Annotated in this window: 50 protein-coding genes, 2 pseudogenes and 1 riboswitch; of the genes and pseudogenes, 30 read left to right on the top strand and 22 right to left on the bottom strand. The window is 69.2% G+C overall.

Features of this window, described 5'->3' with window-relative positions; genetic code table 11:
- Both A5648_RS02460 and A5648_RS22305 read left to right on the top strand, forming a co-directional pair.
- Positions 1-243, top strand: a pseudogene (locus A5648_RS02460) (pyridoxamine 5'-phosphate oxidase family protein); the annotation flags it as partial.
- A 5-nt stretch (positions 244-248) separates the two neighbouring features.
- Positions 249-398, top strand: a complete 150-nt coding sequence (locus tag A5648_RS22305; protein WP_207511581.1) for a hypothetical protein — start codon at positions 249-251, stop codon at positions 396-398.
- On the opposite strand, the pseudogene A5648_RS22300 reads toward A5648_RS22305, so the two are convergent.
- The 4 genes and pseudogenes from A5648_RS22300 to A5648_RS02445 form a co-directional block, all read right to left on the bottom strand.
- Positions 391-651 (bottom strand): annotated as a pseudogene (locus A5648_RS22300) (pyridoxamine 5'-phosphate oxidase family protein); the annotation flags it as partial. The gene A5648_RS22305 and the pseudogene A5648_RS22300 overlap by 8 nt on opposite strands.
- A gap of 57 nt (positions 652-708) precedes the next feature.
- Entirely contained in the window at positions 709-2,361 is a 1,653-nt protein-coding gene (locus A5648_RS02455) for a DNA repair helicase XPB (RefSeq protein ID WP_065023022.1), read from the bottom strand.
- A gap of 7 nt (positions 2,362-2,368) precedes the next feature.
- A complete protein-coding gene (locus A5648_RS02450; protein WP_065023021.1) occupies positions 2,369-3,250 on the bottom strand; it encodes a phytanoyl-CoA dioxygenase family protein in 882 nt (293 codons plus the stop codon).
- A 62-nt stretch (positions 3,251-3,312) separates the two neighbouring features.
- Complete coding sequence (locus A5648_RS02445; protein WP_065023020.1) at positions 3,313-5,619, bottom strand: helicase-associated domain-containing protein; 2,307 nt, start codon at positions 5,617-5,619, stop codon at positions 3,313-3,315.
- A gap of 54 nt (positions 5,620-5,673) precedes the next feature.
- On the opposite strand from A5648_RS02445, the gene A5648_RS02440 reads away from it, so the two are divergent.
- From A5648_RS02440 to A5648_RS02425, 4 genes are read left to right on the top strand one after another with little or no spacing between them, the layout of a single operon-like run.
- Complete coding sequence (locus tag A5648_RS02440; RefSeq protein WP_065023019.1) at positions 5,674-5,871, top strand: hypothetical protein; 198 nt, start codon at positions 5,674-5,676, stop codon at positions 5,869-5,871.
- Positions 5,872-5,883: 12 nt separating this feature from the next.
- The gene (gene moaC, locus A5648_RS02435; protein WP_065023031.1) at positions 5,884-6,357 is read left to right on the top strand and encodes a cyclic pyranopterin monophosphate synthase MoaC; all 474 of its coding nucleotides are present in this window, start codon (positions 5,884-5,886) and stop codon (positions 6,355-6,357) included.
- Entirely contained in the window at positions 6,354-6,845 is a 492-nt protein-coding gene (locus A5648_RS02430) for a MogA/MoaB family molybdenum cofactor biosynthesis protein (protein ID WP_428844300.1), read from the top strand. Before moaC ends, A5648_RS02430 begins: the two co-directional genes overlap by 4 nt.
- Entirely contained in the window at positions 6,842-7,279 is a 438-nt protein-coding gene (locus A5648_RS02425; RefSeq protein ID WP_065023017.1) for a molybdenum cofactor biosynthesis protein MoaE, read from the top strand. Before A5648_RS02430 ends, A5648_RS02425 begins: the two co-directional genes overlap by 4 nt.
- 55 nt (positions 7,280-7,334) lie before the next feature.
- Here A5648_RS02425 and A5648_RS02420 read toward each other — a convergent pair whose 3' ends face one another.
- The 3 genes from A5648_RS02420 to moaA form a co-directional block, all read right to left on the bottom strand.
- Positions 7,335-8,219, bottom strand: coding sequence for a transglycosylase family protein (locus A5648_RS02420; RefSeq protein WP_065023016.1), 885 nt, complete (start codon positions 8,217-8,219; stop codon positions 7,335-7,337).
- 9 nt (positions 8,220-8,228) lie between these two features.
- Positions 8,229-8,444, bottom strand: a riboswitch (cyclic di-AMP (ydaO/yuaA leader).
- Between the two features lie 321 nt (positions 8,445-8,765).
- Positions 8,766-9,044, bottom strand: coding sequence for a MoaD/ThiS family protein (locus A5648_RS02415; RefSeq protein WP_065023015.1), 279 nt, complete (start codon positions 9,042-9,044; stop codon positions 8,766-8,768).
- A gap of 3 nt (positions 9,045-9,047) precedes the next feature.
- A complete protein-coding gene (gene moaA, locus A5648_RS02410) occupies positions 9,048-10,184 on the bottom strand; it encodes a GTP 3',8-cyclase MoaA (RefSeq protein ID WP_109470660.1) in 1,137 nt (378 codons plus the stop codon).
- 215 nt (positions 10,185-10,399) lie between these two features.
- Between moaA and A5648_RS02405 the strand changes: the two genes are divergently transcribed.
- From A5648_RS02405 to A5648_RS02395, 3 genes are all read left to right on the top strand, one after another.
- Entirely contained in the window at positions 10,400-10,810 is a 411-nt protein-coding gene (locus tag A5648_RS02405) for a cold-shock protein (RefSeq protein WP_064856730.1), read from the top strand.
- 95 nt (positions 10,811-10,905) lie between these two features.
- Positions 10,906-12,846, top strand: a complete 1,941-nt coding sequence (locus A5648_RS02400) for an acyl-CoA dehydrogenase family protein (RefSeq protein WP_065023014.1) — start codon at positions 10,906-10,908, stop codon at positions 12,844-12,846.
- A 35-nt stretch (positions 12,847-12,881) separates the two neighbouring features.
- Entirely contained in the window at positions 12,882-13,898 is a 1,017-nt protein-coding gene (locus tag A5648_RS02395) for a glutathione S-transferase family protein (protein WP_065023013.1), read from the top strand.
- Here the strand turns inward: A5648_RS02395 and A5648_RS02390 are convergent.
- A complete protein-coding gene (locus A5648_RS02390; protein ID WP_065023012.1) occupies positions 13,883-14,392 on the bottom strand; it encodes a DUF2771 domain-containing protein in 510 nt (169 codons plus the stop codon). The two genes, A5648_RS02395 and A5648_RS02390, sit on opposite strands and share 16 nt — an antisense overlap.
- A gap of 7 nt (positions 14,393-14,399) precedes the next feature.
- On the bottom strand, positions 14,400-16,067 hold the full coding sequence (locus A5648_RS02385) for an MFS transporter (RefSeq protein ID WP_065023011.1): 1,668 nt from the start codon (positions 16,065-16,067) through the stop codon (positions 14,400-14,402).
- A gap of 122 nt (positions 16,068-16,189) precedes the next feature.
- On the opposite strand from A5648_RS02385, the gene A5648_RS02380 reads away from it, so the two are divergent.
- The gene (locus A5648_RS02380) at positions 16,190-17,128 is read left to right on the top strand and encodes a DUF3027 domain-containing protein (RefSeq protein ID WP_065023010.1); all 939 of its coding nucleotides are present in this window, start codon (positions 16,190-16,192) and stop codon (positions 17,126-17,128) included.
- On the opposite strand, the gene A5648_RS23890 is transcribed toward A5648_RS02380, so the two are convergent.
- From A5648_RS23890 to A5648_RS02365, 3 genes are read right to left on the bottom strand one after another with little or no spacing between them, the layout of a single operon-like run.
- Positions 17,125-17,628 carry a hypothetical protein gene (locus tag A5648_RS23890; protein ID WP_165607290.1) on the bottom strand — a complete coding sequence of 168 codons (504 nt, stop codon included), beginning with the start codon at positions 17,626-17,628 and terminating at the stop codon, positions 17,125-17,127. The genes A5648_RS02380 and A5648_RS23890 overlap by 4 nt on opposite strands.
- Positions 17,629-17,683: 55 nt before the next feature.
- Positions 17,684-18,139 carry an SRPBCC family protein gene (locus tag A5648_RS02370; protein WP_065023008.1) on the bottom strand — a complete coding sequence of 152 codons (456 nt, stop codon included), beginning with the start codon at positions 18,137-18,139 and terminating at the stop codon, positions 17,684-17,686.
- A 26-nt stretch (positions 18,140-18,165) separates the two neighbouring features.
- Positions 18,166-18,435: a DUF2530 domain-containing protein gene (locus A5648_RS02365; protein WP_065023007.1), complete on the bottom strand. Its 270-nt coding sequence runs from the start codon at positions 18,433-18,435 to the stop codon at positions 18,166-18,168.
- Positions 18,436-18,474: 39 nt separating this feature from the next.
- Between A5648_RS02365 and A5648_RS02360 the strand changes: the two genes are divergently transcribed.
- Positions 18,475-19,302 (top strand): TrmH family RNA methyltransferase, encoded by an 828-nt coding sequence (locus A5648_RS02360; RefSeq protein ID WP_065023006.1) that lies wholly within the window; start codon positions 18,475-18,477, stop codon positions 19,300-19,302.
- Positions 19,299-19,574 carry a DUF2537 domain-containing protein gene (locus A5648_RS02355; protein ID WP_065023005.1) on the top strand — a complete coding sequence of 92 codons (276 nt, stop codon included), beginning with the start codon at positions 19,299-19,301 and terminating at the stop codon, positions 19,572-19,574. Before A5648_RS02360 ends, A5648_RS02355 begins: the two co-directional genes overlap by 4 nt.
- On the opposite strand, the gene sepH is transcribed toward A5648_RS02355, so the two are convergent.
- Both sepH and serC read right to left on the bottom strand, forming a co-directional pair.
- On the bottom strand, positions 19,565-20,350 hold the full coding sequence (gene sepH / locus A5648_RS02350; protein ID WP_065023004.1) for a septation protein SepH: 786 nt from the start codon (positions 20,348-20,350) through the stop codon (positions 19,565-19,567). The genes A5648_RS02355 and sepH overlap by 10 nt on opposite strands.
- Positions 20,351-20,453: 103 nt before the next feature.
- Positions 20,454-21,572, bottom strand: a complete 1,119-nt coding sequence (serC, locus tag A5648_RS02345; RefSeq protein WP_065023003.1) for a phosphoserine transaminase — start codon at positions 21,570-21,572, stop codon at positions 20,454-20,456.
- Positions 21,573-21,756: 184 nt separating this feature from the next.
- Here serC and A5648_RS02340 point away from each other — a divergent pair, with 184 nt between their 5' ends.
- Positions 21,757-22,797: an AurF N-oxygenase family protein gene (locus tag A5648_RS02340; protein WP_064856741.1), complete on the top strand. Its 1,041-nt coding sequence runs from the start codon at positions 21,757-21,759 to the stop codon at positions 22,795-22,797.
- A gap of 20 nt (positions 22,798-22,817) precedes the next feature.
- A complete protein-coding gene (locus A5648_RS02335; protein ID WP_065023002.1) occupies positions 22,818-24,509 on the top strand; it encodes an FAD-dependent oxidoreductase in 1,692 nt (563 codons plus the stop codon).
- 99 nt (positions 24,510-24,608) lie between these two features.
- On the opposite strand, the gene A5648_RS02330 is transcribed toward A5648_RS02335, so the two are convergent.
- Entirely contained in the window at positions 24,609-25,730 is a 1,122-nt protein-coding gene (locus tag A5648_RS02330) for a citrate synthase 2 (protein ID WP_065023001.1), read from the bottom strand.
- 85 nt (positions 25,731-25,815) lie between these two features.
- Here A5648_RS02330 and pdxH point away from each other — a divergent pair, with 85 nt between their 5' ends.
- From pdxH to A5648_RS02305, 5 genes are all read left to right on the top strand, one after another.
- Positions 25,816-26,475, top strand: coding sequence for a pyridoxamine 5'-phosphate oxidase (gene pdxH / locus A5648_RS02325; protein ID WP_267887777.1), 660 nt, complete (start codon positions 25,816-25,818; stop codon positions 26,473-26,475).
- Positions 26,476-26,491: 16 nt separating this feature from the next.
- Entirely contained in the window at positions 26,492-27,763 is a 1,272-nt protein-coding gene (locus A5648_RS02320; protein WP_065023000.1) for an MFS transporter, read from the top strand.
- Between the two features lie 108 nt (positions 27,764-27,871).
- A complete protein-coding gene (locus tag A5648_RS02315; protein ID WP_065022999.1) occupies positions 27,872-29,167 on the top strand; it encodes a citrate synthase in 1,296 nt (431 codons plus the stop codon).
- A 5-nt stretch (positions 29,168-29,172) separates the two neighbouring features.
- A complete protein-coding gene (locus tag A5648_RS02310) occupies positions 29,173-29,541 on the top strand; it encodes an FKBP-type peptidyl-prolyl cis-trans isomerase (protein ID WP_065022998.1) in 369 nt (122 codons plus the stop codon).
- Positions 29,542-29,994: a BON domain-containing protein gene (locus A5648_RS02305; RefSeq protein WP_065022997.1), complete on the top strand. Its 453-nt coding sequence runs from the start codon at positions 29,542-29,544 to the stop codon at positions 29,992-29,994.
- Positions 29,995-30,000: 6 nt separating this feature from the next.
- Here the strand turns inward: A5648_RS02305 and A5648_RS02300 are convergent, their stop codons facing one another.
- Complete coding sequence (locus A5648_RS02300) at positions 30,001-31,335, bottom strand: HAMP domain-containing sensor histidine kinase (protein ID WP_065023028.1); 1,335 nt, start codon at positions 31,333-31,335, stop codon at positions 30,001-30,003.
- 17 nt (positions 31,336-31,352) lie between these two features.
- Positions 31,353-32,063: a two-component system response regulator PrrA gene (gene prrA, locus A5648_RS02295; protein ID WP_064856775.1), complete on the bottom strand. Its 711-nt coding sequence runs from the start codon at positions 32,061-32,063 to the stop codon at positions 31,353-31,355.
- A 147-nt stretch (positions 32,064-32,210) separates the two neighbouring features.
- Between prrA and A5648_RS02290 the strand changes: the two genes are divergently transcribed.
- Both A5648_RS02290 and A5648_RS02285 read left to right on the top strand, forming a co-directional pair.
- Positions 32,211-33,905 carry an ABC transporter ATP-binding protein gene (locus A5648_RS02290; protein WP_234787264.1) on the top strand — a complete coding sequence of 565 codons (1,695 nt, stop codon included), beginning with the start codon at positions 32,211-32,213 and terminating at the stop codon, positions 33,903-33,905.
- The gene (locus A5648_RS02285; RefSeq protein WP_234787263.1) at positions 33,902-35,641 is read left to right on the top strand and encodes an ABC transporter ATP-binding protein; all 1,740 of its coding nucleotides are present in this window, start codon (positions 33,902-33,904) and stop codon (positions 35,639-35,641) included. Before A5648_RS02290 ends, A5648_RS02285 begins: the two co-directional genes overlap by 4 nt.
- On the opposite strand, the gene A5648_RS02280 is transcribed toward A5648_RS02285, so the two are convergent.
- Both A5648_RS02280 and A5648_RS02275 read right to left on the bottom strand, forming a co-directional pair.
- The gene (locus A5648_RS02280) at positions 35,638-37,110 is read right to left on the bottom strand and encodes an acetyl-coenzyme A carboxylase carboxyl transferase subunits beta/alpha (protein WP_065022995.1); all 1,473 of its coding nucleotides are present in this window, start codon (positions 37,108-37,110) and stop codon (positions 35,638-35,640) included. The genes A5648_RS02285 and A5648_RS02280 overlap by 4 nt on opposite strands.
- A 17-nt stretch (positions 37,111-37,127) precedes the next feature.
- Entirely contained in the window at positions 37,128-37,874 is a 747-nt protein-coding gene (locus A5648_RS02275) for a 3-oxoacyl-ACP reductase family protein (protein WP_065022994.1), read from the bottom strand.
- 113 nt (positions 37,875-37,987) lie between these two features.
- Here A5648_RS02275 and A5648_RS02270 point away from each other — a divergent pair, with 113 nt between their 5' ends.
- The 7 genes from A5648_RS02270 (at position 37,988) to A5648_RS02240 (ending at position 45,507) form a co-directional block, all read left to right on the top strand.
- Positions 37,988-38,536, top strand: a complete 549-nt coding sequence (locus tag A5648_RS02270; protein ID WP_065022993.1) for a TetR/AcrR family transcriptional regulator — start codon at positions 37,988-37,990, stop codon at positions 38,534-38,536.
- A 66-nt stretch (positions 38,537-38,602) separates the two neighbouring features.
- Positions 38,603-39,334, top strand: coding sequence for an enoyl-CoA hydratase (locus A5648_RS02265; RefSeq protein ID WP_065022992.1), 732 nt, complete (start codon positions 38,603-38,605; stop codon positions 39,332-39,334).
- Positions 39,335-39,348: 14 nt separating this feature from the next.
- Positions 39,349-40,449 (top strand): MBL fold metallo-hydrolase, encoded by a 1,101-nt coding sequence (locus A5648_RS02260; protein WP_082966290.1) that lies wholly within the window; start codon positions 39,349-39,351, stop codon positions 40,447-40,449.
- A complete protein-coding gene (locus A5648_RS02255) occupies positions 40,434-42,863 on the top strand; it encodes an HAD-IC family P-type ATPase (RefSeq protein ID WP_207511579.1) in 2,430 nt (809 codons plus the stop codon). Before A5648_RS02260 ends, A5648_RS02255 begins: the two co-directional genes overlap by 16 nt.
- 26 nt (positions 42,864-42,889) lie before the next feature.
- Positions 42,890-43,327 (top strand): type II toxin-antitoxin system Rv0910 family toxin, encoded by a 438-nt coding sequence (locus tag A5648_RS02250; RefSeq protein WP_065022991.1) that lies wholly within the window; start codon positions 42,890-42,892, stop codon positions 43,325-43,327.
- Positions 43,328-43,500: 173 nt separating this feature from the next.
- Positions 43,501-45,081, top strand: a complete 1,581-nt coding sequence (locus A5648_RS02245) for an ATP-binding cassette domain-containing protein (RefSeq protein WP_065022990.1) — start codon at positions 43,501-43,503, stop codon at positions 45,079-45,081.
- A 9-nt stretch (positions 45,082-45,090) separates the two neighbouring features.
- A complete protein-coding gene (locus A5648_RS02240) occupies positions 45,091-45,507 on the top strand; it encodes a hypothetical protein (protein WP_065022989.1) in 417 nt (138 codons plus the stop codon).
- Here the strand turns inward: A5648_RS02240 and A5648_RS02235 are convergent.
- Genes A5648_RS02235 through A5648_RS02225 form a run of 3 tightly spaced genes read right to left on the bottom strand, consistent with a single transcriptional unit; the run spans position 45,488 to position 48,383 of the window.
- Positions 45,488-46,306: a TIGR03621 family F420-dependent LLM class oxidoreductase gene (locus A5648_RS02235; RefSeq protein WP_065022988.1), complete on the bottom strand. Its 819-nt coding sequence runs from the start codon at positions 46,304-46,306 to the stop codon at positions 45,488-45,490. The genes A5648_RS02240 and A5648_RS02235 overlap by 20 nt on opposite strands.
- 10 nt (positions 46,307-46,316) lie before the next feature.
- Positions 46,317-47,375 carry a poly-gamma-glutamate hydrolase family protein gene (locus A5648_RS02230; RefSeq protein WP_065022987.1) on the bottom strand — a complete coding sequence of 353 codons (1,059 nt, stop codon included), beginning with the start codon at positions 47,373-47,375 and terminating at the stop codon, positions 46,317-46,319.
- Between the two features lie 6 nt (positions 47,376-47,381).
- Positions 47,382-48,383 carry a DUF1214 domain-containing protein gene (locus A5648_RS02225; RefSeq protein ID WP_082966291.1) on the bottom strand — a complete coding sequence of 334 codons (1,002 nt, stop codon included), beginning with the start codon at positions 48,381-48,383 and terminating at the stop codon, positions 47,382-47,384.
- A 300-nt stretch (positions 48,384-48,683) separates the two neighbouring features.
- On the opposite strand from A5648_RS02225, the gene A5648_RS02220 reads away from it, so the two are divergent.
- Both A5648_RS02220 and A5648_RS02215 read left to right on the top strand, forming a co-directional pair.
- Positions 48,684-50,654 carry a hypothetical protein gene (locus A5648_RS02220; protein ID WP_065023024.1) on the top strand — a complete coding sequence of 657 codons (1,971 nt, stop codon included), beginning with the start codon at positions 48,684-48,686 and terminating at the stop codon, positions 50,652-50,654.
- Positions 50,655-50,846: 192 nt separating this feature from the next.
- Positions 50,847-52,619, top strand: coding sequence for an alkaline phosphatase family protein (locus tag A5648_RS02215; protein WP_082966289.1), 1,773 nt, complete (start codon positions 50,847-50,849; stop codon positions 52,617-52,619).
- Positions 52,620-52,704: the final 85 nt, after the last annotated feature.

Raw genomic sequence — 52,704 nt, 5'->3', positions numbered from 1 at the left:
GCCGGCTGTTTTTCGCTCATGGTGGAGCGGACGGAGCCGACCGTCCGCTATGTCGCCGTCGACGGTGCCGTCAGCCGCATCGAGCCCGGCACCGACGACCATCACGCCGAGCTGGCCCACCGCTACCTTCCCCCCGACCGGGCCGAGAAGTTCCTCGAGTTCGCACGGACCGAACTGGGCGAGTACGTGGCCATTCATCTGCGCCCCCAGCACTGGCTCTCCGCTGACATGGGAGCCATCTAGCCGCTATGGGGGCCAGGAGGCTGCTGTTCCGGGCCATGTACCGGCTGGGGTTCACCCCGTGGGATGGCCACGCCCTGGCGCGCGGACTGCGCAATCTGGTCGAGATCGACGCCAGCGTGGCGTTGTCCCCGGGTACCGCACTGGATCTCGGCTGACGGCACCGTCGACGGCGACATAGCGGACGGTCGGCTCCGTCCGCTCCACCATGAGCGAAAAACAGCCGGCGGCCTCGATGAGCCGCCTCTTGCGTGACTCGACGCCGGTGAGGACCCAGGGCTCGCCGCCCGGCTCGTACTGATACCAGATCGGCACCGTCAGTGGGCCACGGCCGTCTCCCGCACTCACCGACAGCGCTGCGATGTGTGGCTCGGCCAGAAACTGTTCGCGTTCGTCCTTGGATAACGCCATGTTTCGAGGTTAACCGCCATGCCCCGGCGCGCGCGGATAGCTTGCGCGCGGGTCGCGTCAGATCGCCGGGCCGAGCAGGTCGTCGGCGTCGCGGATGATGTAGCCGTAGCCCTGCTCGGCCAGAAACCGCTGCCGGTGCGCCGCGTATTCGGCGTCCAGACTGTCGCGGGCCACCACCGAATAGAAAATCGCGCCGCCGCCGGCGGCTTTGGGGCGCAGCAGCCGGCCGAGCCGCTGGGCCTCCTCCTGGCGGGAGCCGAAGGTGCCCGAGACCTGCACGGCCACCGAGGCCTCCGGCAGGTCGATGGAGAAGTTGGCGACCTTGGACACCACCAGCGTGGAGATTTCACCACGGCGGAAAGCGTCGAACAGCTTCTCCCGTTCGGCGGTGCGCGTCGAGCCCTGGATGACCGGGGCGTCCAGCTGCTCGCCCAGTTCCTCCAGCTGGTCGAGATAGGCGCCGATCACCAGGGTCTGCTCGCCGGGATGCTGCTTGAGGATCGAGCGCACCACCGCGATCTTGGAGTGCACCGTCGAGCACAGCTTGTAGCGCTCCTCGGGTTCGGCGACGGCGTAGGTCATCCGCTCGCTCTCGGTCATGGTGACCCGCACCTCGATGCATTCGGCCGGGGCGATCCAGCCTTGGGCCTCGATGTCCTTCCACGGGGCGTCGTAGCGTTTCGGCCCGATCAGGGAAAACACGTCGCCTTCGCGGCCGTCCTCGCGGATCAGGGTGGCGGTCAGCCCGAGGCGTCGGCGCGACTGCAGATCGGCGGTCATCCGGAACACCGGCGCGGGCAGCAGATGCACCTCGTCGTAGATGATCAGGCCCCAGTCGCGACTGTCGAACAACTCCAGGTGCCGGTATTCGCCCTTGGTGCGCCGGGTGATCACCTGATAGGTGGCGATGGTGACCGGCCGGATCTCCTTGCGCTCCCCGGAGTATTCGCCGATCTCCTCTTCGGTCAGCGAGGTGCGCGCGATCAGCTCGCGTTTCCACTGCCGGCCGGCGACGGTGTTGGTGACCAGGATCAGCGTGGTAGCACCGGCTTTGGCCATCGCCGCGGCGCCCACCAGCGTCTTGCCGGCACCGCAGGGCAGCACCACCACCCCCGAGCCGCCCGACCAGAACGAGTCGGCGGCCATCTCCTGGTAGTCGCGCAGCGCCCAGCCGTCCTGCTCCAGCGCGATCGGATGCGCCTCGCCGTCGACGTAGCCGGCCAGATCCTCTGCGGGCCAACCGATTTTGAGCAGCATCTGCTTGACTCGGCCGCGCTCGCTGGGATGCACCACCACGGTGTCGTCGTCGATGCGGGCGCCGAGCATCGGGGTGATCTTCTTGTTTCGCAGCACCTCCTCGAGCACCGCACGGTCCAGGCTGACCAGGGTCAGGCCGTGCACCGGGCTCTTCACCAGCTGCAGGCGCCCGTAGCGGGCCATGGTGTCGACGATGTCGACCAGCAGCGGCTGGGGCACCGCGTAGCGGGAGTGGGTGACCAGGGCGTCGACCACCTGTTCGGCGTCGTGACCGGCCGCGCGGGCGTTCCACAACGCCAGCGGGGTGATGCGGTACGTGTGGATGTGCTCGGGGGCGCGTTCCAATTCGGCGAACGGCGCGATCGCAGCACGCGCTGCGCCGGCCTGCTCATGGTCGACCTCGAGCAACACGGTCTTGTCGGATTGGACGATCAACGGCCCGTCGGTGCTCATGCGCCCATTATCCGGAGCGCACCGACACGGCCGCGCCGCCATGTTCGAGCAGCCGCAACGGATGCATACCGTCGACCGCGCCCACAAAAGGTGGATGGATGCTGTAGCCGAGCATCCGTTTGATGTCGTCGGAGAGCCCGCGGGCCGTGGCCGGCGGCACCGATAGGGTGAACGCCTCCATCGGACGCAGCCACGGTTGGCAGTACTGCGCGGTGACGGCCAGCCGTGCCCCGGTCGAGTGGTTGGCGCCGCCGCCGTGCCACAGCGTCGAAACGAAGAACACGCAGGAGCCGGCGGGCATCACCACCGGCCTGCGCACGTCGGCGTCGTCTGGTTCGCGGCGGCCCCAGCGCTGGCTACCCGGCAGCACGACGGTGGCGCCATTGTCTTCGGTGAAGTCGTCGATCGCCCAGATGGTCGCCGCTCCCAGCGGCGGGTGCGGCCTCGGAACGGGATAGAACCCGTCGTCGACATGCAGCAGCTGCGCCGATTCGCCGGGCTGGATGTTGATGGCCTGCAGGATCGACAGCAGATAGTTGGGCAGCAGCAGCCGGTCGAGGACCGCCAGCACCCGCGGATGCTCGACGAGCCGGTCGCACAGCCGGGTCTTGTTCAGCAGACCGTAGGCGCGTTGAGTGCGATTGCCTTCGAAGGAATTCCGTCCGGTGTGGCCCAGCAGCGGGCTTACCTCGGCGCGGATCGCGGCGCATTCGTCGCCGTCGAGCAGTCCTTCCCAGATGAGGTAGCCGTTGCGGTCGAGGGCGGCGAGGTCGGCATCGACCAGCTTGTCGTCGACTTGGGCGCCGCCGGTGGGCGTGGGGTGGTAGCGGCCGGCCAGATCACCGCGCAGGTCGGTGTAGCCCAGCGGCTGTTCACGGTCGACGGTCACGATGGGTGGTCCCTTCGATGAGCCCGTAGACCATGCTACGAGCCACCGTCGGGAAGCGTGGCCTACTGATTTCCGTCGGCGGCCGAGATGGTCGTGATGCGGTGGATGGTGAACTCGCGCATCTGGCCCGAGGTCGAGTCGAACGCCACCAACTGGCCGCCGCGGACCAGCACGGGGGAGACCTCCCGCTGGGTGGCCACCCCGGCGGCGTCGACATAGCCGATCAGCACCGTGGACCCCTCGCTGGCGGCGCGCTTCAAGAGAATCATTGCGGTCACCGGCTCCAACCGGATGTTGTCGAACGGCGCCGAGGTCACCGTGCGCAGCACCCGCACCAGCGAGGTCAGGCTCTCGCCACTGGGCCCGGCGACCGGCCGGTGGCCGCGGCGCTCGGCCGGCGTCGGCACTCGCATTCCGCGGGGGCGGATGTCGACGATCGTTCCGCTGGCATCTTCGGCGGCCGGGGCGAAACCGGCGTCGCGCAACGCCGCCAGCACGTCGGCGATCGGGGCCTGGGCCACCGCCACCGTCGGGGCCAACACCCGCAGACCGAGCGCCTCGGCGGCCGGAACCGCGGCGGCCTGAGCCAGCAGGGCCGGATCCTCGCAGCGCACGAAGGACGCCGCCATCCCGATCCGCAGCTGCCCGTGCCGGCGCGCGACGTCGTCGATCAGATAGGTGAGCCCTTGCGGCACCGGGGTCTTCGAGTGCTTTCCGAAGAACGCGTGCAATCCGGCGCCGGTGCGGCCGACGTCCAGAGCGGCCCGGATGGTCTGTTCGGAGACCCGGTAGACCATCGCCGCCCCGGCCGATTCCACGGTGGCCACCACGCCCAACTCTTCGGCCAGCTCGCGCTTCAGCGGCCCGGGCACCACCACGGTCAGATCGGCTTGCACCAGGAAATGGTCGATCGGCTCGGGAAGCGCCTTGGTCATGGCCGACACGGCCGCGAGGGCGGCGGGCTCGGCTGCGCCATTGGACAAGCCGGCCAGCAACGCCCGCCCCGGGGAGCTGATGGCGCCGCGGCCCAGCACGCCCAGGGCGTGCGCCTCGTCGAGCAGCTCGCCCACCGGCCCGGGCTGCAGCCGATTGGCCCAGCGCGGCCGCCGCCAGATCAAAGCCTGGGATGCGGAGACGGCGTCGGCGCCGGCACCGACGGGCAGTTCGGCGAGCATGCCCAGCAGCAGCCGGCGATCCAGTGGGGCGGCGGTGGAGAACAGCGGCGTGGACAGCGCCGCCCGCGGTTTGCCGTCCGCGCCGCGGCTGCCGATCAGTCCCGGCCGGGCCGGCAGCTCCAGCCAGGTGGCGGCCAGCAGCTGCCAGCGCTCGGCGGTCGGTCGCTCGGCGAACCGGTCGGCCAGCACCGTCGGCGCCCAGTACGGCCCGTCCGCATCGGGCCACTCCCGCTGGTCGACGGTGGTGGGGTCGGGATAGTCGGAGGCGATCAGCCGGGCGGTGGCGGCCACCTCGAGCAGCAGGCCCAGCCGGGTCTCGTCGACGCCGGTCGTCTTGGCCAGCCGCTTGACCTCGCGGACACCCAGCCCGCCGGTGCGCAGCTCCGGCACCGGCGTATCGCCCAGGCTGGTCAGCAGCACGTCGAGTTCGCGCAGCAGGTCGATCACCGCGCCCGCGGCGGCCGCGTCGACATCGGTGGCCGTGGTCTGCGACACCACCGGGTCGGGGGCGCGCAGGGCGGTCGGGCCGGGCTGCTCACCGCGCAGCACCTGGCCGACCAGCCGCGGCAGGATCACCGTTTCGTCGTCGATGCGGCGCAACAGCCCCGCCGCCAGCAGCCGCGGCACCGGATGCTCCGGCGGCGCGCCGGGGCCGGCGTCGCGGGTGCGGCCGATCGGGGAGCCCGCCAGCAGCTTGTCCAGCAGGTCGCGCTGTGGGCCGTCCAGATCGGCGATGGCCCCGGCGATGTGTTCGGTCGCCGGATCCTCCTGGGTGACCTGGCCCGGGTGCCACGGCAAGCCGGCCCCGGCCTCGGCGGCCACCCGCAGCACACCGTCGGGGGGCTGATGCGAACCCCAGCACAGCGCCCGTTCGATCAGGTCGGCTATCGCCTCGTGCACCGCCTCGGCGGGTGCGCGCTCACCGATCAGCGTCAGCAGATCGCCCACCGGTACCGCGGCGGCGTCGGCATCCAGCACCAGCAGGGCGTCGATCACTGCGAGCCGCAGGAAGTCCAGCTCGTCGGTGGCCGCCCGGACCGACTGGCGGGCCTGCGCCCGCGCGGCCAGGGCGGCGATGCTGCCCGGCGGCGGTTGGGCGAGGTCGGGCCGCAGCTCCAGTAGCCGGATCAGACCCTCGTCGGGCAGGTCGGCCAGCCACGATCCCAGCGGCACACCCCGCGCGTGTTCGGTCATCGACGACCAGCGTAAGGCCCAACCGGTGAGCGACGCCGATCGCGACCTGTCAGAATGGGAGCCGTGGCTGCGAAACAGGACAACAAGAACCGGTACGTCGACAACGGGTGGCCCGAGACCGACGGCGAACCGGCAGTGAGCGAGCTGCGCACCGACCGGGCCGGGGCGCTGTCACCGTTCGGGGACCTGGTCTTCCCCCTCGCGTCCGAACAGCTGCCCTACCTGCATCCGGTCACCGTCGTCAACCGGTAGGCGGTGACCACCATGGCCGGGCCGCTCTCCCACCTCGACGAACGCGGTGCGGCCCACATGGTCGACGTCACCGCCAAGGCGGCCACCAAGCGCACCGCCGTCGCCGCCGGAGTGCTGCGCACCACCGCGGAAGTGGTGCAGCTGATCTCGGCCGGCGGGCTGCCCAAGGGCGATGCGCTGGCGACCGCGCGGGTGGCCGGCATCATGGCCGCCAAGCGCACCAGCGATCTGGTCCCGCTCTGCCACCAGCTGGCGCTCACCGGCGTCGACGTCGACTTCACCATCGGCGAATCCCAGATCGACATCACCGCCTCGGTACGCACCACCGACCGCACCGGGGTGGAGATGGAGGCGCTCACCGCGGTCAGCGTGGCGGCCCTGACCCTCTACGACATGATCAAGGCCGTCGACCGCGCCGCGGTCATCGGCGACATCCGGGTGTTGGCCAAAGAGGGCGGACGCACCGGAGCATGGGAGCGCCGGTGACCGCCGCACGCGCCCGCACCGCCCACGTCATCATCGCCTCCACCCGCGCCTCGGCCGGGGTGTACAACGACCGCACCGGGCCGGTCATCGCCGACTGGCTGGCGCAGCGCGGCTTCGCGCCGGCGCAGCCTGAAGTCGTCCCCGACGGTGAAGCCGTCGGCGCGGCGTTGCGGGCCGCGGTGGCAGCGCCCGTGGACCTGGTCATCACCTCCGGGGGCACCGGAATCTCGCCGACTGACGACACCCCGGCGCAGACGGCCGCGGTGCTCGACTACGAGATTCCCGGACTGTCCGACGCCATCCGCCGCTCCGGCCTGCCGAAGGTCCCGACGTCGGTGCTGTCCCGGGGCATGTGCGGTGTGGCCGGACGGACGCTGATCATCAACCTGCCCGGCTCGACCGGCGGAGTGCGCGACGGGCTCGGGGTGCTCGCCGACGTCTTGGATCACGCCCTGGATCAGCTCGCCGGCGGAGACCACGAACGATGACGGCCACCGGCGCGCTGGTGCTGCGGGCGGCGGTCACCGAAGAGCCCATCCTGCTGACCGAACACGAGGAGCTGGTCGGTCATCGGGCCGCGGGTGCGATCGTCGGCTTCGTCGGCATGATCCGCGACCACGACCACGGCCGGCAGGTGACCCGGCTGGAGTACTCCGGGCACCCGACGGCGGAGCAGGTGCTGGCCGAGGTGCTGGCCGAGATCGCCGAACAGTCCGCCGGGGTCCGCGCGCTGGCGGCCAGCCACCGGGTCGGCGCCCTGCACATCGGTGATGCCGCGCTGGTGGCCGCGGTGGCCGCCGATCACCGCCGGGAGGCCTTCGAGGCGTGCGCGCTGCTGGTCGACACCATCAAGGAGCGGCTGCCGGTCTGGAAGCACCAGTTCTTCGCCGACGGCACCGAGGAATGGGTCGGCTCGGCCTAAGACCATAGAAACGAAAGAGGGGGCCGGCGAACCGGCCCCCTCTTTTCGTGTGGTCCTAGACGACGCGCGCGGGCTGCTGCGCGAACGCGGCCAGCGCGTCGTTGCCGCTGACGTTCTCCGACCGGATGGCCTGCCACAGCTGCTGATGGAAGCCGACCGAGACGGCCTGCGCCTTCTCACCCTCGGGGGCCGGGGCTGCCTCGTCGCCGGGCGCGGGCGCCTCGGGAGCGGGAGCCTCGGGAGCGGGAGCCTCGGGCGGTTGCGGCATCCACCAGGGTGCCTCGGGAGCCGGCGGCGGGACATCCTCGGCAACCGGGGCGGGCGCCTCGGGAGCCGGAGCCTCGGGGGCCGGTGCCTCGGGAGCCTCCGGAGCGGGCGGCATCCAGCCGACCGGGGCCGCCGGTGCGGCGCCCTCCTCGGCGGGTGCCGGGGCCTCGGGGGCCGGCGGAGCCCACCACGGTGCCGGCTCGGGAGCAGGCGGCGGGGCCATCGGGTTGTCCATGGCCACGGTCTGGCCATTGATCTCCGGGTTGTCGATGGGCGCGTCGGCCGGGGCCGGGGGAACCTCGCGCTGCGACGCACCGGACAGGCCGCGGCCGCAGACCGGCCACGCTCCGCGCCCCTGGCGCGCCAGTACGTTCTCGGCGATGGCGATCTGCTGCTCGCGGCTGGCCAGGTGCGCCGACGGGGCGTACTTGCCGCCGCCGTTGCTGCTCCAGGTGCTCGGCGAGAACTGCAGGCCGCCCTGGTAGCCGTTGCCGGTGTTGATGCCCCAGTTGTTACCGGATTCGCATCGGGCGACGTGGTCCCATTCGTCATCGGTGGCCGCGGCGGCGTGCCCGGCGAGGGCGAGGCTGCCGCCACCGATCACGGCACCGGTGAAGGCGATTTTGGCGATGTTGACGTTCGACTGGGTGGGCTTGCGATGCCGTCCACTCATACGGTGGTGAATTCCTCTCTGTCTACGCCTGCGAGGTCAGCGTCGGGTTCGGGCCAGCACAACTGCCCGGCGTTAACGCACCGTGGTGCGTGCTACGGCTTCACCCCAAGGGGCCGAGGGTGGCCCCAGGTCCGCTCGCGGCGGACCGGTCGGGTCCCCCGCCTCCATCCATCAGGTATTCGTCGGTTTCCCCGCCCGTTGGATGGAGTTCGGCGCTACGGGAGAGGAAAGGTGGATCGACCGGAAGATTTTCGATGCACCCGGAGATGTACCGTAACCGGTCTTACTGGCATCGTCACGCTTGGCGCGCCCGGGTGTTTTCACTGCTGGTTCTTCTCAAAACACCAGGAATCGGCCGCATCAGCGCAGGTCAGAGCATGCGCTACCAAGCCGTTGTCAGTCCGTGATCAATTCGTTATGTGACGTAAATCATGTCATCCGCCGGGTTTGATGCGGCGGTCCAGCTTCGCCTCTCCTTCGTCGAGGCTCGCTAACCGCCGGGTTTGATGCGGCGGTCCAGCTTCGCCTCTCCTTCGTCGAGGCTCGCTAACCGCCGGCGAACGGCGGCAGTACGTCGATGGTCTCGCCGGGCTGAAGCGCCGCCGCCTGGTCGCGCACCGCGACCCCGTCACGCAGGTAGGAGCAGCGTCCCAGCACCGTCGCCAGCCGCTCATTTCCGCGCGCGAGGGTCTCGGCGAGCGCGGCCACGCCGGCGCCGGCCGGCACCTGAATGGTCTCCGATTCGACGCCGGCGGCCGCTCGCGCCGCGGCGAAGTAGCGGACGGTCACCGCAACGGCGGTGAGGCTGTCGATCTGCTGCGTCATGGGTCAACCACCTATCGCACTCATCGGGCGATCCGGCTGAATGAAATCCGGATCGTTGATGCCATGGCCGGCCTTCTTGGTCCACATGGCGGCTCGCCATGCCTGCTCGATGGCGTCGTCGTCGGAGCCGTCCCGCAACAGGGCCCGCAGATCGGATTCCTCGGCGGCGAACAAGCAGTTGCGGATCTGGCCGTCGGCGGTCAGCCGGGTCCGGTCGCAGTCACCGCAGAACGGGCGGGACACCGAGGCGATGATCCCGAACGTGCCGGCCGGGTGGTCCGGGCCCTCGTCGACCAGCCACACCTCGGCCGGTGCGGAGCCGCGCGGCTTCGGGTCGGGGCGCAGCGCGAACTGGGACTGCACCATCTCCAGCAGTTGCTCGACACCGAGGCCGGCGTCGCGGTTCCAGTTGTGGTCGGCGTCCAGCGGCATCATCTCGATGACCCGCAGCTGGTAGCCGTGCTGCAGGCAGAAGCGCAGCAGGTTGACGATGTCCTCGCCGGCGACCTTGGGCGCTAGCACCGCGTTGACCTTGATCGGCTTCATGCCGGCCTGCGCGGCGGCGTCCAGGCCGTCGAGCACGTCGGGCAGCCGATCCCGCCGGGTGATCTCGGCGAAGTGGGCGCGGTCGACGGTGTCCAGCGACACGTTGATCCGGTCCAGCCCGGCAGCCACCAGGGCACCGGCGCGCCGCGCCAGCCCCAGGCCGTTGGTGGTCAGCGCGATCTCGGGACGCGGCTGCAGGCTCGCCGCGGCGGCCACCACGTCCTCGAGATGGCGGGCCAGCAACGGCTCGCCGCCGGTGAACCGGATGTCGGTGATGCCCAGCCGGGTGACGCCGATCCGCATCAGCCGGATCAGCTCGTCGTCCTGCAGGAGGTGCTGGCTGGGAATCCAGTCCAGGCCTTCGGCCGGCATGCAGTAGGTGCAGCGCAGGTTGCACCGGTCGGTCAGGGAGATCCGCAGATCGGTGTGCACTCGGCCGAACGTGTCGACCAGCGGACCGGAGGTCGGCATCTGTTGGGCGATGGCTCGCTGCACGGCTTCATCGAAGGCTTGCCGGGCGACGTTCTTGTCGTCCGCGCCGGCGGCGTCCGCCAGCGGTGGTGGGGTCTGCAGATCCCGTTGCCTCAACGTCATGTGCATATCCGATTCGGTTGGCCGGAGGGCGACCAGAACCCGTTCGGCGTCTGGCGCACGTCGTCTCCAGCGGCGCCACCAGCTTACCGAGTAAACCGGGGTGCTCATGCGGGCGTGGTCCGAGTAAGATCGGCAGCCGACGCGTCCTGCGCAGGCGGGACGCTTCCTTTATGTCCCCCGAGTGCGTGATCGTCCAAGACAAGCAGGTGAGACCAGTGCCGACCGGCAAGGTGAAGTGGTACGACGCCGCGAAGGGCTTCGGCTTCCTGTCCCAGGAGGAGGGCGAGGACGTCTACGTCCGCGCCTCGGCCCTGCCGGACGGCGTGGAGGGTCTCAAGGCGGGCCAGCGGGTGGAGTTCGGCGTGGCCGCCGGCCGTCGCGGACCGCAGGCGCTGACCGTCACGCTGATCGATCCGCCGCCGAGCCTGACCCGCAGCCGCCGGGAGGCGGCGCCGGCCGAGCACAAGCACAGCCCCGACGAGCTGCACGGCATGGTCGAGGACATGATCACCCTGCTGGAAGGCACGGTGCAGCCCGAACTGCGCAAGGGCAAATACCCCGACCGCAAGACCGCCCGGCAGATCTCCGAGGTGGTCAAGGCCGTGGCGCGCGAGCTCGACGCCTAGCCAAGGCCCGCACCGAGGTGTAGCGGCCGGCCTGATCGGGGAACACCGGTTGATAATCGCTCGACGACGAGCGCTGTCAAACCGGGAGGTGTCCGATGGCACAGCAGGTCACCGAGGAGCAAGCCAGGGCTGTCGCGGAGGAATCCCGCGAAAGTGGTTGGGACAAACCGTCCTTCGCCAAGGGGCTGTTTTTGGGGCGTTTCCCGCTTGAGCTGATTCACCCGTTTCCCCGGCCGTCTGATGACGATGCCGCGCGCACCGAGGAATTCCTGGGCAGGCTGCGGGAGTTCCTTGAAACCGTCGATGGCGCTGTCATCGAACGCGACGCCCGGATTCCGGACGAATACGTCAAGGGTCTGGCGGAGCTCGGCTGTTTCGGGCTGAAGATCCCGGGCGAGTATGGCGGTCTGGGGATGTCGCAGGTCGCCTACAACCGGGCGCTGGTGATGGTGTCCAGTGTGCACGCCAGCCTGGGGGCGCTGCTGAGCGCGCATCAGTCGATCGGGGTGCCCGAACCGCTCAAACTGGCCGGCACTGAGGAACAGAAGAAGAAGTTCCTGCCGCGGTGTGCGGCCGGAGCGGTGTCGGCGTTCCTGCTGACCGAGCCCGACGTCGGATCCGACCCGGCCCGGCTGGCCTCGACCGCGACACCGATCGAGGACGGCGCCGCCTACGAACTGGAGGGTGTGAAGCTCTGGACCACCAACGGCGTCGTCGCCGACCTGTTGGTGGTGATGGCCCGCGTGCCCAAGGCCGACGGGCACCGCGGCGGGGTCAGCGCCTTCGTGGTGGAAGCCGACTCACCCGGGATCACCGTCGAACGCCGCAACGCGTTCATGGGGTTGCGCGGGATCGAAAACGGGCTGACCCGGCTGAATGCGGTCCGGGTGCCCGCCGAGAACCTGATCGGGCGCGAGGGCGATGGCCTGAAGATCGCCTTGACCACCCTCAACGCCGGCCGCCTGGCGATCCCTGCGATGGCGACCGGATCGGCGAAGTGGTCGCTGAAGATCGCCCGGGAGTGGTCGCGGGAGCGGGTCCAGTGGGGTAAGCCGGTCGGCGAGCACGAGGCCGTGGCCAAAAAGATCGCGTTCATCGCCGCCACCGGTTACGCGCTGGAGGCGGTGTTGGAGCTGTCCGGTCAGATGGCCGACGAAGGCCGCAATGACATCCGGATCGAGGCGGCGCTGGCCAAGCTGTGGTCCAGCGAGATGGCCTGTGTCATCGCCGATGAGTTGCTGCAGATTCGCGGGGGCCGCGGTTATGAGTCCGCGGAGTCGCTCGCCGCCCGCGGGGAGCGTGCCGTACCGGTGGAACAACTGGTGCGCGACCTGCGGATCAACCGCATCTTCGAGGGATCCAGCGAGATCATGCGGCTGCTGATCGCGCGCGAGGCCGTCGACCCACACCTGAGCGCCGCCGGCGAGCTCGCCAACCCCAAAGCCGGTCTGCGGCAAAAGGCCCAATCGGCCGCCGGAGCCAGCGGATTCTACTCAAAGTGGTTGCCGCAATTGGTTTTCGGCGAAGGTCAGCGTCCCACCGGTTACCGTGAGTTCGGCCGGTTGGCGGCGCATCTGCGCTTTGTCGAACGGCATTCGCGCAAGCTGGCGCGCAACACGTTCTACGGCATGGCGCGCTGGCAGGCCGGCTTGGAGAAGAAGCAGGGCTTTTTGGGCCGCGTCGTCGACATCGGGGCGGAGCTGTTCGCGATGGCGGCGGTCTGCGTGCACGCGGAGGCGCAACGGGTGGCTGATGCCGCCGAAGGGCAGCAGGCCTACCAGCTGGCCGACGCGTTCTGTCAGCAGTCGCGCCTGCGGGTCGAGGCGCTGTTCGCCGCGTTGTGGACAAACACCGACGACACCGACGTCGCGCTGGCCCACGCGGTGCTCGAGGACCGCTATACCTGGCTGGAGGAGGGGATCCTCGATCCGTCGGAAGGCACCGGGCCATGGATCGCGCACTGGGAGCCGGGTGCCTCCGATGAACCCAATCTGGCCCGGCGCTTCGGGGCCGACTCTGCTGTGCAGCAAAGCTGAGCTCAGCTCTGCCCGACCGTGGCACGCTGGTAACCATGGCCTCCTACGTTGCTACCGGTGGCGATTTCAAGCGCGACACCGACTACATCACCACCCGGATCACCGCCGACGGCCGCGACGGGTACCCCGTCGAGCCCGGCCGCTACCGGCTGATCGTCGCGCGGGCCTGCCCGTGGGCCAACCGCACCATCATCGTGCGACGACTGCTCGGTCTGGAAGACGTTCTCTCCATAGGGTTTTGCGGTCCCACCCACGATCAGCGCAGCTGGACCTTCGACCTCGACCCGGGCGGCATCGACCCGGTGCTGAAGATCCCGCGGTTGCAGGACGCCTACTTCAAGCGCTTTGCCGACTACCCCAAGGGCATCACCGTGCCGGCGGTCGTCGACGTGCCCACCGGTGCGGTGGTCACCAACGACTTCGCCCAGATCACCCTGGACTTCTCCACGCAGTGGACGGCCTACCACCGCGACGGCGCCCCGCAGCTGTATCCCGAACCGCTACGCGCCGAGATCGACGAGGTGGCACGGCGGATCTACACCGAGATCAACAACGGCGTCTACCGGTGTGGCTTCGCCGGCAGCCAGGACGCCTACAGCGCCGCCTACGACCGGTTGTTCACCGCACTCGACTGGCTCAGCGAACGACTGGCGGATCAGCGCTACCTGGTGGGCGACACCATCACCGAGGCCGACGTGCGGCTGTTCACCACCCTGGCGCGGTTCGATCCGGTCTATCACGGGCACTTCAAATGCAACCGGCAGAAGCTGTCCGAGATGCCGGTGCTGTGGGCCTACGCGCGAGACCTGTTTCAGACACCCGGGTTCGGCGACACCATCGACTTCGTCCAGATCAAGCGGCACTACTACATCGTGCACGCCGACATCAATCCCTCCGGGATCGTTCCCGACGGCCCGGACCTGGCCAACTGGCTTTCACCGCATGGGCGAGAGGCGCTGGGCGGCAGGCCATTCGGTGACGGGACCCCGCCGGGGCCGGTCCCGGACGCCGAGCGGGTGACCGCCGGCCACGGAGCTCAGCCGAGCGAATGAGCGGCCCACTGCAGGCCCACCGCCCATTCGGCGTGCGGCACCGCGAAGGTCTCGTCGGTGTCCCGGTCCACGACCAGCGTGAGCAGCTGCACCACCAGACCGCGTAGCGGGCCGCGTTGCGGATCGACGGTAGGGACGGTGACCGCCAGGGTGCTGCCCGGCGAATACATCTCACCGGTGGCGTCGCCCGGGTCGTCGTAGAGCCGCAGCAGCCGCCACGGCGCCCGGCTGATCACGCTGTCCACCGAGAGCTGGACCGGATGGCGCTCGTCGACCGCCAGCGTGCCCTTCGCCTCGGTCACGAAGCACTCGTCGAGGTCGAGTACATCGCAGTACAGGTAGGGCCCGGCATGGGTGAGGCGCCCGTTGGAGTAGGCGCTGATCTGCGGCGGTGCCGGCTCGCTGCCGCGGGTGAACCACCAGGTACCGAACCCGGCGAGCGCCGATGCCGCCACCACCAGCACCGCCACCAGCACGGCCGTCGAGCGTTTCACCTGTTCATCACCCCTGTCTCACCGGGTCGCGGCGGGCGCCGTCGTGCTCGATCAGCACCGGACGGTTGCCCCCCAAACCGGGGATCAACGAGTCGCCGTGGAAGGAAAGGATGGTCTGGGCCAGCCCCGGGATCAGCAGCGCGGTGATCGCGGTGAAGCCCACCCACAGGTCGGTGTATACCAGCACCCCCAGCGCACCGCCGAGCACCCAGGCCAGCTGCAGGGTCGATTCGGTGCGGCCGAACGCCGACGCCCGCGACTCCTCGGGCAGGTCGTCCTGCAGCGCGGCGTCCAGCGACGCCTTCGCGACCGCGCTGGCGCCGGAGGTGACCAGGGCGGCGATGGCGGCCATCACCAGGGTTCCGGCCACCGCCGCCGCCAGCGCGACGGCGGTCACCGCCATGGTGCAGCGCACCACCAGCACCGCGGGCCGGCCCAGTTGCAGTCGGGCGCTGGTGAAGTTGCCGGCGAAGTTACCCAGCCCGGCGGCGGCGCCGATCAGCCCGAGAATGCCCAGCTGCACCCAGCCGTTGGCGTCGTGCTGCTTGGCCACGAACGCCGGGTACAAAAACAGGAAACCCACCATGGCCTTGATCGTGCAGTTACCCCACACCGCGGCGATGATGTTGCGGCCCAGCGGTTGACGCAGCGGTTGGCTCAGCGCCCCGCCGGCCCGTTTGATGTGTTCGGGCCAGCTGCGGCGACGCTCGTTCGAGCGGTAACTCAGCGTGGTCGGGATCTCGCCGGTGGTCACCTCCACCCACCGCGGGATCCGCATCGCCAGGCCCGCCCCGGCCACCGAGACCGCGACGACCACGAACAGCGCCCCGGGCTGATGAAGCAGCCGGGTGAAGACGTATTCGGCGCCCGCGGCGATGCCGCCGCCGACAATCGTTCCGCCCAGCAGACCGAACATCGTCAACCGGGAATTGACCCGCACCAGGTCGATCGAGGGCGGCATCACCCGCGGCGTCACCGCGCTGCGCAGCACCGTGAACGACTTCGAGAACACCATCATGGCCAGCGCGCACGGGTAGAGCACCCAGGAGCCGAAGGTGCCGGCGGCGCCGTCGTAGTTGGCGATCAGCACCAGAGCCAGCACGGTGCGCAGCGCGAACGACAAGGCGAGCGCCGCGCGCCGGCCGTGCTGGATGCGGTCCAGGGCCGGCCCGATCAAGGGCGCGACCACCGCGAACGGGGCGATCGTCACCAGCAGATACAGCGCCACCCGGCCCTTGCTCTCCCCGGTGGCCGCGGCGAAGAACAAGGTGTTGGCCAGCGCCACGGCCATCGCCGCGTCCACCGCGAAGTTGGCGACCACCGGCCAGGTCAGCGCGGTCAGCCCGGACTTGTCGGCGCCGTCGGCGGTGGCGGCCCGTTGCACCAGCCCGTACATCCGGTAGCCCATTTCGCGGCTGCGGGCAGCGGCCGCCCGGGTCACCGTGACGCGGTCAGCGGCGCCGGCGTCCTCGGGCGGGTCGTGCCGGTGGGGCGCCTCGCTGTGGTCGCGCAGCGGCGGCAGGTAGCGGTTGGCGCTGGGCATCGGTTTGCGCTGCCGCTGGTCACTGGGGTAGTTGGCCATGCCGGGATGCTCGGCGGCCGAGCCGTTTCCGGCTCCGGAGCCAGGACGACGGCGCCGGCCCGGGTCGGGGAGATCACGCCGCCGTGCAGACACGGTTCGATTCTTCCCTATTCCGATCGCCTCGCCGCGCAGGCCGCGATCGTGCCTGCGTGTGGCTGAGCGGACCGCGCTGCGGCAGTATAGGGACGTCATTGAGTGAGAAAAGGACCCGCGTGATGCGACCCAGCGCAGAATCAGACACCGCGACCATCGCCGTACCCGCGGTGCTGGCTGAGGCCGTCGACCAGGCCCGTGTGGCCGTCGCCGAGTTCAGCGGTGCCGACACCGTCGGTGAGCACCTGGGCGTCGACTACGAGGACGCCACCGCCGCCACCCACCGGTTCGCCGCGCTGCTTCCGGGCTATCAGGGCTGGCAGTGGGCCGTCGTCGTCGCCGCCATCCCGGGCTCCGCGCACTCCACCATCAGCGAGGTGGTGCTGGTCCCCGGGCCCACGGCCCTGTTGGCGCCGGAGTGGGTGCCGTGGGACCAGCGGGTCCGGCCCGGTGACCTGGGCCCGGGGGACCTGCTCGCACCGCCCGCCGACGACCCGCGATTGGTCCCGGGCTACACCTCCAGCGGTGACCCGGAGCTCGACGAGGTGGCCGGCGAGATCGGTCTGAGCCGGCGTTGGCTGATGAGCCCGCTGGGCCGCGCCGAGGCGGCCCAGCGCTGGCATGACGGCGACTACGGTCCGGAGTCGGCGATGGCGCGCTCGACCAAACGGGTCTGCCGGGACTGCGGCTTCTACCTGCCGCTGGCCGGCGTGCTCGGCACGGCGTTCGGGGCTTGCGGCAACGAGATGTCCGCCGACGGCCGGGTGGTCGACGCCGAGTACGGCTGTGGCGCCCACAGTGACACCCCGGCACCGGCGGGTACCGGTTCCCCGGCCCACGACCCCTACGACGACGGCGTGCTGGAGATCGTCGAGAGCGCTGCCCCCGCCGAGATCACCCCGGCCGAACCGGCTGAAGAGGTGGCCGAAGCCCCGGCCGAACCGGCTGAAGTGGTGGCCGAAGCCCCGGCCGAGACCGACACTGCCGTCGAAATCGATACTGCCGCTGAAACACCGGCCGTCGAAGCCCCCGCCGAACCGGAAGAGCCGGATACTCCCTAACCGAAGTTGAACAGGTACTCGCCCGGGAGCACCACGGCCATGGTGTAGATGGTGTTGAGCACCAGCCCCGGCAGCCCAAGCACATAGTTGATGATGTCCCGCGGGATGTCGACCGCCTCGCTGAAGGCCATCCCGAAGTCGAGGTTGGCCAGGCTGGTGATGACGTTCTGGACGTCGTTGAACAACGTCCCGGGCAGGCCGAACAGGCTGTTGAAGAACCCTTGGGCGGCAGCCAATTCCGCATTGAACAGACCGGCGATATCGAATGCATCGGCGGTGCCCGGTGCATCGACGGCGGCCACGTCGGCGAGGATCCCGTCGATGCCGTCGACCAGCGCGCTGCCGGTCAACGCCACCTCGGCGGAGACCGCGGCCACCTCGGCGGCCGCATGCGTGACGATCTCCGGTGCCGCTGCCACCGGCGCCAGTCCGGCGGCCAGCAGTACCGCGGTCGCTGCGATGCCGCTCAGCATTCGAGGGCCGAACTGCGTTGCCTCCATGGCTCCCTCCCACTTTCGACGGTGACGATGGACATTACCGCACTTGCGGGACGCGTCAGCGGTGTTCGGCGGCTGCCTTGATTCGCGCCAATGAGGCGTTCATGCCCGCGATCAACTCCTGCTCGAAGTTCTCGACCCCGCCCATGAACTTGTTCGTCAAAAACGTGGATACCGAGGTGATTCCGTCGTCGGCGCGGCGGCTCTCGGTGACCCGGGTGCCCTCGGCGGTCGGCTCGAGTTCATAGCTCCACACGCTGTGGTTCTCGGTGACCCGGAAGGCCAGCTTGCGATCCGGGACGTACTCGGTGATGACGGAGCTGGTGGGCCAGTAGAGCCGGCCGCGCCGGTTGAAGTTGAGGGTGCGGGTGCCCGAACGAACCGCACCCAGCGGTTTCATCCACCGGCACTGCGGGCTCCACTCCGGCATCCGCCGGAAGTCGGAGATCAGGTTCCATACCTCGGTGACCGGTGCCTTGATGTCGATCTCTGCCTGCAACAGTGGGGCTGCCATCTCATTCCTCCTTGGATCGAGCAACTTTATTCGTGTTCCAGCCCGGATTGGGCGCCGCGCGCGCCGCGCCGTGCCGCGCCGCGCTGCAACAGAAAGATCGTGGTGCCCAGCACGCCGACGCCCAACCCGGCCACGCTGACCGGCCGCCAGGTCTGGAGGGCCGGTACCGCGAACGCCGCGACGGTCGCGCAGCCGAAGCCGGCGACCCCGGCGCCGATCACCGGCCAGACGCGCAGCAGCGCGGCCGGCAGCGGTGGCGGCTCGGGGGAGGGCTCAGGCGGCAGCTGGGGGGTCATCGCCGTTGACGTTAGCGCCTCGCCGGTAATGTTCGGCCAGTGGCCAGGGTCATCGACGTCGTCGATATCACCGACCCCGCCGATTCTCGGCTGGACGATTTCCGCGACCTGAACAGCATCGACCGCCGCCCGGACCTGCCCACCGGCAAGGGACTGGTGATCGCCGAAGGGGTGCTGGTGGTGCAGCGGATGCTGGCCTCGCGCTTCGCGCCTCGGGCGTTGCTGGGCACCGATCGCCGGCTCACGGAGTTGGCGCCGGACCTCGCCGGCGTCCCCGGAGTGCCCTACTACCGGGTGTCGGCCGAGGTGATGGCCGAGGTGGTGGGTTTTCACCTCAACCGCGGTGTGCTGGCCGCGGCCTCACGAGTGGCCGAACCGACGGTGGCCGATCTGGTCGCCGGCGCCCGGACCATCGCGGTGCTCGAGGGTGTGAACGACCACGAGAACCTGGGGTCGATCTTCCGCAACGGCGCCGGCCTGGGCGTCGACGCGGTGGTGTTCGGCAGTGGCTGCGCCGACCCGCTGTACCGGCGTGCGGTGCGCGTGTCGATGGGGCACGCCCTGCTGGTGCCGTTCGCCCGGTCGGCGGACTGGCCGGCCGATCTGGCGATGCTGCGGCAGAGCGGGTTTCGCCTGCTGGCCATGACCCCGGACCCGCGGGCCGAGACGCTGTCGACGGCGATGGCGAAGGTGCGCGGCGAGCCGGTGGCCGTGCTGGTCGGCGCCGAAGGACCGGGTCTATCGCAGCAGGCCATGCGTGCCAGCGATGTTCGGGTGCGCATCCCGATGTCGCGGGGCACCGACTCCCTCAACGTCGCGACGGCGGCCGCGCTGGCGTTCTACGAGCGCACTAGGCTGCCGGAATGAGTTCCACCCAAACCACGCCGTGGGCAACGGGTTTGACCGTGGCGGCGTTCGTCGCGGCAGTCTCGGGAACCGCTATCGCGGTGCTGAGCCTGGGATTGACCCGGGTGCACCCCGCGGTGGCGGTCGGGCTCAACCTGATCGCGGTGGGCGGGCTGGCGCCCACGATCTGGGGTTGGCGGCGTGCCCCGGTGTTGCGGTGGTTGGCGCTGGGCGCCGCAATCGGCGTGGTTGGAGCGTGGCTCGTGCTGGTGGTGCTGGTCGCTCAGCGCTGACCGGTCGAGCCGGTTGAGCGCACCCCGAGCAGTACGTCCTCCCAACCGGGGACCGACGGCTTGCTGCGACGGGACCGGGCCGTCGAGCGCTGGCGGACCGGCTCCTCTTCCGCCACCGGCGGGGCGGCCGGCTCCTCGAAGGCCAATTCGGCGACCGTGGCCACCGGCCGCAGTGGACGGTCGAAGTCCGGGTCGATCAGCTCCATCGCCGAGTCGTCGACGGCTGTCACCGTGCCGCCGTGCGCGCCCGGGGCGAACCGGAAGTGCGCGACGTTGTCGGAGCGGCCCGCCTTCCAGGCCAGCTGCACCGTCCAGCGTCCGTCGTCGTTGCGCCACGCGTCCCAACTGCTGTGATCGGGGTTGAGGCCGCGCCCCATCAGCGCACTGCTGACCACCTCGAGCAGCGTCGCCACGGCCGGCCCGTCGGCCAGCACCGGGTGCGCGGCGGCCGCCAGCTCCGCGGCGCGCGACCGCTCCAGCAGCACCGGGTGGGCGAACCGCTCCACTCGGGAGACGTCCACGCCGGCCGCGGCGGCCACCTGCTCGACCGACGCGCCGGCACGGATACGGGATTGGATGTCCTTCGGACGCAGCATGATTCCTCCCAGATCGATCTGGGTCTGCCCGACACGATTGCCCTCGCCGCGCACCGCGGACCGCAGCCGGTCGTCGATGCGCAGCCGGAACATGTCGGCGCGTTCGTCCTCACCGCAGACGCTCTCGCAGATGACGTGTTTGCCGTCGACGTCGAGACCTACGACTGTCAATTCCTTCATGACTTCTCCTCGCGAAGGCCCGTTAGCTGCGGACTCTAGTGCAGCAACCGACCGCGGCCGCGGTGACACGCTGGCCTTATAACGAGTTGATTACAGTCGCGCTCTACAGTCGCTCCACGACCCAGTCCACGCACTGCGTCAGTGCGCTGACGTCGTCGGGCTCGACCGCCGGGAACATCGCGATCCGCAGCTGGTTGCGGCCCAGTTTGCGGTAGGGCTCGGTGTCGACGATGCCGTTGGCCCGCAGCACCTTGGCCACCGCGGCGGCGTCCACCTCGTCGACGAAGTCGATGGTGCCCACCACCTGTGACCGCAGCGCCGGTTCGGCGACGAACGGTGTGGTGAACGGCCGCTCCTGCGCCCAGGAGTACAGCCGCTGCGACGAATCCGCGGTGCGCTTGACCGCCCAGTCCAGCCCGCCGTTGCCCAACATCCAGTCCAGCTGCTCGGCCATCAGCGCCAAGGTGGCGATCGCCGGGGTGTTGTAGGTCTGGTTCTTGGAGCTGTTGTCCACCGCAATCGGCAGGGACAGGAACTCCGGCACCCAGCGGCCCGACGCGGCGATCGCCTCGATACGAGCCAGCGCGGCCGGGCTCATGATCGCCAGCCACAGCCCACCGTCAGAGGCGAAGTTCTTCTGCGGGGCGAAGTAGTAGGCGTCGGTCTCGGTGATGTCGACCGGCAGGCCGCCGGCGCCCGACGTCGCATCGATCAGCACCAGGGCGTCACCGGCGCCGTCGGGCCGGTGCACCGGCACCGCCACCCCGGTCGAGGTCTCATTGTGGGCCCACGCGATGACGTCGACGGACGGGTCCGAGGCCGGCTCCGGGGCGCTGCCGGGCTCGGCCTTGATGATGATCGGGTCGCCGACGAAGGGGTTCTTGGCCACCGCCGAGGCGAACTTCGCGCTGAACTCGCCATAGGTCAGGTGCAGGGAGCGCTTGTCGACCAGGCCGAACGCCGCGGCGTCCCAGAACGCGGTGGAGCCGCCGTTGCCCAGCACCACCTCGTAGCCGTCGGGCACCGAGAACAGCTCGCGGACCCCGGTGCGGACCCGGCCGACGAGGTCTTTGACCGGCGCCTGGCGGTGTGAGGTGCCGAACAGCGGCGCTGCCGTGGTGACCAGCGCGTTCAACTGCTCCGGCCGGACCTTGGAGGGCCCACAACCGAACCGTCCGTCGGCGGGCTTGATGTTGTCCGGGATCGTGAGCTGCTCAGCCATGGTCTCTAGCGTAGACAGCGCCGGGCGGCCACCCGCACGGCAGGTTTATCGTGACCGAAATCACATGAGACACTCGACACCTGTCACGACCACAAGGCGGCTGAAGGTCTGGACGGGTAGGCGATACCTGCGGTACCGTTGTACATAACAAGCCCAAATGTAAACGTCAGTGGGGGTGTCTCCGATGGCTCAGAAAACGGCTCAGAAACCGGCCCGAACCGGCATCGTGCGGCGGTGGCGGGCCAACATGGAAGTGTCCGACGACACTGCCTACGTCGACATGCTCAACACCCTGTCGGAAGGCTCGGTGCGGCGGCACTTCAACCCTTACCTCGACATCGACTGGGACAGCCCGGAATTCAAGGTGTTCGAGAATGACCCGCGGTGGATCCTGCCGGCCACCGATCCGCTGGGCAAGCACGCCTGGTACCAGGCGCAGCCCGAGGACCTGCAGATCAAGATCGGCATGTGGCGCCAGGCCAACGTGGCGAAGGTCGGCCTGCACTTCGAGTCCATCCTGATCCGCGGCCTGCTCAACTACGCGTTCTGGGTGCCCAACGGCTCACCGGAGTACCGCTACTGCCTGCACGAGTCGGTCGAGGAGTGCAACCACACCCTGATGTTCCAGGAGATGGTGAACCACATCGGCGCCGACGTGCCCGGTATGCCGCGGTTCCTCAAGTGGCTGGCGGCGTTCATTCCGCTGGTTGCCGGCCCGTTGCCGATCCCGTTCTGGTTCGGCATCCTCGCCGGCGAGGAGCCCATCGACCACATTCAGAAGGACATCCTGCGCGAGGGCAAGACGCTGCACCCGATCATGGAGAAGGTGATGGCGATCCACGTCGCCGAAGAGGCGCGGCACATCTCGTTCGCGCACGAATACCTCAACAAGCGGGTTCCGACCCTGCCGCGCCGCAAGCGGTTCTGGCTGTCGCTGTTCGTGCCGGTCACCATGCGGATCCTGTGCTCGGCGATCGTCGTTCCGCCGAAGGCGTTCTGGCAGGAGTTCGACATTCCCCGCTCGGTGCGCAAGGACGTGTTCTTCGGGTCCGCCGACGCCCGCCGGATGCTCTCGGACATGTTCGCCGATGTGCGGATGCTCTGCCACGACACCGGGCTGATGAACCCGGTCGCCAAGCTGGTGTGGCGGATGTGCCGGATCAACGGGGCGCCGTCGCGCTTCCGGGCCCAGCCGCAGCGCGCGCACCTGTCGCGCGTCGCCTAAGCCAGCGAGCCCGCCGCCTCATGCCGCACGTCATCAGCCAGGCATGCTGTAACGACGCGTCCTGCGTCTTCGCCTGCCCGGTCTACTGCATTCATCCCAGCCCGGATGAACCGGACTTCGCCACGACGGAGATGCTCTACATCGACCCGGACGCCTGCGTGGACTGCGGCGCCTGCGTGCGGGCCTGCCCGGTCGGCGCGATCTACCCGGACACCGCGCTGCCGCCCGAACAGCTGCCGTTCATCGAGATCAACAAGTCCTACTACCCCAAGCGGCCCGAGGGGGTGAAGCTGCCGCCGACGTCCAAGCTGGCCCCGATCCTGCCGGCAGCCGAAGTGCACCAGCGCGGCAGGCATCCGCTGACGGTGGCCATCGTCGGCTCGGGTCCGGCGGCGATGTACGCCGCCGACGAGCTGCTGACCCAGCCCGGGGTGCTGGTCAACGTGTTCGAAAAGCTGCCCACCCCCTACGGCCTGGTGCGTGCCGGGGTGGCCCCGGACCACCAGCACACCAAGCTGGTCACCCGCTTGTTCGACGAGATCTCCCGGCGGCGGGGCTTCAACTTCTTCCTCAATGTCGAGGTCGGCAAACACCTGAGCCATGCTGACCTGCTTCAGTACCACCACGCCGTGCTGTACGCCTCCGGCGCGCTGCATGACCGCCGGTTAAAGGTGGACGGCATGGACCTGGCCGGCACCGGCACCGCCACCGAACTGGTCGGCTGGTACAACGGGCACCCCGACTTCGTCGATCTGCCGGTCGATCTGAGCCACGAGCGCGTGGTGATCGTCGGCAACGGCAACGTGGCACTCGATGTGGCCCGCATCCTGACCTGTGACCCCGACACGCTGGCCGGCACCGACATCGCCGATCATGCCTTGGCGGTGCTGCGCGAGTCCCGCGTGCAGGAAGTGGTGATCGCGGCCCGGCGCGGGCCGATCGACTCCGCGTTCACCCTGCCCGAACTGGTCGGCCTGACCCAGACCGCCGAGGTGGTGCTCGACGCCGAGGACCATGCCCGGGTGCGCAACGACCTGGCGACCGTCCGCGATGATTTCACCCGGCAGAAGCTGGAGATCCTGACCAAGCTGGGTGACACCTCAGCGCCGATCACCAAACCGCGCATCCGGTTCGCCTACCAGCTGACCCCTGCCCGGGTGATCGGCGAAAACCGTGCCACGGCAGTGGAATTCACGGTGACCGGTACCGGCGAAGTCCGCCGGCTTGAGGCCGGGCTGCTGTTGACCTCGATCGGCTACCACGGCACCCCGATCGCCGACCTGCCGTTCGACGACGCCGCCGGTGTGGTGCCGAACGAGGGCGGTCGCGTCGTCGACCCGGCCACCGGGCAGCCGGTTGCAGGAGCGTACGTGTCCGGGTGGATCAAGCGGGGGACCAACGGCTTCATCGGCACCAACAAATCCGACTCGCTCAAGACGATCCAAGCCCTGGTCGCCGACTACAACGCCGGGGAGCTCAGCGAGCCGATCGGCGGGCCGCGGTCGGTGGCGCGGATGGTGCACGCCCGTCAGCCCGAGGTGATCGACGCCGCCGGCTGGAAGGCTATCGACTCCTCGGAGATCGCGCGCGGCGAAGCGCAGGACCGGCCGCGGGTGAAGTTCACCCGGGTTCCCGACATGCTCGACGAGGTGGAGGATTACTCCGACGTGCCGCTGCTGCAGAACCTGCTGGGAGCGCTGCGGCGCCGCTGATCAGTGATGCCTTGGCCCTCGCGCCGAGCGTGTACTCACTGCGAAAAAACGCGCAGAATTTCGCGGTGGTGACACGTTCGGCGCAAGTACGACAACGGATCAGCCCACGGGGTGTGAAAGCCGTTCCCAGCCGGCAACCGAATCCGCGCTGCGCGGGCCGGGTCCCACATAGATCGCCGACGGGCGCACCAGCTTGCCCAGCCGCTTCTGCTCCATGATGTGGGCGCACCAGCCCGCGGTGCGGCCGCAGGTGAACATCGCCGGCATCATCGCCGGAGGCACCTCGGCGAAGTCCAGGATCACCGCCGCCCAGAACTCGACGTTGGTTTCGATGGCCCGGTCCGGACGGCGCTCCCGCAGCTCGGCGAGTGCCGCCTGCTCCAGGGCCGCGGCCACCTCGTAGCGGGGCGCGGCCAGCCGCTTGGCGGTGGCGCGCAGCACCCGGGCGCGCGGGTCCTCGGCGCGGTACACCCGGTGGCCGAAGCCCATCAGCTTCTCGCCGCGATCCAGGATGCCCTTGACCACCGCGCGGGCGTCGCCGGAGTCCTCGACCTCGGCGATCATCGGGATCACCCGGGCCGGGGCACCGCCGTGCAGCGGGCCGCTCATCGCGCCGATCGCACCGGACAGCGCCGCGCCGACGTCGGCACCGGTGGAGGCGATCACCCGGGCGGTGAAGGTGGAGGCGTTCATCCCGTGCTCGGCCGCCGATACCCAGTAGGCGTCGATCGCTTCGACGTGGCGGGGGTCGGGTTCGCCGCGCCAGCGGGTCATGAACCGCTCGGTGATGGTGGCGCAGCCGTCGATCTCCGACTGCGGCACCGGCGCCTGCGAGCCGCGCGCCGACTGCGCGACGTAGGACAGCACCATCACTGCCGCGCGCGCCAACTGGTCACGGGCGGTGGCGTCGTCGGTGTCCAGCAGCGGCTTGAAGCCCCACTGCGGTGCCAGCATCGCCACCGCGGCCTGGGCATCGACTCGCACATCACCGGTGCGCACCGACAGTTCCTGCGCCTCGGCGGGGGCCAGCGGGCGATTGAAGTCGCCATCGACCAGCAGGGCCCACACGTCGCCGAAGCTGACGCGAGAAGCCAGGTCCTCGATGTCGACACCGCGGTAGCGCAGCGCGCCGCCGTCCTTGTCCGGTTCAGCGATCTCGGTGGTGAAGGCCACCGTGCCTTCCAGGCCGGCGACGAAGTTGTCCGGGACTGCAGCAGTCATGCCTCCGATTCTCCCACTCGCAGACCCGGCAGTTGCTACCGGTCGGTAATGACGGCCGGGATGCGGAACGGCGTAGCGTTGTGCGGTGCACGAGACAGGCCCCGACAACGAGCACCTGGCGGCGATGCGAGTGGAATACCGGGAGAAGGACAACAGCGGCGACCTCGACGTGGACTGGCTCGAGGACGGCTGGGAGGTTTTGCTGCGCAACTGGATCGGCGACGCCGAACGCGCCGGCGTCCCCGAGCCCAACGCCATGGTGCTGGCCACCGTCGAGGACGGCAGACCGGTCAGCCGTTCGGTGCTGTGCAAGAACCTCGACGGCAACGGCGTCACCTTCTTCACCGACGACGGTTCGGCCAAGGCCGCCCAGCTGGCCGCCACACCGTACGCGTCGGCGACGTTTCCCTGGTATCAGTTGGGCCGCCAGGTCCACATCCGCGGCCGGGTCGCCAAGACCGACGCCGCGATCCCCGCCGAGTACTGGGCGCACCGGCCCCGGGCGTCGCAGCTGGGTTACTGGGCATCGCAGCAGTCCCAGCCGATCGCCTCGCGCGCGGCGTTGCTCGAGCAGCTCGTCGAGGTCACCGCGCGATTCGCCGACGCCGAACAGGTTCCGGTCGCGCCCACCTGGGCCGGATATGTCATCGCGCCGGAGGTGGTGGAGTTCTGGCAGGGCCGGGAAGGCCGGCTGCACAACAGGATTCGGGTGAGCGGCGGGCGCATCGAGCGCCTACAGCCCTGAGTCCGGGTCGGCTCCGGTGAGGCTGTTCGCCGACACCACGCCGCTGCGCAGCCCCGACTTTCGCCGGCTGTGGGTGGCCGGGATCCCCACCGTCATCGGGGCGAACCTGACCATCTTCGCGGTCCCGGTCCAGATCTACGCGCTCACCGGCAGCTCGGCCTACGTCGGGCTGGCGGGTCTGTTCGCGCTGGTACCGCTGGTGGTCTTCGGGCTGCTCGGCGGCGCCTGGGCCGACGCGATGGACCGCCGAACACTGCTGATCATCGCCTCCTGCGGGTTGGGGTTGGCCTCGCTGCTGCTGTGGGTGCAGGCGGTGCTCGGCGGCGGGGTCTGGCTGGTGCTGTGCCTGCTGGCCGTGCAGCAGGCCTTCTACGCGATCAACTCGCCCACCCGATCCGCGGCGATTCCGCGCATGGTCGCCGGCGGTGACCTGCCCGCGGCCAATTCGCTGAACATGACCGTAATGCAGTTCGGGGCGATCGTCGGGCCGCTGTTGGCCGGCCTGCTGCTCGGCTGGGTGGACCTGTCCACCCTGTACCTGATCGATGCGCTGACCTGCATCTTCCCCATCTGGGCGACCTTCCGGCTGGCTCCCATGCCGCCCGCCGGATCCAGCGAGAGCTCCCGGTTCGGGATGGCGGCGGTGCTGGACGGATTTCGCTATCTGGCCGGCAACACCGTGGTGCTGATGTCGTTCGTGGTGGATCTGATCGCGATGGTGTTGGGCATGCCGCGGGCGCTGTTCCCGCAGATCGCCGCCGCGGACTTCGGCGGACCGGTCGAGGGCGGCACGACGATGGCGCTGCTGGCCGCGGCGATGGCGGTCGGGGCGGTGGCCGGCGGCGTGTTCTCGGGTTGGCTGCCGCGGATCGACCGCCAGGGTCTGGCGATCGTCGTCGCGATCGTGGTCTGGGGCGCGGCGATGGCCGGCTTCGGGCTGGCGGTGGCGCGCGCCGACGGCCATACCGGTCGAGTGCTGTGGGTGGCGCTGGCGTTCCTGGCGATCGGCGGCGCCGCGGACATGGTGTCGGCGGCGTTCCGTTCGACGATGCTGCAGCAGGTCGCCTCCGATGAGATGCGGGGCCGGCTGCAGGGGGTGTTCACGGTGATCGTCGCCGGCGGTCCCCGGCTCGCCGACGCCGTGCACGGGGCGGCCGGTGCGGTGGTGGGAACGGCCGCCGCGGCGGCCGGCGGTGGGGTGCTGGTGATCGTCGGAGTGCTGCTCGCCGCCCTCGTGGCGCCGGCTTTCCTCGGCTACCGCCGGCCGGGACCGGCAGTGCCGCGATGACGGTTCCGCGATACTCGGCCCCGGGCGGGCGCGTCGGCCCCGAACCGACTACCTTTTCCTATACACGCCCGATCGACTGGTTAGCCGAATAGCGCAAAGGGGTTCCTTGTGGCCGCAACCGAAGAATCCGCCACCCTGAAGTACCCGGGCGGCGAGCTGGAGCTGCCGATCGTCCAGGCCACCGAGGGGTCCGACAGCCTGGCCATCGGTTCGCTGCTCGCCAAGACCGGCTACACCACGTTCGACAACGGCTACGCCAACACCGCGCCCGTCAAGAGCGCCATCACCTACATCGACGGCGACGCCGGCATCCTGCGTTACCGCGGCTACCCGATCGAGCAGCTCGCCGAGAAGTCCACCTTCATCGAGGTGAGCTACCTGCTGATTTACGGCGAACTGCCCACCGCCGAGCAGCTGGCGACCTTCACCGGCCGGATCCAGCGGCACACCATGCTGCACGAGGACCTCAAGCGGTTCTTCGACGGCTTCCCGCGCAACGCCCACCCGATGCCGGTGCTGTCCAGCGTGGTCAACGCGCTCTCCGCCTACTACCAGGACTCGCTGGACCCGTCCGACAACGAGCAGGTCGAGGTGTCGACCATCCGGCTGCTGGGCAAACTGCCCACCATCGCCGCCTACGCCTTCAAGAAGTCCGAGGGGCAGCCGTTCCTGTACCCGGACAACTCGCTGAGCCTGGTGGAGAACTTCCTGCGGATGACCTTCGGGCTGCCGGCCGAGCCCTATGAGGTCGACCCCGAGGTGGTCCGCGCCCTGGACATGCTGTTCATCCTGCACGCCGACCACGAGCAGAACTGCTCGACGTCGACGGTGCGGTTGGTCGGCTCGTCGCGCGCCAACCTGTTCACCTCGATCTCCGGTGGCATCAACGCGCTGTGGGGCCCGCTGCACGGCGGGGCGAACCAGGCGGTGCTGGAGATGCTGGAGCAGATCCGCGATCAGCACGGCAACGTCGGCGACTTCGTCAAGAAGGTCAAGAACCGCGAAGACGGCGTCAAGCTGATGGGCTTCGGCCACCGGGTCTACAAGAACTACGACCCGCGGGCGCGCATCGTCAAGGAGCAGGCCGACAAGATCCTCGGCAAGCTCGGCGGCGACGACGAACTGCTCGGCATCGCCAAGGATCTCGAAGAGGCCGCGCTGACCGACGACTACTTCGTCGAGCGCAAGCTCTACCCGAACGTCGACTTCTACACCGGTCTGATCTACCGGGCGATCGGCTTCCCGGCCCGGATGTTCACCGTGCTGTTCGCGCTGGGCCGGCTTCCCGGCTGGATCGCGCACTGGCGCGAGATGCACGACGAGGGCGACTCCAAGATCGGCCGGCCGCGTCAGGTCTACACCGGCTACACCGAGCGCGACTACGTCACTATCGGCGGGCGGTAACCGCCGTGACGAACCCGGGCAAGCCCCAGATCACCGTGCCGAGCGGTCCGGCCCCCACCGAACTGGTCATCGAGGACATCGTCGTCGGAGACGGCCCGGCGGCCGCGCCCGGCGCTCTGGTCAACGTGCACTACCTGGGTGTGGACTACGACACCGGCGCGGAGTTCGACAGTTCGTGGAACCGCGGCGAGTCCCTGGAGTTCCCGCTCGACGGGCTCATCGCGGGCTGGCAGGACGGTATCCCGGGAATGAAGGTGGGCGGCCGGCGCCAATTGGTGATCCCGCCCGAGCTGGCCTACGGCCCGGCCGGCACCGGACATCAACTGGCCGGCAAGACCCTGGTCTTCGTGATCGATCTGCTCGGCACCCGCTGAGTGCGCGCCCGGCTGATCACGGCGGCGCTGATCGCGGTGCTCCTGGGCGTGCCCGGCTGTGAGCGGCAACAAGATTCGCCGCCCGGCACCGATCCCGGCGTCGCGGTGCCGGTCTCGGTGGTCCGGCACGGCAACGAGATCACCGTGGCCGGGACGGTAGCGGATCCGGCGGCCCGACGGGCGCTGCTGGACGCGGTGATCACCTCGACTGACGACGTCACCGTCATCGACCGGCTCGACGTGGCGCCGGGCGTCACCACACCGGACTTCTCCGGATCGGCTCCGGTCTTCGAAGCGGCGGCCACGATCGGCGATTTCGCGTTGAGCGTCAGCGGCGACACCGTGACGCTGACCGGGACCGCGGCGAAGGCGGCCGAAGCGGCCGCCGTCGCGGACGCGGCAAAGGACGCCTGGCCGCGGGCCGGCATCGCCAACGAGCTGGCGATCGGCTAACTGAGCTCAGCGCGGCGGCGGCAGCCGCAACATCAGCCGCGCCCCGCCCATCGGGCTGTCTTCCAGCGTTGCCGTGCCGCCGTGCAATCCGGCTTGCTGAGCCACTAGGGCCAGCCCGAGACCCGAGCCCGAATGCGATGCCGTCGACCCGCGGGAGAACCGTTCGAACACCACCTGGCGCTCCTCCTCGGGAAGCCCCGTGCCGTTGTCGTCGATGGCGATCTCCACGCCCGCGCGGGAGGTGACCGCCGACAGCTGCACCTGGGTGGCGCCGCCGTGCTTGACCGCGTTGGCGATCGCGTTGTCCACCGCCAGCCGCAGCCCGGCCGGCAGCCCGACGATGATGCAGGTCGGCGATGGCACCAGCGAGACGTTCAGGTCGGGGAAGACCCGCATCGCGTCGTGCGCCGCCCGGTCGAGCAGCTCGGTGATGTCCACCGGCACCTGGTCGTCGGCCGTGGACAGTTCGCCCTGGGCCAGCCGCTCCAGCGCCGACAGCGTGGCCTCGATCCGGGTCTGGGTACGCACGACGTCGTTGAGGACTTCCTTGCGCTGATCATCAGGCAGGTCCAGGGTGGTCAGCACCTCGAGATTGGTGCGCATCGCGGTCAGCGGGGTGCGCAGCTCATGGGAGGACACCGCGGCGAAGTCGCGCGCAGACGCCAGCGCCTCTTTGGTGCGGTCCTGCTCTTTCCAGATCCGCTGCAGCATGCCGCGCATCGCCAAGGCGATCTCGACGGCTTCACTGGCCCCGCGCACCTCGATCTCCGGTCGCTCGTCGCCGGCGTCGATGGAGCGGGCCTGCTGGGCCAGCCGGCGCAGCGGCCGCACCGCGAATGCGGCCAGCAGCCAGCCCAGCACGGCGGCCGCGCCGATCGCGAACGTACACAGCAGCAGCACTCGCCGGTGCAGGTTGTTGGTGTCGGCGACGGTGGCGTCGTAGGTGGCGCCGACCGCCAGCGACCGCGGCCCCGGCCCGGGAATGTCGACGGTGCGCACCCGGTAGCGCACCCCGTCGATCTCGGTGTCGGCGTAGCCGGGCTCGAGCTCCGGCAGCACCACCGCGGAGTTCGACGTCACCTCACCCGCCCGGCGCAGGGTGATCACGGCGTCGGTGGCACCGGCCGATCGGGGCAGCTCGCCCAGACCGATCAGCGGGACCGTCAGACCGGCCGCCTCGTCGAGCCGGCGGTCCAGCCAATACTTGCGGTCGTTGGTGACCCCGACCCACACGATGGCGCCGATGATGACCGTCACGATCGCGGTGCCGATGGCGGTCGCCAGCACCACCCGGGTTCGCAGCGACGGCGTGCGGGCGAAGAGGCGCCGCAGCGCGTTCATGACGTTCATCGTGGTCCTCACTGCGTGCGCAGAACGAATCCGACTCCGCGCACGGTGTGCAGCAGCCGGGGCGCGCCACCGGCTTCCAGCTTGCGCCGCAGGTAGCCGATGAACACGTCGACGACGTTGGTGTCGGCGGCGAAGTCATAACCCCAGACCAGCTCGAGCAGCTGGGCGCGGGACAACACCGCGGTCTTGTGCTCGGCGAGCACCGCCAGCAGGTCGAACTCCCGCTTGGTCAGGTCCACGTCGACGCCCTTGACCCGGGCGCGCCGGCCCGGGATGTCGACCTCCAGTGGGCCGACGGTGATGGTCTCCGACGACGAGCTGGCCGACGACCCGCGCCGCCGCAGCATCGCCCGCACTCGCGCCACCAGCTCGGCCAGCACGAACGGCTTGACCAGGTAGTCGTCGGCGCCGGCCTCCAGGCCCGCGACCCGGTCGTCGACCGAACTGCGGGCCGACAGCACGCAGACCGGCACGTCGTCGCCCATCGCCCGCAGGGCGGTCACCACGCTGACGCCGTCCAGCACCGGCATGTTGATGTCGAGCACGATCGCGTCCGGGCGGGCCTCCTTGGCGCTGCGCAACGCTTCGGCGCCGTCGGCCGCGGTGGCCACCTCGAAACCGGACAGGCGCAGTCCGCGTTCCAGCGAGGCGAGCACATCGGAGTCGTCGTCGACGACCAGTACCCGGGGGGAGGCTGCAGCGTTGGCGGGGTTGTTCATGGCCGCCATTTTGCCTGAATGTCGCCGCTGAGCGCGGGATGCTCCTCGGGGCGGCCTAACGGTTCTAGGGTCGAGTGCGTGAATCCCGCCTCGGCGCTGCGCAGCCTGCTGCCGTACCTGCGGCCTTACCGGGCGCGGTGGCTCACCATGATCACCGTCGCCGTGGTCAGCTTGGGCGCCACCGTGGCGATCCCGCTGATGACCAAGGCCGTCATCGACGGGCCGGTGGCCCACCGCGACCAGCCCGGCCTGTGGGTGCTGGGGACGGCGGCCGCCGCGCTCGGCATCGGTGAGGCGGTGCTGTGGTTGGTGCGGCGCTGGCTGGTCGCGCACGCCACCATGGGCGTCGAAGCCGACCTCCGCAAGGATCTCTACGCCCGGCTGCAGATACTGCCGCTGACGTTTCACGGGCGCTGGCAGTCCGGGCAGTTGCTGTCGCGGATTATGAACGACCTGGCCACCATCCGCCGGTTCTTGTCGTTCGTGGTGGTGTTCCTGCTGCTCAACACCTTGCAGATCGTGGCCGTGACCACCATCCTGCTGCTGCTGTACTGGCCGCTGGGCGTGGTGGCGGCCGTGTCGATGGTGCCGGTGACGCTGGCGGTGCAGCACTTCCGGCGCCAGTACACCCGGCTGTCGCGCCGCGCGCAGGACCAGGCCGGCCAGGTCGCCACCGCCGTCGAAGAGTCCGCCGGCGGCCTGCGCACCATCAAGGCGTTCGGTCGCGAGGACTACGTGTTCGCCCAGTTCGACACCCAAGCCAAGACCCTGCGCGACCTGGGTATCGACAAGGTGGTGGTGTCGTCGAGGTTCTGGACGCTGCTGGAGGTGATCCCCAACCTCACGCTGATCGTGGTGCTGGCGATCGGCGCGTACGCGGCCGGCAACCACCTGGTCACGATGGGCACCCTGGTCGCGTTCATCACCTTGATGCTGTCGCTGGTCTGGCCGGTGTCCTCGCTGGGCTTTTTGCTGTCGGCGACCCAGGAGGCGATGACCGCCGCCGACCGGATCACCGAGATCTTCGATGCGCCCGTCGAGATCACCGACGGGCACGATCCGGTGCCGCCGTCGGGGCGACTGGAGTTGCGCGACGTCGGATTCCGCTTTGGTGACGGGCCGCGGGTGCTGCGCGGCGTCAACCTCACCGTCGAACCCGGTGAGACCGTGGCGGTGGTGGGCGCCACCGGATCCGGAAAGTCGGTGCTGGCGATGCTGCTGTCGCGGCTCTACGACGCATCCGAGGGGCAGATCCTCATCGGCGGACGCGACATCCGCTCGCTGACGCTGGCGGCGCTGCGTTCGGCGGTGATCACCGCGTTCGACGATCCGACGCTGTTCTCTATGTCGGTGGCCGAGAATCTGCGGCTGGGCCGGCCCGAGGCGAGCGACGCGGAGCTGGCCCGCGCCCTCGAGGTGGCCTCGGCCGGTTTCGTGTACGACCTGCCGTCCGGGCTCGACACCCGCATCGGCGAACAGGGGATGAGCTTGTCGGGTGGGCAGCGTCAACGGCTGTCGCTGGCCCGGGCCCTGGTGGCCGCACCGACGATCCTGGTGCTCGACGACACCCTGTCAGCGCTGGACGTGCACACCGAAGCCGACGTCACCGATGCGCTGCGCCGGGTACTGCGCGAGGGGGCGATCACCGCGATCGTGGTGGCCAACCGGGCCTCGACCGTGGCGCTGGCCGACCGGGTGGCGTTGCTTGCCGACGGGGCCGTCGTCGCGGTCGGTACCCACGCCGAGCTGCTGGCCGCGGTGCCGCGCTACCGCTACCTGCTGGCCGCCGACGACGAGCTCGACGACGGCGCCGAACACCTCGTCGACTGGGCGCGCCAGTGACACCGGCGGGCGCCCTGCTGTGGTCGCTGCTGCGCCCCTACCGCGTCGCGGTGGTACTGCTGGCGCTGATCGTGGTGGTGGAAAACGCTGCGCGCCTTGCGGTTCCGGTGCTGGCCCAGCGCGGTATCGACCGCGGCATCCCGCCGATAAGCGACGGCTCGATGCGGGTGCTGACGGTGATCATCATTGCGCTGGGGACCGTGGTGCTCACCCAGGCCGGCAGCCGGCTGCTGTTCCTGCAGTGGTCGGGACGGATCGGCCAGCGGGTGCTGCTGGAGTTGCGGCGGCGGGTGTTCCGGCACTTCCAGCGCCTGGATATCGGCTTTCACGACCGCTACACCTCGGGCCGGGTGGTCAGCCGGCTGACCAACGACATCGACGCGATCCAGGAGATGCTGCTGTCCGGGTTCGACAGCCTGGTCAGCGCTGCCCTCACGCTGGTCGGCACCGCGGTGCTGCTGGTCGTGCTGGACTGGCGGCTGGGCCTGATGTGCCTGGCCGCCTTCCCGGTGCTGGCGGCGTTGCTGCGCTGGTTCCGGACCGAGTCGTCGAAGACCTACACCGCGGTGCGGGAACACGCCGCGCGGGTGATCGTCCAGTTCGTCGAGACGATGACCGGGATCAAAGCGGTGCAGGCCTATCGCCGCGAAGCCCGCAACGAGGAGATCTTCGCCGAAGTCGCCGACCGCTACCGCGCCGTCAACGAGAAGGCGTTCAAACTGGTCGCCGTCTTCAGCCCCGGCGTCAAGCTGGTCGGCAACCTCACCACCGGCGTGGTGCTGCTCTATGGGGGCTGGCGGGTCCTGCACGGGCACATGACGATCGGGACGTTCACCGCGTTCCTGCTCTACCTGCGGATGTTCTTCGAACCGATGCAGGAGATCACCCAGTTTCTCAACACCTTCCAGTCGGCGACCTCGGCGCTGGAGAAGCTGGCCGGGGTGCTCGCCGAAAAACCCGCGGTCGCCGACCCGGACACCCCGGCCGCCCTCGGCGAGGCCCGCGGCGAGATCGCCTTGCGCGACGTGTGTTTCGGCTACCGGACCGACGCCGCGGTGCTGACCGGGCTGTCGCTGCACATCCCGGCCGGCCAGACCGTGGCGCTGGTCGGCAGCACCGGCGCCGGCAAGACGACCATCGCCAAGCTGATCGCCCGGTTCTACGACCCGACGTCGGGATCGGTGACACTCGACGGCGTCGACCTGCGGCACCTCACCCAGGCCGAGCTGCGCCGGCACGTGGTGATGGTCACCCAGGAGAACTTCCTGTTCTCCGGGACGCTGGCCGACAACATCCGCTTCGGCCGTCCCGAGGCGACCGACGCCGAGGTGGCCGCCGCCGCGGCGAGCGTGGGCGCCGAGGCGTTCATCGCCGACTTGCCCGAGCGCTATGAGACCGACGTGGCCAAACGCGGCGGCCGGCTCTCGGCGGGACAGCGTCAACTGGTGGCCTTCGCCCGCGCGTTCCTCGCCGACCCGGCGGTGCTGATCCTCGACGAGGCGACGTCGGCGCTGGACATCCCCGGCGAGCGGATGGTGCAGCGGGCGCTGCGCAGCGTGCTGGCCGACCGGACCGCGCTGGTGATCGCCCACCGGCTCTCGACGGTCGAGATCGCCGACCGGGTGCTGGTGATCGAGGGCGGGGCCATCGTCGAAGACGGGCCACCGGCCGAGCTGATCCGCGCCGAGGGGCATTACGCCGCGCTGCACGAGGCCTGGCAGCGGTCCTTGGCTTAGAGCCCGATCCGGCGGTAGCGCTGCAGTCGGGCGGCCAGGCGCTGCTCTTGGGGAACATCGCGCAGCGCGTGCAACTCGGCCGCGATGGCCGCCGACATCCGCTTGGCGAAGTCGATCGGCTCGGCGGCGGCGTCGGGATGCTCGGGCACGATCACGTCGACGATCCCGTGTGCCTTCAGGTCCGCCGACCGGATGCCTTGGGCGTCCGACAGCTCCGGGGCGTGGTCGGTGTCGCGGAACACGATGGCGCTGGCCCCCTCCGGGGGCAGCGGCGCCAGCCAGCCGTGCTGCGCCGCCAGCACCCGATCCGCCGGCACCATCGCCAGCGCGGGCCCGCCGCTGCCCTGGCCGAGCAGCACCGACACCGTCGGCACCTCCAGGGTGACCAGCTCGGCCAGGCAGGCCGCGATCTGCCCGGCCAGCCCACCCTGTTCGGCCTCCACCGACAGCGCCGGCCCCGGGGTGTCGATGGCCAGCACCAGCGGCAGCTGCAGGCCCGCGGCTAGCGCCATGCCGCGGCGGGCGTCGCGCAGTGCCACCGGATCGGTCAGGCGATCCGGCCCGCGCAGCTGGCCCAGCACCACTGCCGGCTGGCCACCGAAGCGGGCCAGCGCCAGCAGCATGGTGGCGCCGCGTTCGGCGCTTCCGGTGCCCGACAGGAAGACCCGCTCAGTCGCGCCGTGCCGCAGCAGAAACCCGCACCCCGGCCGGTCCGGGCGCCGCGACGCGCACACCGAGTTCCACGCCGGGACGTCGGGAATCGGTTCGGGAGCCGGTCGCGCCGGGGCGAGACCGGGGCCGTCGAGGATCACCTTGAGCGCCCGCGCACAGGTGCGCCGCAGCCACTTCAGCGGGATCACGCCGTCGATCACGCCGTGCGCCTGCAGATTCTCGGCGGTCTGAATGCCCGGCGGGAACGGTGCGTCGTAGAGCTGCTCATAGACCCGCGGTCCCAGAAAGCCCACCAGCGCCCCGGGTTCGGCCAGCGTGATGTGGCCGAGGGAACCCCAGGAGGCGAACACCCCGCCGGTGGTCGGGTGGCGCAGGTAGACCAGGTAGGGCAGGTGAGCGCGTTTGTGCAGCTCGACGGCGGCGGCGATCTTCACCATCTGCAGGAACGCGACGGTGCCCTCCTGCATCCGGGTGCCGCCCGAACTCGGCGATGCCAGCAGCGGCAATCCTTCGGCGGTGGCGCGCTGGATCGCCGAGGTGATCCGCTCGGCAGCGGCTACCCCGATCGAGCCGGCCAGGAAGTCGAAGTCGCTGGCGATCACCGCGACCCGTCGCCCGTTGATCCGGCCCGCGCCGGTGATGACGGCCTCGTCGCGGCCGGTGGCGGCCCGGGCGGCGGCCAGTTCGGCGGCGTAGGAGTCGCTGATCGGCAGGGTCAGCGGCTCGTCATCCCAGCTGATGAACGAGCCGCCGTCCAATACCGCCTCGCGCAGTTCGTCGGCCCCGGTCCGGCTCACAGCACGAGGCTAAACGGTCAGACGGTGTATCCGCCGTCGACGTTCCAATTGGCTCCCGTCACGAATCCCGATTCCGGGCCGGCCAGGAAACTGACCACGGCGGCAATGTCACCGGTGTGCCCGTAGTGGTCCAATGCCATGACTTGCCGCATGGCGTCGGCGAATTCGCCCCCGGCGGGATTCAAGTCGGTGTCGATCGGGCCCGGCTGCACGTTGTTGACGGTGATTCCGCGTGGCCCGAGTTCGCGGGCCAGACCGCGGGTCAGGGATGCGACCGCGCCCTTGGTCATCGCGTACACGGCCAACCCGGCCACCGGGACGCGGTCAGCGTTGATGCTGCCGATGTTGATGATCCGCGAACCCTCGCCGAGGTGACCGATGGCGCTGCGGATCGCCGAGTACACGCCGCCGATGTTGAGCGCCACCACACGGTCGAACTGCTCCTGTGGGTATTCGTCGATCGGCGCGATGTGCGCAGTCCCGGCGTTGTTGACCAGGATGTCCAGTCCGCCCAGGTCGGCAACGACCTGCTCGACCGCTGCGCCCACCTGTGCCGGATCGGCGCTGTCGGCTTGGATGGCCACCACCTTGGCGCCGTCGGCGGTCAGCTCGGCGACCAGCTTGTCGGCCTCGACGGCCGATGACGCGTAGGTGAACGCCACCGCGGCGCCGTCGGCGGCAAGCCGACGGACGATTCCCGCGCCGATTCCGCGCGAACCTCCGGTTACCAGTGCTCGGCGTCCGGCCAGGGGTGCTGTGCTCATGTCGCAGACCTCTCAAGTTTTGTTTCGAACCGCTTGGTTACAAAGTATGATCAGCTCAAGCGCGTGGACGAGCGGAAGATTCCCGCTGTGTGCGGGATCACAGAAGGTGGACCATGGCGATCGGGCGACCGCGGGAGTTCGACCCCGACACGGTTGAGGACATCGCGATGAAGTTGTTCTGGGACCGTGGTTTCGAGGGTGTGTCGATCAGTGACCTGACCGAGGCAACCGGGGTCAACCGCCGCGGCATCTACGCCGAGTTCGGCTCGAAAGAGGGCCTCTTCGAGCGGGCCACGCTGCGATACATCAACGGCCCGGGCGGCTACATGGCAGCGGCGCTCACTCGTGCGACCGCGCGCGAGGTCGCCGAAGCCATGGTGCACGGGGCAGTCGACGCGACATCCGGCAACCCGGATGGCTGCCTGCTGGTCGGAAATGCGGCCCGGTTAGCCGAGTTCCGCGATGCAGCCGCGCGCGAGCTGGCCCGCCGGTTCGACCAAGCGGTAACCGCAGGCGAGCTTTCCGACGTCGACACCTTGTTGCTGGCTCGCTGGATCAGCGCCGTCTGCCAAGGGATCTCGATCCAGGCCCGCAGCGGCGCCGACCGTGAGGAACTGCACGCGATCGCCGATCTGGCCCTGGCGGGCTGGCCGAAGCCCTGAGGTGAGAACAGCGGCGTCGAGCACCCGAACAAACTCGTTCGACACGCTTCAATAGGCTGGAGCGTCATGATCGGTATTACCCGCGACGAAGCCGTCACCACTATCGAGTTGCAGCGACCCGAGCGACGCAACGCGCTGAACTCCCAGCTCGTCACCGAACTGCGCGAGGCGATCGTGGACGCCGCCGACCACGACGTCCGGGCGATCGTGCTGACCGGGCAGGGCACCGTGTTCTGCGCTGGCGCCGATTTGTCCGGCGACGCGTTCGCCGCCGACTACCCCGACAAGCTGCGCGCCCTGCACACGGCCATCGGCGACGTGCAGGTGCCGGTGATCGGCGCGATCAACGGGGCCGCGATCGGCGCCGGCCTGCAACTGGCGATGGTCTGCGATCTGCGGGTGGCCGCCCCCGAGGCGTACTTCCAGTTCCCGGTGGCCCGCTACGGCCTGGCGCTGGACAACTGGAGCATCCGCCGGCTCTCCACCCTGGCCGGTTACGGACGGGCCCGCGCGATGCTGCTGACCGCCGAGAAACTGACCGCCGAGACGGCGCTGCTGACCGGCATGGTCAACCGGATCGGCGCGGTGGCCGACGCGCAGGCCTGGGCGCACGAGATCGCCGGGCTGGCGCCGCTGGCGCTGCAGCACGCCAAACGGGTGCTCAACGACGACGGCGCCTACCAGGAGCAGGAGCCGGTGCACAAGGAATTGTTCGACCGGGCCTGGGCCAGCCAGGATGTCATCGAAGCCCAGATGGCGCGCATCGAGAAGCGGCCGCCGAAGTTCCAGGGCGCCTAGCGGGAGGCGCGGTGATGTTGCGCGGAGCACTTCGGCTGGCGGTGGGTACGGCGTCCCTGGCCGCCGGTAGCTGGACGCTTCGCGCGCTGCGCGGCACACCCGGCGCCCTCGGTGCGGCACCGCATGTCATTGACGCGGTGGCCTCCCGGTCGCCGAACTACCGCGACGGGGTCTTCCACAACATCGAGCCGGTCGCGGTCGTCAACATGGACCGCGAACAGCAGCGCCTGATGCTGCGGGAGCTGTTCGCCGATCGCGGCGCGGCGCGGCCCGCGGCACCCGTCCCGTTGGTGGACCCTGATTTCGGCGCCGCCGAACCGCTGTCGATCACCTGGCTGGGTCATGCCACGGCGCTGATCGACGTCGACGGCTACCGCGTCCTGACCGACCCGGTGTTCAGCGAACGCTGCTCGCCGTCGGACGCCGTCGGTCCCCGGCGGCTGCACCCGCCGCCGGTCGAGCTGGCGGCGCTGCCCGCGGTGGACGCGATCGTGGTCAGCCATGACCACTACGACCATCTCGACATCGACACGATCACCGCGCTGGTCCGCAGCCAGCGGGCGCCGTTCGTGGTCCCGCTGGGGGTGGGCGCGCACTTGCGGGCGTGGGGCATTCCCTCCGGCCGGGTCATCGAACTCGACTGGGACGAGCACGTCGCGCTCGGCGAACTCACGTTGACCTGCACCCCGGCCCGGCATTTCTCCGGCCGGCTTCTGACCCGCAACATGACCCTGTGGGCGTCGTGGGTGATCGCCGGACCGGGCCACCGGGTGTACTTCGGCGGCGACTCCGGATACACCGGCAGCTTCGCTCGGATCGGCGCCGAGCACGGTCCGTTCGATGTGACCCTGATGCCGATCGGCGCCTACAACACCGCCTGGCCGGACGTCCACATGAACCCCGAGGAGGCGGTCCGGGCCCATCTGGACGTCAACGGCGGCACGCTGGTGCCGATTCACTGGTGCACGTTCCGGCTGGCGCCGCACCGGTGGGATGAGCCGGTGGAGCGGTTGCTGGCCGCCGCGCAGACCGCCGGGGTCCCGGTGGCCGTCCCGCGTCCCGGCGAGCGGATCCGGCCCCCGGCCGGCGACGTCACGCCGTGGTGGCGGATTTGACCGTCACCCGGGGCGCCGTCGGACTCACCGACGACGAAGTCGCCCAACGGGTTGCGCAGGGCCAGACCAACGACATCCCGGTGCGTGCCGCACGCAGTGTGCGCGAGATCATCCGGGCCAACGTGTTCACCCGGATCAACGCGATCCTGGGCGTGCTGCTGGCCATCGTGGCGACCACTGGATCGCTGATCAACGGACTGTTCGGGCTGCTCATCGTCTTCAACAGCGTCATCGGCATGGTGCAGGAGATCCGGGCCAAGCAGACGCTGGACAAACTGGCCATCGTCGGCCAGGCGAAACCGTTGGTGCGCAGACAATCCGGGACCGCGGAGCTCCCGGCCCGCGAGGTGGTGCTCGGCGACGTCATCGAACTCGGACCCGGCGACCAGATCGTCGTCGACGGCGAGGTCGTCGAGGTGTCCAATCTGGAGGTCGACGAGTCCCTGCTGACCGGTGAAGCCGACCCGGTCGGCAAGAGCATCGGCGATCAGGTGATGTCGGGCAGTTTCGTGATCTCCGGCAGCGGCGCCTACCGGGCCGCCCGGGTCGGCAGCGAGGCTTACGCGGCCAAACTGGCCGAGGAGGCCACCAAGTTCACCCTGGTGAAATCCGAACTGCGCAACGGCATCAACCAGATCCTGAAATTCATCACCTACCTGTTGATCCCGGCCGGGCTGCTGATCATCTACACCCAGCTGTTCACCACCGATGTGGGCTGGCGGGCATCGGTGCTGGCGATGGTCGGGGCGCTGGTGCCGATGGTTCCCGAGGGTCTGGTGCTGATGACGTCGCTGGCGTTCGCAGTCGGAGTGGTGCGCCTCGGGCGGCGGCAGTGCCTGGTGCAGGAACTGCCCGCGATCGAGGGGCTGGCCCGCGTCGACGTGGTCTGCGCCGACAAGACCGGCACCCTCACCGAGAACGGCATGCGGGTGGCCGAGGTCGCCGAACTTCCCGGCGCTAAAGGGCTTCCGGTACACGAGGCGCTGGCCGCGCTGGCCGCCGAGGATACCCGGCCCAACGCCAGCATCCAGGCCATCGCCGAGGCGTTCCCGACATCGCCGAGCTGGACGCCGAGCGGCTGCGCGCCGTTCAAGTCGGCCACCAAGTGGAGTGGCGTCTCGTTCTCTGAGCACGGCGACTGGCTGATCGGCGCCCCCGACGTACTGCTCGAACCGTCGTCGGAGGCCGCCGAACAGGCCGAACGGATCGGCGCGCGCGGCCTGCGGGTGCTGCTGCTGGGCGTCAGCGACCGGCCCGTCGATCACCCGGACGCGCCCGGGCAGGTCACCCCGGTGGCGTTGGTGGTGCTGGAGCAGAAGGTGCGGCCCGATGCCCGCGATACGTTGGATTACTTTGCCGAACAGCAAGTCTCGGTGAAGGTGATCTCCGGCGACAACGCGGTCTCGGTGGGTGCGGTGGCCGAGGAGCTGGGGCTGTCCGGGGGAGCGATGGACGCCCGGCAGCTGCCGTCCGAATCGGACCGGCTGGCCGGCGCATTGGAGGAACACACCGTCTTCGGGCGGGTACGCCCCGATCAGAAGCGGGCCATGGTGCGCGCGCTGCAGTCACGCGACCACACGGTGGCCATGACCGGCGACGGTGTCAACGACGTGCTGGCGCTCAAGGACGCCGACATCGGCGTGGCGATGGGCGCCGGAAGCTCCGCGGCGCGCTCGGTGGCGCAGATCGTGTTGCTGGACAACAAGTTCGCCACCCTGCCCTATGTGGTGGGCGAGGGACGCCGGGTGATCGGCAACATCGAACGGGTGGCGAACCTGTTCTTGACCAAGACGGTGTATTCGGTGCTGCTCGCCCTGTTGGTCGGCCTGGTCGGGCTGGCTTCGGCGCTGTTCGGCACCAAGCCGCTGCTGTATCCGTTCCAGCCGATCCACGTCACGATCGCCGCCTGGTTCACCATCGGCATCCCGGCGTTCGTCCTGTCGCTGGCGCCGAACAACGAACGGGCGCAACCGGGATTCGTGCGGCGGGTGATGAGCGGGGCACTGCCGGCCGGCCTGGTGGTGGGCATCGCCACCTTCAGCTCCTACCTGCTGGCCTACCGCGGCAGCGAAGCCACCCCGGTGCAACAGATCCAGGCGTCCACCACCGCGCTGATCACCCTGCTGATCACCGCGGGCTGGGTGCTGGCCGTCGTGGCGCGGCCGTATCAGTGGTGGCGGCTGACGCTGGTGGTCTGCTGCGGCCTGGCCTATGTGGGCATCTTCGCGATCCCGTTGGCGCGGGAGAAGTTCCTGCTGGACCCCTCCAACGTCGCGCTGACGTCGCTGGCGCTGGGGGTAGGGGCCCTGGGCGCCGCCGCTATCGAGGCGATGTGGTGGGCCCGCGGCGTGATGCTCGGTGAGCGGCCCAAGTTGTGGCGGGAGCCGGCAACGACCACAATGACCCACCGATAACGGGGATATGAGGAGAAGAAAATCACATGGCCAAGCTCTCCGGATCCATCGACGTCCCACTGCCTCCCGAGGAGGCGTGGAATCACGCGTCGGATCTGTCGCGCTATAAAGAGTGGCTGACCATCCACCGGGTGTGGCGCAGTGTGCTGCCCGAAACCCTGGAGAAGGGCACCACGCTCGAGTCGATCGTCGAGGTCAAGGGCATGCCCAACCGGATCAAGTGGACGATCGTGAACTACAAGCCCCCGACCGGGATGACCCTCAACGGCGACGGCAAGGGCGGCGTCAAGATCAAGCTGCTCGCCAAAGTCACCCCGGCCGGCGACGGCTCGAAGGTCAGCTTCGACGTTCATCTGGGCGGCCCGGCGCTGTTCGGACCGATCGGCATGCTGGTGGCTGGCGCACTGAAGAGCGACATCAATGAGTCGCTGCGCAAGTTCGTCACGGTTTTCGCTCCGGCTTAATTGGGTTGCACGCCCCGATATCCCGCAACTAAGGTGGCGGGCGTCGGTTTCACAGGAGGTATGGAATGACAGGCATCGCCGGTCTCGCGCCGTTGTCCGCGCGCTGATCACCGACGAATCGCCGTAGTCGCGTCCCGGTTGTCAGCGCCCCTGCTGACTTTCCCGGAGACCCCATGTCCATTTCTGATTTCGATTCCGTAGTCACCCTGACCGATGTCGGCTTCGACTGGCCTGACGGCAGCACCGCGCTGGCCGGCGTCAGCGGTTCGTTCGGTGCCGGCCGCACCGGCCTGGTCGGTGCCAACGGAGCCGGCAAGTCCACCCTGCTGCGGCTGATCGCCGGGGAACTCACCCCCACCGCCGGAAGCGTCACCACGGCCGGCGAGGTCGCCTACCTGCCGCAGCGGTGTCCCCTCGATGTCGATGTCTCGATCGCCGAATTGCTCGGTGTCGCTGATCGACTCGCCGCGCTTCGGGCGATCGAAAGCGGTGACACCGCGGCCGTCCATTTCGAGGTCGTGGGCGATGACTGGGATATCGAAGCCCACGCCGATGCGGCATTGCGCGACATCGGTTTCGGGTCGGGTGACCTCGACCGCCGGATCGGCGAACTGTCCGGTGGGGAGGCGATGCTGGTGGCGCTGACCGGTCTGCGGCTGGCGGCCGCCCCGATCACCCTGCTCGATGAGCCGACCAACAACCTGGATCGTGCCGCGCGTGCCGCACTGGCGCGGCTGGTCGCAGCATGGCCGGGGGCGCTCATCGTAGCCAGCCATGACACCGCGCTATTGGAGCAGATGGGCTGTACCGCAGAGCTTTACGGTGGGCGGCTCACCACCTTCGGTGGGCCCTACCGCGCGTGGCGGGCGCACCTGGACTCCGAGCAGGCCGCCGCCCGGACCGCGGCCCGCGCCGCCGAGCAGGCGGTCAAAGTGGAAAAGCGCCAGCGCATCGAAGCCGAGACCAAGCTCGTCCGTCGCAGCAGGGCGGCCCGGACGGCCCAGGAGAATAAGCGCGCCGCGAAGATCGTGATGAGCCAGAACGCCTCCAACGCACAGGTTTCGGCCGGCCGGCTGCGCAGCGACCTGGACAGCCGGGTGCGCGACGCCCAAGCCGACCTGCATGCCGCGTCCGCCCGGGTTCGCCATGATGAACACATCCGCGTCGAGTTGCCCGACCCGGACGTGGCGTCGACTCGCCGGCTGGCCGAACTGCCGGGCAGCGGCGGGCCAATCATCGTGCAGGGCCCGGAACGGATTGCCCTGGACGGCCCCAACGGGGTCGGCAAGACCTCACTGCTCGAAGCGCTGCTGGCCGGTGCGGGTGGAAGCCTGCGAACCGACCGGGTCGGCTACCTCCCGCAGCGGCTGGATCACCTGGATGACACGGCGTCCGCGTTCGACGCCGTCTCGGTGATATCGGGCAGCGAGCCGCGGGCGGTACGCGCCCAACTGGCCCGGTTCCTGCTGGACGCCGATTGTGTGGCGCGGCCGATCGGCACCCTGTCCGGCGGTGAGCGGTTCCGGGTCGCACTGGCCCAGCTGCTGCTCGCCGACCCGGTGCCGCAGCTGTTGCTGCTGGACGAACCCACCAACAACCTCGATCTGGCCAGCGTGGACCAGCTGGTCGACGCGCTGGCCGGCTACCGCGGGGCGTTCATCGTGGTCAGTCACGACGACGACTTCCTGGCCCGGCTCGGCCTGACCCGGACGCTGGTGATGCCGCGCCGCGGTGAGCTCGTCGATGCGAGTTAGTGTCACAACATGACTCGCTCGCGTCCAGGTTGGCTCATCGCGCTGTTCGCCGTGATCCTGTCGGTCAGTGCGTGGTTGCCGTGGCTGGTCACCTCGGCCAACGGCGGGGGGCGTGCCAGCGCGATCGGTGGCAGTGCCGGCAGCATCGCGTTGCCACCCCGGTTCGGCGTCGGCCAGCTGATCGTGCTGCTGGCGGCCGTACTGCTGGTGGCCGGTGCGATGATCGGCCGGGGGCTCTTCAGCACGGTGGCATCGGTTGCCGCGCTGGTGATCTCACTGGGCATCGCCGGACTGGGCGTCGGGTACTACCGGCTGAATGTCGTGGCGCCGATCACCGCCGGATACGGGCTGTACATCGGGGCGGTCAGCGTGGTCGGCGCCCTGGTCTGCTCGCTGTGGGCGTTGGTCAGCGCAGCGCGGCGATGACCTTCGCGAAGGCTTCGGCGTGGTTCTGCTGGACGGTGAAATAGCTCAACCCGTACCTGCGGCGGTATTCCCGCAACGTGTCCGCCATCTCGTGCGGTGACCCGGACAACACGGCGGGCATGGCCAGCAACTCCTGGTCTGACAGGGTCGGGGCGAACTGGCGGGTCAGCGACAGGTCGGGCAGCCCAGAGGCATCGGTCGGCACCGCCGTGATGGCCAGGTTCAGTTCCAGATCGTCGAACCGATCGCCGGCGGCCGCGCGGACAAAGGAGATCCGTTCGGCCAGTGCATCGGCCGCACCAGCTACCCGCGCCCCGGTCAGGCCGATGATGCCGGCGTGCCGGGCCGCCACGGTGAGCAGCCGATCACCGCTGCCGGCGATCAGGATCGGCACCCGCGGCTGATGCGTCGCCACATAGGTCGTCAGGTGCTCCAGGTACTCGATGCGCCGGCCGGCGCTGGGGAACGGCAACTCGGCGGCTTCGAACTCCGCCCGGACGTAGCCGGCACCGAGACCGATCTCCAGCCGGCCACCGGAGAGCAGGTCGGTGTCGGCGATGTCGCGGGTCAGCAGCGCCGGCTTGTAGAAGCAGGCGTTGAGCACGTAGGTGCCCAGCCGGATCGTCGTGGTGGCCGCCGCGGCCGCGACCAGCGCGGGGAAGGGCGCCGGGGCACCGAGATGATCGGGCACGTGGAGCACATCGAAGCCGGAGCCCTCCAGCCGTCGTCCGGTCTCGGCGAGTGCGCTCGCGGACCGGACCGCATGCAGGCCCACGCCGAAGCGAAACTGCTTGTCCACCAACTACCTCCTACACATTCCAGGAGCGGGCCGCGGCGGCCAGACCGCGCACCAGCGCCGCGGTGACCGGCGACAGGCCGTCCTCGCCGGGCGGCTGGCTGCGCGGGCTGATGCCTCGCACCCGAGGCGACAGCTCCAGCTGGGTGCCGCCGCCCCGGACCTGATTCACCGGGTTCGCCGGGTGCAAGCCCCGCAATCCCGCCGGTATCGCGTTGAGATCGGTGATGACCTGATAGCCCGGCAGATCGAGGCATTGGGCGACGTGCGCAGCCAGCCCGCGGTTGCGCCCGCCCGCCAGCAGGTGGGTACTGCGTCCGATCCGGCCATATCCGTGCAGCGACACCACGACGTCGACATGCGCGAGAAATGCGGCAAGCCGTGCGGACTCCGCGGCGAGATAGCGCGTCGAGGGCAGGTGTCGCGCATAACCCTCGGGATGCCGCACCAGATACACCGACGCGTCGGCGGCTTCGGCGGCGCGTTCGGCGATCACATCGGTCATCTGCTCCAGGCCGCCGCCGTGAATGGCCAGGAAACCGAACCGCGACCGCAGCCGGCTCTCTTCGACGACCCCGGAGTCGGACAGCAGTTCCGAAAGCGACTGCGGTGCCGCGTTATTGGCGGGCGAGGTGCGCAGCGGCCACTGGAGCGGATCCCAGCGGCGCAGAAACTCGATCCACGCCGGGGGCAGCCGGTGCTGGACGGCCGCGCCGATGATGCGCTCCAAGTAGCCGTCCCGCGGTGCGCCGGGCTGCACCCGATGGTCGATGTACACCCAGGCCGGCGCCGGCCCGTCGCTGGTGTGCACCGTCAGCCGGTCGCGGCGGTAGCGCACCGGGACACCCTCGGCGCTGTCCAACGCGGCCAGGTCGCGGGCGGATACCCGCCACAGCACCCCGTGCACCCGCGAACCCGGGAACGGCTCGACGGTGGCGACACCGCGCTGATTGATCAGCCAGTCGTGGTCGGCCAGCGTCGCCGGGCGGGGATCCGACGCCTCGGGACAGCGGCGCGCCATCTGCTGCACGCACAGGTTGGACCCGTACGCGAAGTAGATATGGGGCGCCATCGGTCGTCAGCGTGGCGGACGTGCCGGGGTTGCCGGGGGCGAGGGCGGTGGCCGGGTGTCGACGCCGGCCGTCTCAACCGGTTGCGCCGCCGGGAAAACCCACTTGCCGGACAGAATCTCCTGCCGCGGCTGGTAGAGCCGCACCAGATAGTTCCATCCCGGTGTGATCGGCAGGCAGTTGATGACGTTGGGCGAGCACCCGCCGAACTGCACGGTCACCGATCCATCTTGCGCCTTCACCGCGGTGATGTCATTGACCGAGTAGGCCTGCTGCGGGTTCTCGGTGAAGTAGCCGTTCTTGTTGTAGACGCTGACTGACCAGAAGGCTTTCACCGGAACGTTTTCGACGGTGAGCCGGTGCACCGTGTTGCCGTCGTTGCGGGCCGGGGTGACGTTGAGGTACAGCGCATCCTTTTCGGGGTTGCCGCCCCAGGCCGCGGCGGCTCCGATCAGGTGCCGCACCGGGTCGGTGTCGGCCAGGGTGCCGAACATGCCCCGGGTGTCGGGGATGGTCTCGGCCAACACCAGCAGCGCGTCGCCGACCTTCTTCTGGCTGACCGGATCCCACCGCGGTACATCGAAGCTGCCGGAGTCCTCCTGGGTCACCGTGACGTGGTCCTGCAGCCGGCGGGCCGCACCCAGATCCGCCGGATCCTTGGGGTCGGCCAGGATACGGACGACGACCATGACGTAGCGGGTGCCGACCTGCTGGTGGTCGAGGGTGTGCTCGCCGCCGCCGTAGAACATGTCGGTGACGTATTCGTCCTGGTTGATCACCTGTGCCGACATGTACCGCTCACCCGGATCGGGCAGTGTGATCGTCACCGGAGCGGCCTGCAGGTCGAACACCCCGGCCGAATACAAGGTGTCGCGGTTGGACCGCACCACCAATTGACGGTCGATCGGGGTGACATCGCGCATGTGGAAGAAGCGACCGAAGCCGTTCTCGTTGACGACGTTGGTGAATTCCTGATCGGTCACGGCCCGTACGAAGTTGTCCGGTGACACCAGCACCATGCCGTTCGGGGTGCTGCGGGGCGCCTGGTGTGCCAGCGGGTCCGGTCCGGCCTTGGTCACCGTCAGTCCGCATCCGGCGAGTGCGAGCACCGCCGCCGTCAGGCCGAACGCAGAAACCCATCGCTTCGACATGCAGCGCAACCTACCCGCCGGCGCCGGCCGATGTCGGCAGGCGCCGGCGTTTGCTCGGGAACTCTTGCACCCGGTCTGGTCCGGACGTATGGTCGGAAAATTAGATTTCGCTGTTAATCAGACGAGTAAATAGTTAATCCATAACCGGGGGAAGTGGCCGTGGACCTGACCGCGAGTGCCGGACCGAAACGCGCGCCTCGGGTTCTCGGGCGGCGGTACGGGGTTGCCGCGGCAGCACTGGGCAGTGCGCTGTCGATGGTGGCCGCCCCTGCGCTGACCATCCCCGCTCAGGCCGGGCCCGCGGTGGCGTTGACCGCGGGATATCAGCAGGCCCTCGACGCGCTGCTGGACGCCATGAAGCAGGCGCAAGCCAACGATCTGGCCCTGCCCTATGCCTCACCCGGCGACGCGGACACGCTGATGACGATGCTGCAGAACACCAACTACCAGCTACTCACCACCGGATTGTCGCGGGTCACCGAGCTGTTCAACGGCGTGTTCTTCCAATCGCCCGAAGTGGTCGCCGGGACCGTCGCCGACTCCCGCCAATACTTCGACTACTTCACCCCCGACATCAACTACCACGTCACCGCGGGGCTGGCTCCCGGTGCGACCTACGTGCTCACCGGAACCCTCGGTGGGGCGACCGAGCACATGTCGATCAGCACTATGGCCGTCACCGGTGCCACGGCACACACCATCGAGGACCTGGAACTCAACCACGGCCTGGTGGTCGATGCCAACGGCAACTTCACCATCTACATCGGGCCGGAAGCGCCGGCAGGTGCGGTCAACTTCCTGGATTCCACTGACGCCACCGTCGGCGGCGCCGCGTCCCTGCTGATCCGCGACATGACGGGCGACTGGGCCAAAGGTCCGGCCAGCATCAGCCTGCAATGTGTGGCCGACTGCCCGCCGTTCTTCTCCATCCCGGCCGGCGGATTCTTCCCCACCGACGGCGGCGGAACCGACGTGCCGACCGAGCCCGCCCACATCGGCTCCGTCGACGACGTGTTGAACATGCTGTTCAGTGCCTTCGCCCAGATCGTCGTGCCGTTCAACCAGCGCAGCATCGAAGGTGGGGCATCGGTGGGTATGGAGGTCCCCGCCAACACGATGATGACGTTGGCACCCGAGACCAGCTACGGAGTCGGTCTGGAGTCCGCGGTCGTCACTGGCGGCAACTGGGAGCTGGATCCCGGTGAGGCCCTGATCCTGAAGGTGCCGACGGTCGAGGCGGCCTACAGCGGCATCGAGTTGATGAACGTCTACGGCGGCGCGCTGCCCTACGTGATGGCCCAGACCACCCTCAACAACACCACCACGTACCACGCCGACGACGGCTACACCTATTACGTCATCAGCGCGACGAATCCGGGTGTGGCCAACTGGCTCGACACCGGCGGCCTCACCACGGGGGAGATCTTCGCGCGCTTCGAGAACGTCACCGACCGTGCCGACGCGCTCGGCCTGGGGGTGGAGACGCAGGTGGTGAACCTCGATGACTTGGGCAACAGCATCCTCCCCAGCGACACTCCGACCGTCAGCCCTGAGGAGTTCGCTGCCGACATGGCCCGGCGAGTGTTCTCCTACGACTACGCGATGGACGTCTCCCGGATCCACGCCCAGCCGGCCTGGGTGCTGCAGCATCTGGAGCTGAACGCACTATCGGCCCTGATGGGCCAGGACGACTTCGAGTCGGTGTTCGGCAGCCAGCCCTTCACCCCGATCGAGCTGCGGTTCACCGACGCGCTGAGCCCGGACTGGGATGCCGTCATGCGCAGCGTCTTCGACCACCCGATGGAAAGCCTGACCTCGGTGTGGAACGCCCTGCCCGTCCTGACCAGCGACATCACCTTGCCGATCACGCTGGCGCTGGCCCAGACCGCCATGTCGGTGGTCATGCCGCAGATGCTGCTCACCGCTATCGACGACGCGCTGTTCAATCCGAACACCAGCATCCTGGCCGGGCTGCTCAACGCCCGCGACGACCTGGCGACGGTGATCTTGAGCGGCAACGACGACTGGCCGACCGAACTGAGTGCGCAGGCGGCCCAGCAGTGGGCGAACATGGCGGACCTGATCGCGAACACCCCGAGCTTCAGTCTGGCGGACCTGTTCGGCGGCTGATCGGGCAACAGCCCCTGTCAGGGTGCTGTGAATTGAATCTTTTCGGTTATCAATGGGCTTTTCCGCTTGCTAACTTAAGCCGTCTTATTGCCTTTGCCTGGGGAAGGTTAGGCCATGACTCGTCCACGTCTCAGGGTAGGGGACCCGGCTGCACGGAAGTCGAGGGGACGATACCGCCGGCGTGCGCTCGGGATGACCGGCGCCGTCAGCGCGTTCGCGACGGTGGCAGTCGGGCAGCTGGCCACGCCCGAAGCTCATGCCGATGAGTTCGACCTGTTCATCGATCAGGTCCTCACGTCGATCACCGGTTTCCTGGAGCAAGACTGGGTAAGCGGCGCCTTGGGGTCGCAACTGGACACCGAGCTCGTCACCTGGCTCACCAGCCTCGATCCGGTTGGCGCTGTCGGCGCCGACGCGCAGTTGATGAGTCAGAACCTGCTGGTCAACCCCGGCTTCGAAATAGCCGACCCCTCCGGGTCGGGCTACAGCGGGGTCACCATCCCGGGCTGGACCGAGACCGGCACCCCGACCGTGATCGCCTACGGCACCCCGGTCGGTTACCCGTCGCCACTCTCGTCGCCGTTACCCACGGCGACGGGGTTGTTCGGCTTTCCGCAGAACGCGCCCCCGGGCGGCGGCGACAATTTCGCCGGCGGCGGACCGGTGGCCACGTCCACCATCAGCCAAACAGTCGACCTCACCGGTGCGGCCGGAACGCCGTACACGCTAAGCGCAGATCTCGGCGGCCAAACCTGGAACCCGTCTTATGCCACCGTGCAGGTCAGCTTCCTCGACGCGAACGGGCACGTGCTGGGCACCGGCTCGCTCAACCCGGTCACGGTATGGGATCGCCTGGGGTTTACCGGGTTTGAGCAACGCGAGATCACCGGGACGGTTCCGGAGGGCGCCACCTCCGCGCAGGTGACCACGACCTTCACCGACACGAACCAGTACCTCGGCGCCTACAACGGCGCCTACGCCGACAACGAGTCGTTCACCGTCGGCGATCCAAGCCTGGCCCCGGCGACGCTGCTCCCGCCGGAATCCGATGTCGGCCACTTGGATCACGTGTTCGTGATCTACATGGAGAACAAGGGCTTCGACGACCTCGTCGGCAGCCCCAACGCGCCGTACATCAACAGCTTGATCAACACCTACGGATCTGCGAACAACTACTACGCGCTGAGCCACCCCAGTGATCCCAACTACGTCCGGGTCCTGGGTGGATCGGACTTCGGCATCGACTACAACTCCGCCCCGAACTCCATCGACGCACCGAACCTCATGCAGGAAATGGATCAGGCGGGCATTTCGTGGGCCGGCTACGCGCAGAGCATGCCGTCCCCAGGTGCCATCGTGTCATCGGGTGACTACGCCGCCGACGAATTGCCCTTTACCCAATTCAGCTACGTCTACGGCAACACCCCTGATTACCTGGAAGAGCACCTGCTTCCGCTGACGCAGTTGGCCACCGATCTCGCTCACCCGAGCACCTTCCCGGGATTCACCTGGATCGCCGCCAACGAGGACAACAACATGGAAGGCCCGGTCGATACGTTTAGTGGCGTTCTGCAGTTCATCGCCACCCAGTTGACCGACCATCAGTACAACGTCGCGGCCGGTGACCAGTTCGTCCAGCAAGAGGTCTCCACCATCGAGAACTCCGCGACGTGGACTGACCCGACGCAGCGCGACGTCATCATCCTCACCACCGACGAGGACAACAACAATCTGTCACTGGGCTTCGGCAACCAAGGCAATCACGTTCCGATGATCGTCATCCCGAGCGCGGGCGCCGTGACGGCCGGGGGGATGCAATCCGGCAACTTCACCATCGACGACTACTACAACCAATACAGCCTGATGGCCACCATCGAAGACGCCCTGCGCACCGCGCCGGGAACACTGGCCCCGCTCACCGAAAACGACATGTACGCCTCACCCATGAACGCCTTCTGGAAGTAGTGGTGCCCCTGTTGGACTTCGGGTGATGCTTGACGGATCGTCTTCGGTTGATCCTTGACACTCCAGGTTAGTGGTTAGGCCTGTT

The sequence above is a fragment of the Mycolicibacter sinensis genome, from assembly GCF_001673565.1.
GTDB lineage: Bacteria > Actinomycetota > Actinomycetes > Mycobacteriales > Mycobacteriaceae > Mycobacterium > Mycobacterium sinense_C.
The sequence above is the reverse complement of the archived record's forward strand: the minus strand, read 5'-3'. Positions and strand labels throughout refer to the sequence as shown.

Bases quoted from the DNA above. Each gene is read 5' to 3' on its own strand.
- A5648_RS02440 (WP_065023019.1), top strand. From the start codon at position 5,674: ATGGGAGCCGTGGCTGCGAAACAGGACAACAAGAACCGGTACGTCGAC.
- A5648_RS02415 (WP_065023015.1), bottom strand. From the start codon at position 9,044: ATGACGCAGCAGATCGACAGCCTCACCGCCGTTGCGGTGACCGTCCGC.
- A5648_RS02245 (WP_065022990.1), top strand. From the start codon at position 43,501: ATGTCCATTTCTGATTTCGATTCCGTAGTCACCCTGACCGATGTCGGC.
- A5648_RS23890 (WP_165607290.1), bottom strand. From the start codon at position 17,628: ATGGAGGCAACGCAGTTCGGCCCTCGAATGCTGAGCGGCATCGCAGCG.
- A5648_RS02420 (WP_065023016.1), bottom strand. From the start codon at position 8,219: ATGAGTGGACGGCATCGCAAGCCCACCCAGTCGAACGTCAACATCGCC.
- A5648_RS02300 (WP_065023028.1), bottom strand. From the start codon at position 31,335: ATGAACGCGCTGCGGCGCCTCTTCGCCCGCACGCCGTCGCTGCGAACC.
- A5648_RS02275 (WP_065022994.1), bottom strand. From the start codon at position 37,874: ATGAGCACAGCACCCCTGGCCGGACGCCGAGCACTGGTAACCGGAGGT.
- A5648_RS02260 (WP_082966290.1), top strand. From the start codon at position 39,349: ATGTTGCGCGGAGCACTTCGGCTGGCGGTGGGTACGGCGTCCCTGGCC.
- A5648_RS02395 (WP_065023013.1), top strand. From the start codon at position 12,882: ATGGCCTCCTACGTTGCTACCGGTGGCGATTTCAAGCGCGACACCGAC.
- A5648_RS02330 (WP_065023001.1), bottom strand. From the start codon at position 25,730: ATGACTGCTGCAGTCCCGGACAACTTCGTCGCCGGCCTGGAAGGCACG.
- A5648_RS02425 (WP_065023017.1), top strand. From the start codon at position 6,842: ATGACGGCCACCGGCGCGCTGGTGCTGCGGGCGGCGGTCACCGAAGAG.
- A5648_RS02355 (WP_065023005.1), top strand. From the start codon at position 19,299: ATGAGTTCCACCCAAACCACGCCGTGGGCAACGGGTTTGACCGTGGCG.
- A5648_RS02215 (WP_082966289.1), top strand. From the start codon at position 50,847: ATGACCGGCGCCGTCAGCGCGTTCGCGACGGTGGCAGTCGGGCAGCTG.
- A5648_RS02365 (WP_065023007.1), bottom strand. From the start codon at position 18,435: ATGACCCCCCAGCTGCCGCCTGAGCCCTCCCCCGAGCCGCCACCGCTG.
- serC (WP_065023003.1), bottom strand. From the start codon at position 21,572: ATGGCTGAGCAGCTCACGATCCCGGACAACATCAAGCCCGCCGACGGA.
- A5648_RS02455 (WP_065023022.1), bottom strand. From the start codon at position 2,361: ATGAGCACCGACGGGCCGTTGATCGTCCAATCCGACAAGACCGTGTTG.
- sepH (WP_065023004.1), bottom strand. From the start codon at position 20,350: ATGAAGGAATTGACAGTCGTAGGTCTCGACGTCGACGGCAAACACGTC.
- A5648_RS02265 (WP_065022992.1), top strand. From the start codon at position 38,603: ATGATCGGTATTACCCGCGACGAAGCCGTCACCACTATCGAGTTGCAG.
- A5648_RS02270 (WP_065022993.1), top strand. From the start codon at position 37,988: ATGGCGATCGGGCGACCGCGGGAGTTCGACCCCGACACGGTTGAGGAC.
- moaA (WP_109470660.1), bottom strand. From the start codon at position 10,184: ATGACGTTGAGGCAACGGGATCTGCAGACCCCACCACCGCTGGCGGAC.
- A5648_RS02370 (WP_065023008.1), bottom strand. From the start codon at position 18,139: ATGGCAGCCCCACTGTTGCAGGCAGAGATCGACATCAAGGCACCGGTC.
- A5648_RS02290 (WP_234787264.1), top strand. From the start codon at position 32,211: ATGATCACCGTCGCCGTGGTCAGCTTGGGCGCCACCGTGGCGATCCCG.
- A5648_RS02250 (WP_065022991.1), top strand. From the start codon at position 42,890: ATGGCCAAGCTCTCCGGATCCATCGACGTCCCACTGCCTCCCGAGGAG.
- A5648_RS02335 (WP_065023002.1), top strand. From the start codon at position 22,818: ATGCCGCACGTCATCAGCCAGGCATGCTGTAACGACGCGTCCTGCGTC.
- A5648_RS02240 (WP_065022989.1), top strand. From the start codon at position 45,091: ATGACTCGCTCGCGTCCAGGTTGGCTCATCGCGCTGTTCGCCGTGATC.
- A5648_RS22305 (WP_207511581.1), top strand. From the start codon at position 249: ATGGGGGCCAGGAGGCTGCTGTTCCGGGCCATGTACCGGCTGGGGTTC.
- moaC (WP_065023031.1), top strand. From the start codon at position 5,884: ATGGCCGGGCCGCTCTCCCACCTCGACGAACGCGGTGCGGCCCACATG.
- A5648_RS02340 (WP_064856741.1), top strand. From the start codon at position 21,757: ATGGCTCAGAAAACGGCTCAGAAACCGGCCCGAACCGGCATCGTGCGG.
- A5648_RS02400 (WP_065023014.1), top strand. From the start codon at position 10,906: ATGGCACAGCAGGTCACCGAGGAGCAAGCCAGGGCTGTCGCGGAGGAA.
- A5648_RS02445 (WP_065023020.1), bottom strand. From the start codon at position 5,619: ATGACCGAACACGCGCGGGGTGTGCCGCTGGGATCGTGGCTGGCCGAC.
- A5648_RS02380 (WP_065023010.1), top strand. From the start codon at position 16,190: ATGCGACCCAGCGCAGAATCAGACACCGCGACCATCGCCGTACCCGCG.
- A5648_RS02230 (WP_065022987.1), bottom strand. From the start codon at position 47,375: ATGGCGCCCCATATCTACTTCGCGTACGGGTCCAACCTGTGCGTGCAG.
- prrA (WP_064856775.1), bottom strand. From the start codon at position 32,063: ATGAACAACCCCGCCAACGCTGCAGCCTCCCCCCGGGTACTGGTCGTC.